A 57671-nucleotide genomic window follows, 5' to 3' on the forward strand; every position below is an offset into this window, starting at 1 on the left:
CAAAGAGGGCCGCCAATGTAGAGGACTTGGGTATTGCTCATGAATTATAAAGGTATCAGTTGAAGAAGGTTAAAATCTTCAGAAAGGATAAGCAATCTAGGATGTGAAATATAGAGGGGATAGGATACAAGTGAGTAAAAACATAACACTGATAGGGGTGGTCTTTGCTATTTTGAAGGAGAGGTTTGAGGCAATCATTATCGGTGGAGTGACATAAATTGTCATAAATAGACAGAACTGTATAGACAGGTGGTCATGATACTTTGTAAAATGCGTTAAATTTAAGCGAAAGCCTATAACAAGATGTTGAACAATATATTTCAAGCCTTAGATAGTTTAGGGCTTACTGCACAAAAACGTGCTTTGCATATTTTATTTTCTAATCCCGATTTAAACGCTCAGGTGTTTTTGCAACGTATTGATGGGACACATAAACTCAATGAGGGATTTAAGGCAGAATTGATCTGCCTATCAACGAGCGCAGTTATTCCTTTAAAGCAATTTATTGGTAGCCAAGTTGCAATTGATCAAGTGACCGACCAAGGTCAACTCACTCGTACCACAGGGATTATCACGGGTGCAGATATTGGACAATCGGATGGAAGCCTCACCCTATACAAACTCACCGTAGAAGATCCAACAGCTCTACTCAAATATCGTCGAAACTCTCGGGTATTCATGAATAAAAGCGTTCGTGATATCATAGAGATATTATTCAAAGAGTGGCAGCAACGTAGTCCCTTATTTGCATCTAGCCTGACTCTTGATTTAAGTGGTTTGACACAAGACTACGATATCCGCCCATTTATCATGCAACACAATGAACTGGATATCGACTTTATCAAACGCCTTCTAGCATCGGAAGGCATTAGCATGTTAATTGATGAATCTGAACATGTTGTTCCACATGTCAATGCGCCGATCCAAGCTCAAAAACTTCGTTTGATTGATGACAATAGCCAATATCAAGCCTTAGATCGTCGACAGATTCGCTACCATCGTAGCAGTGCAACAGAACGACAGGACAGTATCATAGCCTTTACTGGAGTACGCTCACTACAACCGACGTCTGTCTATATCAACCGTTGGCAAGCTGATGTGCTGGATATAGATGAAGGTGCAGGTTCAGTTCTCAGCACTCATCAACACAGTGACAATCAGGACACGGCAAGTTTAGGCTTAGAAGATGCTTGGCACTTTTCACCTGCATGGATGCAAGACCTAAACAAGGAAGATGGTGCAACAGCATCGGGTAATCGCCAGCTCGAAAGATTCAATAAAAACCTTAACAACTACCACGCATCCCAAGCTAAACAATTTAAAGCCCAATCGACAGTCCGAGATGCCCATGTCGGTTACTGGTTTCAACTCAATGAGCATCCTGAGATTGACCAGCATTCAGGGGCAGAGAAAGAATTTCTGATTACAGAAAAGACCTTTTATAACCAGAATAACCTCCCTAAAGACTTAAACCTACAGATCAATCAACTGTTAGCACAAAGCAATTGGCAACCGAATCAATTTAATACAACAAATTCAGAAGAACGCCAAGCTAACCAACTGACCCTACAGCGACGCAACATTAGCACTGTTCCAGAATACAACCCATTAACCCACAAACCAAAAGTACACCCAATGCGTGCCAAAGTGGTGGGGCCAAGTGGTGAAGAAATCCATGTCGATGAATGGGGCCGCATTAAAGTCAGATTCCTGTTTACTCGAGCAGATGATCACAGCCATGATGGTGGCGCAGGTGTCAATGACAACGACGCAGATTCAGCATGGATCGATGTACTTACACCGTGGGCAGGTGAAGGCTACGGCGCACGTTTCTTGCCAAGAATTGGTGAGATTGTGGTGATCAGCTTCTTTGATGGCAATATTGACCGTCCCTATGTCGTCGGACGGATTCATGAGGCACAACGTAGCCCGACCAAGTTTGACAATGCAGGCAAGCTGCCTGATACCAAAAAACTGGCAGGGATCAAATCCAAAGAAGTTCAAGGTGAAGGCTTTAACCAACTGCGTTTTGATGACACTACAGGTCAAATTAGCGCACAACTACAAAGTAGTCATGCTGCTAGCCAACTGAATCTCGGTAAACTGAGCCATCCAAAAGACAAGGCTGAAAGTGAAGATCGTGGAGAGGGCTTTGAACTACGGACCGATCAGTGGGGTGCGGTTCGTGCAGGTCAGGGTTTACTGCTGAGTACGCAGAAACAGGATCAGGCACAGGGTGAGTATCTGGATGCCCAGCCAGCTAAGCAGCAGCTCGAAGGCAATCAAAGCAATGCTAAAGCACTCAGTGAAGTTGCCAAGAATCAGCAAACGGATGAAATTGAATCATTAGAACAGTTAAAAGACTTTGCTGATCAGATTCAGGACAAGATGGCAAAATTTGAAAAAGCTTTATTGCTGTTAAATTCACCTGTGGGAATTGGTCTGAGCACCAGTGAAGATATTCATCTTTCTGCGGATGGACAGATCAATCAGATTACGGGTGATAGTATTAACCTAAGTACACAAAAGAATTTGATCGCACATGCGAGTGGTAAGCTAAGTCTGTTTGCAGCACAGAATGGGATTAAACAGGTGGCTGCTAAAGGCAAGTTTGAGATGTTGGCTCAGGCTGAAGGTATGGATTTACTTGCCAAGCAAGGGATTCAGGTTACATCAACCGAAGATAGAATAACGATTACCAGTCCCAAAGAGATTGTAATCACTGCGGGAAGTTCTCAAATCAAAATTAATGGCTCGGGTATTTTTCCTATGACGGGTGGCAAGTTTGAAGCAAAAGCAGGGCAGCATTTATTTAACTCTGGAGCATCTGTTACTTCACCTGCTTTGAATATGCCAGATTGTTCTGCGAAACAAACTCAGGCTGCACAGAATGGTGCTGCCAAGGTTGAGCTATAAATGATCATTCAACAATTAGAAAATAAAGAATTTAATGATGAGATGATTTGGGAAAATATATTAAAAGTTTATCAGCAAGATAAGCATGTTGTATTTTTATTAGATAAAACGCTATTTGAAAATTTTCTTGTAGAGCAACTTCCGAAATTTAGTCATGATGAAATTGCTTATATTCCAATAGCGCAGTCTACTCAGAAGAGTCCGCTATATTTACTACGGTTGACCAAAATTGAACAACTGGAAAGCATTAGAGATGACTTGGTTTATTTTCTAAAGAAAAACTTTGATTTTCGTAATGATTGTTATGTCGTTTGTGGTTTTGGTCGATCTGCTGATGAGTTAGATGTTTTGGCAAAACATCTCAGAAACACATTAGTTCTCAATGATCAAGGGAAAAAGGTTTATTTTAGATGGTTTGATCCTCGAGTGTTGGTTTATCTAAATATCATTCTGGATGATGAAAGAGTGGCATCTTTACTCCATTCTTTTGATGAATGGAACTTTTATCATGTCAGTGGTGTATATCTTTTTAGCAAGGAGGATAGGATTGCGGGAGAAAAATTTAAGAAGTTACAGATTAGCCCAAATGAGTCAATAAATCTGGACTTGATAGAAGTGAGTAATTTGGCTTACCAACAGGCTTTTAATTTAATGCCTGATGAGCATACACGCATTTGCCCATTGAAAACACTATTGGCAATTCAGTCGGCATATCATGATTATCAAATTACTAATTACCCTGATCTTATCTCATATGCTTTGTATAGTTGGATGATACATCCACAGTTTATGCAATATAAATTGACTAGAGAGACATTACAGCAATATTGGTTGAATAAAGCAGAAGTCGGTAGTTTTACAGATGCTATGAATTTTTTAGCAGAAAGTCATTGGGAAAAGATGAAAGAAGATTTATTAAATAAGGAATATGGTTATGAATAATAAAGTAAAAGTTTCCAATAAATATTTAGATGCCAATAATAATAAAAATATTAGCCAAAAATTGGCAGAGGAAAATAAAAGTAAACAAATAACCATGCCTGAAAATACCATTTCAGAAAGTTCCAGAAAAATATTAACTCAAAATTTGAATAGTAGTACCACCGATAAAAAATGCTCAACATTTTGTCGAGAAGAAGGTTTTCATATTTTGCCTTTGCGTTATGCAGTCACTCAGCAGAAAGCTCCCACTTTGGCTACCAGCTTAGGTGCGAATGTTAAAAGTGTTAAGTTACAGCATTCGAGTTACGTGGCTGAAATGCTGGATTCAGGCTATGTATATCAACTGGTTGTTCGAAGTTCAGGGCGTAAGGAGTGGTATGCTTACAAAGTGACACCTAAAGGTTATTTATCCTTATTTCCAATTGGTAAGACTGCACCTGTATCTGTCCCAGAATTTGCCTGTAAGTCAGCTACTCATACTTTTATGGGGTCATTGATTACTGTCCCGCATAATCCTAAAGATAAAGAAAAAACGACCTATCTATTATATACGCATGTTGCTTTAACTCAGAATAAAATCAAGCAAATGGAGCAGAACCCAGAGAGCTTTGTACAAAAAGGAATGTGGCAAAAAATAGATGTTGAAGGATGGAAAGGGGGCAATATGGCCCAGCAACATTGTTTAAATCATCAGAATCTCAAAACATCTATCCATAACCTTAATAGTTTTGGCAACCGTATACAGCATGCTTTTAAGCAGTTTAATTCACTACCAAAGTTTTATGCCAGTATTGTTCTCTATGACCCTGTAGGGATTACTGTTGCTTTGAATGACTTTAGAAATCTAGCTTATGCGCCTGTTGATGAATATTTAAATATTAAAGATGCGATGGGGATTAGCAATCAACGGAAACTGGATGCAGCCCAGCAAGTGGATAATCTCAAGGGAGCACTCGCAGGAAGTATCCAGAAATTTCATACTTCAAGAGAGCAGGAGACTCGGACACCATTGGATGGACGGCTACAGGGCAGACTGCTTACTTTGAATGAAATGTCACAAGCAGCAGCAAAGCGAGGTGATATACAGGAGGTGGAACGCATTCGATTACGTAAGCAAGAAGTTTTGCGAGAGCATGAACAGTTATTGCAGCGACGTGGTAATAACGCAGAGCAGGCTATTCGTCTGGATACAAAAGCGAGTTGGCAGACTTGTGATGAAAATCTTAATTATGCTGAAGTTGAGGCATTCAAGGCTGAAGCAGCTAAAAAATATGATACAGCACTCATCGTGGCGAATCAGCGAGCAATGGATCATTTAAATTGGATTAATTCAGAAAGTCTGTTGGATGGGTTGGAGGTTTATGATAATACTGATTTACAAAATGGCTGTGCATTTAAGTCGCATGTTGCTGCCATGCTGTTTGGTATGGAGGGGGCGACCCAAGCAGCTGAACAGATAGATAGATGGATTATAAAACCTCAATTTGAACGTGGTAATTTATTTATACGGGGTTTATACAGTAATCAAAACGAGGCTAAAAAACTACATGAAGAGATCGTCGCCAAAGCAACAGATTTTACCGCAGTGGGTATAAAGGCAGTAAAGGGTGTGGTGGATTTTTTGAAGAAAACAGATTCCGCATGGGATGAGTGGGTACGTAATCAAAATAAAAATAATATTGGTAATCTTGCGTTTAGCAATACTGAAAAGAAGAGCATGCTATTTGTTTCTAATTTTGCTCGAACTGTATTTCGGGTGGGTATGGGCACTCAGACAGAAAAGATGTTTGTTAAAGCTATCTCGCAGAAATTATTATTTGCTCAAATGGGAGAATTGGCAGCAAAACTACGCTTTGATCAAGTAGTGCATAATATTGATCCAGAAAAACAAAAAATTGCCGATAAAGTAATTCGAGTTGCTCCGCAACTGGGTACTAAAGTCGCATCAAGTGCACAGGCTGCGACTTTAGCATCACTGGATGTACTATTAGATGATGCAATGCAGAAAAAAACAGAAGTAGCGAGAAAACTAGAACAGATTTTGGGGCAGGATATGAAGAATGCTACCAATAATTATCATCAGGTTAGGGCGTCTGGAATCTTGGTTTTATTGGAGTCTATTAATTTAGCTACCATGTTAAGCTCGGGAAAATATAAGACTGGAGAACAAATTGCAGCTTTAACTGCATCAGTAGCTGCTTTAATGGCTTTCGCTCTGGATATTTTTTATGGATTAGGGAAGGGTGTGCGTGAAGTTGCCACCCAGACAACTTATAGTGGTGCTGGGGCAGCAGCTACACGTGCAGCTGCCAATATACAAAGAGCTGCCATTAAGTGGGTCGCAGGTAGTTTAAGTGCGGTTGCTGGAAGTATAAGTGCTTGGTTAGATTTTCAAAAATTTACGAATCTTGGGAGTAAAGTTGGAACTCTCAATAGTCTGAAGGTCTTATATTTTGCTAGGGGGGTGTCGGGTGCATTCGCTACTATTTTGGGTTTATTCGCAGCTTTAACTTATATTGGTCCTTTAATGGATTATTTAAAACGAGTCGGAGGAAGTCCAGCAATACAACGTTTAGGCGGATATTTATTTGGACAAAAAGCATTACTGATTTTTAAAAATTTTACTCGAGAAGCTGTAAGAAATGTTTTATTACGTGGCATTGCTTGGGCTAGCGGTATTGGATTAGTACTGACTTTAGCTGAAATTGGGTTATTAGTTTATATGGAAGCTACAAAGTTACAGCGTTGGTGTGAACATTCAGTTTTTAGACAAAATAAGGGTAATCAGCTGATGTCTGAAACTCAAGAATTAGAAGATTACTATAAAATTTTTGTTTAAAGGGAGTGATGAAATATGGCAAGTATGAATAAAACGCAATTGGCAATAGATATTCTTACTGAGCAATTATTTATAGTAGAAGGAGTCATTACTGATCTACTGACTCGAGTGAATATGCAAAATTTAAATAGTGGATTGCAGTCTGGTACAAATGCTATTGCGGTAAGTTCCGCATTAGTGGGGCAGATTGGTAGTGCTGCCTTAGCAAGTTTTGCAGCTAGTGATGAAGGATTAGATGTACAGGATTTTGCCTTTGAACTCACTGATAATAATGGAAGTAAGCATTATTTTAAGGGGTGTTTTCCTGAAGTTGTTTTTAAAAAGGGGGATAAGGTTCAAGTAGTGGCGAAACATATAGATAATAATTATTCTTGCGCAATAGCAGTTATTGATATTCAAAATAATTATATTTGGACTGGTCAAGAGGTAGTCAAAGGAAGATGGCGATATAGAGTTTTTGGTATTAAAATTATAGGAGTCATTGGCTGTCTTAGTTTAATATTTGGGGTAGTAGCAATTTCACTTTTAGGTGGTTTTAATCTTTTATTAGAAAACTATATGCTAATTACCTTATTTTGTTCCTTTTTAATATTTATTTTTATAGGCTGGCAAGTTGGCGGCAGCTTTGATGGGCAGAGTATCGAATTAGAAGCTATATTAAAAAAAATAGGCTTTCATGAACCTAGTCGTATGGATTTACAAAACTTCGCTTTGACAGATTTGGAGTGGAAGAATAAGAAGGATGATGTTGAACATGAACGCTGGAAGGATTTTACATATCGATTAGACTTGGCTCGACAGGCAGATGAATCAAAACATGGAAAGAAATGAAATTCAATAAATCGCAAAAAATAATAGATTACTTAGCAGAACAGCTTTTTATTATAGAAGGAATAATTACTAATCTGCTGACACATAGCCCGATATATAATTTAAAGAGTGGTTGTAATAGCTGAGTAAGTAAAGTTGAGCCATTTATCGCTAAAGTTTAGTGAACATAGGGAGCGAATGACAATGATACTGATTCTGCATGGATCGATGTACTGACCCCATGGGCAGGTGAAGGCTATGGTGCACGTTTCTTACCGCGTATTGGAGAAATCGTAGTCATCGACTTCTTTGATGGCAATATTGACCGTCCATTTGTGGTGGGAAGAATTCATGAAGGCCAGCGTAGCCCGACCAAGTTTGACAATGCAGGCAAGCTGCCTGATACCAAGAAACTGGCAGGGATCAAGTCCAAAGAATACCAAGGTGAAGGTTTTAACCAGCTCCGTTTTGATGACACCACGGGACAGATTAGTGCCCAGTTGCAAAGCAGTCATGCCGCTAGCCAACTCAATTTAGGTAAACTGAGCCATCCAAAAGATAAAGCTGAAAGTGAAGATCGTGGTGAGGGTTTTGAACTACGGACTGATCAATGGGGTGCAGTTCGTGCAGGCGATGGTTTATTACTTTCCACGCATAAACAAGATCAAGCCCAAGGTGAACACCTCGATGCACAAGTTGCTAAACAGCAGCTTGAGGGCAATCAAAACAATGCCAAGGCCTTAAGTGAAGTTGCCAAGAACCAACAGACCGATGAAATAGAATCACTGGATCAACTCAAAGAATTTGCGGAAGAAATTGAAGCTAATATTGCCAAGTTTAATAAAGCGCTATTGTTACTCAGCTCACCTGCGGGGATTGGTCTCAGTACTAATGAAGATATACACTTATCAGCGGATGGACAGATCAATCAGATTACGGGTGATAGCATTAACCTAAGCACACAAAAAAATCTGGTTGCCCATGTCCAGAACAGGATTAGCCTGTTTGCAGCACAGAATGGGATCAAGCAAGTCGCTGCGAAAGGTAAGTTTGACGTGCATGCTCAATCAGATGGGATAGACTTGCTTGCCAAGCAAGGAATTCAAATTATCTCGACCGAAGACCGTATTGAAATTACCAGTCCTAAAGAAATTGTATTTACCGCACAGAGTTCGCAACTCAAGCTAAATGGTTCAGGGATTTTCCCGACCACTGGTGGTAAGTTTGAGGTGAAGGCAGGGCAGCATTTGTTTATGGGTGGAGCTAAGGTTTCAGTCCCAAAAATAACTTTACCAAATCCACCGCCTCTAGATAAAAACATCGGTAAATTCTTCTTGTATAAAGGTGATGGTAGTCCTTTCGTTGAACATGAATATAAAATTCTGGATAAAGCTGGCAATGTGTTAAAGCAAGGTATTACCAATCAGTTTGGTGAAACAGATTATGTTCAGACAGAGCAATCAGAAAAAATCACTTATGATGTAAAAATGTTGAAAGAAGCAGAAAGAATTACAAGTAGTTGGCAGAGCCAACTTGAAGGGAAATATGCCAACTTGTTAAGTCAACTCGATCAGCAATCTCCTGATCTCGAAGGAGACGAGTAATGTTGCCTTTAATTGGTTTAGGTGTAGTTCTTGCACGAGCTTTTACAGCCGCGTTAACGGTATATGAGTTATATAGCTATGGTTCAAACTTATACGAAGGGCAAGCAAATTATAGACAAGAGCTAGAAAAGGCCAAGGCCGAAATAAAGAAGATCATTCATGATCTGGAAAAAGAGTTTAATGGACATCTTGTATATGCTTCTGAAATTGCATATCTAGAACATTTAAGGGAAAAAGATCCTCAGAACCCAGAAACACGTGCACCACGACAACGTGGTTATCAAGGCTTTAAGAAACAGATTTCAGAAAAAATACCTTTTCGAAAAGTGATTTCGGAAGTTTGTGAAAAAGCCAATGCCAATGGGTTTCCACAACTCAAAAAGAAAAGAGGCGTCAAGGTCAGTGATTTGCCTAAAGCACGACAAAAAGTATTGGAAAGTTGGGCAGGCTTGATCTTGTCTGAGATTCTGGATGAAGACATTGGTAGTGAGTTTTTAATTGCGCGTTTAAAACAATTGGCAACCTCAATCATGTTTGAGTTTGTGGATGAGATTTTGGGCTGGAAGGCTCCGATCAAGACAGAAGTGTGTTTTGGGGCAAAGTTTGAAGATCCCCAGTTATTGTTTCCTGGCAATCCAAGACTGAAACGAACAGGAAGTCTTGATCTGAATCCTTTTTATCCAACACCTTACCATAACCAAAGAGGGAGTATTGCTGCCGATTTGGTTATTGCTGAATCTCGTTTGGAACCGATCTCAAAAACAAATCTTTTTGCGATTGTGGAAATTAAGTTTCAGGGGGATTCGATTAAAAAAGCACAATTTTCTAAATATGATGATTTATTGGATGCTTGTAAAAATGCAAAAGAGAAAAAATATGGTAAACATAACAATCATTCTGGAAAGGGTTTAGATGAAGGTGGTTATCTTTCTTTGTTTCGTTATCCTGAAGATATTGCCTTAGAAAAAGGTAAAGAGAAACCGAATGAACAAGCAGGAACCAAGAAATCTGGTAGAGGTGGGCGATAATGAGTACTGTTGAACCTTTTGTAAGCGAAGCAGACCAAGCTGAATGGATTGAAGAAATTAAAGCAACAGATAAGCTTTGGGTGATTGGTGACGAAGGTGGTGATGTATATGGTATTGGACCCTATGTTTCTTTTTATGTTTATCACTCAGAGGAAGAAGTACCTCAACTGATTAATAAGTTCATTGAGATCTTTAATGAGTTTAGCCAAATTAAAAATGAAGTGTGGACTCATTTTATACATCCAATCAAAGATGTATTTATTAAAGCGGACAATGCTGAAGCATTACTACTTGGTTTAGAATCGATTTGCCAAAGACAATATCAGAAAACGGGCTCTGTTTACTTTACAGCAACTGTCTCTGATGATACTGAAATTAGTTCAGCCGTGTGGTCATATTCAATGACTATTGCTGAAAGACCATATATGCGATACAGCCATTTGAAAATGAACTTTAGATATGCTTGGTATATTGCGAGTCAGGAAAATAAAGAGAAATGGCATCAGTTTGTTGAACATTGTATCGATACGTTAAAGCCTCGTCATACTTACAGTGGATTTGAAATTGCTCAGGCTGCATCCATGCATTTGGGGAGTTATGAGATTAACAGTCTTGAAAAGATTGTGACTCAGGCTTTTTATGGTGTCGATATTGATCATCCAGACTTTAATGGAAGCCATAGTCATGAAGATACTGATGGTTATATCAATGAACGTAAATTAGGCTCAGGTATACGTACACCTGTCTGGAGCTTTTTACTTGATCCATATTGGATTGCGAAACTAGAAAAAACAACTGAAGAGATCAAGACTTACTTTAGCCGTTTTAAAGAGGTCGAAATCAAGGAAATCGAATATCCAGAAAATCAAATAGGCTTATGGATTCGACTCGGAGAGCTCTCCATGTATCCTGTTGAAGATGGTGTGCCTGTTTTGCCTGTTTATGCCAATGCTTTAATTAAGCCGATACGTTGTGATGAGCTGAAACTGGTTGGCTATGCACAATGGGATGATGATCCTAATGAGCATCTCAGTTATGAAGAAGGCATTGCATGGATGCGTCGTTTCGATGAAGACAGTAGTTGGCCTGAAGGAAAACGAATCAATAAGGTTAATGAATTATCGCTAGAGGAAGAGGCGCTCAAAGTGAAAGGTGGAGAGTCATGTCCACGAACAGGTTATTGGAAAACACCAGCACAACCAGATTCACGTCAATATTTTAAGCAGGGTGAAATTCTTCCAACCCTTACCGAGCTGGATTGGGGAGAAGTGTATTGGTATTGGGACGGGGAATAGCCTAGGTGGCTTTATTCCAAGCTAAAGCTGTAACTAGTTGTAAATAAATTTTAAGATGTATTATGAACCAGAACTTTTTACCCACTTTTACTATTAGTGACTTACATAACTTTTTAGGTGATACATTAAATGCTTGTATTGCCCAGCGGAAAAAAGAACAACAATTGTTCTGTGTGCGAGGTGTATTAATAAATGTCGAGGAGGAGCTACAAAAAACTCGATACCCTTTAGTGTATGGCCTGATTATTCAGGATAGAACAGGGTCCATTGAAGTTGAGATTCCTGTTTACTCGCGCAGATAATCATAGTCATGATGGTGGCGCAGGTGCCAATGACAACGACACAGATTCAGCATGGATCGATGTGTTGACCCCATGGGCGGGCGAAGGCTACGGCGCACGGTTCTTGCCAAGAATTGGTGAGATCGTGGTGATTAACTTCTTTGATGGCAATATTGACCGTCCCTATGTGGTCGGACGGATTCATGAAGCACAAAGTAGTCCAACCAAGTTTGATAATGCTGGTAAGTTGCCTGACACTAAAAAACTGGCAGGGATCAAGTCCAAAGAAGTTCAAGGTGAAGGTTTTAACCAACTGCGTTTTGATGACACCACAGGTCAAATCAGCGCACAACTACAAAGTAGTCATGCCGCTAGCCAACTGAATCTCGGTAAACTGAGCCATCCAAAAGACAAGGCTGAAAGTGAAGACCGTGGTGAAGGCTTTGAGCTGCGTACTGATCAGTGGGGGGCAGTACGTGCAGGCGATGGTTTATTACTTTCCACGCATAAACAAGATCAAGCACAAGGTGAACATCTCGATGCACAAGTTGCTAAACAGCAGCTTCAGGGTAATCAAAGTAATGCCAAGGCTCTCAGTGAAGTTGCCAAGAACCAGCAAACGGATGAAATTGAATCTTTAGAACAGTTAAAAGACTTTGCGGATCAAATTCAGAAGAAGATTGCAAAATTTGAAAAAGCTTTATTGCTGTTAAATTCACCTGCGGGAATTGGTCTGAGTAGTAATGAAGATATTCATCTCTCAGCAGATGGGCAAATTAATCAGATTGCAGGCGATAGCATTAATCTGAGTACGCAAAAGAATCTAGTAGCTCATGTTCAGAACAGGATTAGCCTTTTTGCCGCGCAGAATGGGATCAAGCAGGTGGCTGCAAAAGGTAAATTTGAGGTACATGCTCAATCGGATGGCATGGACTTACTTGCCAAGCAAGGGATTCAAATTATTTCAACCGAAGACCGTATTGAAATTACCAGTCCTAAAGAAATTGTATTTACCGCACAGAGTTCGCAACTTAAGCTGAATGGCTCAGGGATTTTTCCGACTACGGGTGGTAAGTTTGAGGTGAAGGCGGGGCAGCATTTGTTTATGGGTGGGGCGAAGGTAAGTCCAGCATTACCAATCCTACCAGTGATGGTGGATCAACCATATTCTGCGGCTATAACATTTTTAAATGAGTTAAAACAGCCTATGGTGAACTATAACTATAAGTTGGTTGCAGAAAATGGTGCTGTAGTAACGGGTGTAACGGACACCTATGGTAAGACTCTGCCAATTCAAACAGACGTACGAGAAAAAGTTGATTTATTTATTGCGGATATTCCCAATAGTGACGAGGCTTCATCAGAATCTCCTTTACTGAAAAAAAGTTATCAAGAGCTTTTCTATAAAGAAGATAGCGAAGATGTATTTGATGATGTTGATGCTGAAAGTGAAGAAGAATAAGAGGAATTTAAATTGCAGTATGTTGCTATCGTTATCGCATTTTTACTTCGTGTTTTATTAACTGTTCTAAAAAAGTTATTAAATCAAGCAGCCAAAGTTACATCTGAGATTGTTAAGAAACATCTTATCCCGTTTCTGAAAGATACAGGGGCTGTAATTGCGCAGGAAATTATTGAATTTGTATTCTCCTTTGCGACTGAAGTTGCAACAGATATTAAGAAAGAACAAACTAGTTCAACAGCACCTCAACCGAGTGGTTCAACTAAACCAACCGCTCCTTCTCGACCTTCAAGTGTTGGAGCTTGGTATGATGTATATACTAAAAAGCGAATTCTGTTTAAGTCGGTAATTTGCAAAGTTTGTTGTTTTAGCAATCAAATTGGTGGGGCGACAGGGAAGGCATCTAAAAAGGAAACTGTGACTGAAAAAGTAATCAACTTATGGGGGGATTACGGCATCTCAGACAAAAAGCAGTACAAGTGATTTTTGCACTTGTAGATATTGTGATGGAGCATAAGTGCCCAATCAAAGCAGAAGTTATTTATGATAAACGAACTAAACAGCCATTGATGGTAAATGGGGCAGAGCCACCTCGACATCAATTTATGGAAACACCTGGTTCTGGTCGTTTTGGTGCGGATGTGATTGTTGTAGCTAATATCATGAAGGCTCCAACAGTTGATAATATCTTGCACTGGGTTGAGATTAAGTTTTTAGATAGTAATGATCCCCCTGATCGAGAACAGATGCGAGATTATGCACAATTTCTAGGTAGTAGTACAAAGTTGGCGATGATCAGAGTCTCAGAAGATATTAAAAAAAGTGATTGTGGCTGTAAAGCAAAGACGCTACCACAAAATACACAAAAGCCTAGTAGCACGCCTCAAGCAAAGAGGACAAGTAAGATTAATAAAATGCGTGAAATTTGGGATGTGATTGTAACGAATGTCGAAAATATTTGGAAATAAGGAATAGATTATGGGTGAGCTATTTGATGCCGCAAACCAATGGCTAGACCAGGTTGAACAAACACAAGACTATACATTACCTTATATAGATGTTGATTCAAAAACTGAGCCTGTACGTTTGAATCTTATGATGTCTTTTTGGTTCTATCATGGAGAAACATTGGGGATCAGAGAGTATATTTTTAATAAGGTACTCCAGTATATGCAGTTAACAGGTGTGGAGTTCCAACGAGAAGCTTCTGTCAATAAGCAAAAGGAGCGTAAGTTTCGTAAAGAAGGGTTCCCTGAAAATTGGATTGAGGATATTAGAAAAAAAGATACTTGGAGTTCATTAAGCTACTACTTCTCAGATCAGCCTAAAATGAGTTTTGCTCCTAAATATGGTGTTGATGTGCTATGTAGTTCACAAATGGGTGAAGGGCACTGGTACTCCACAATGAATTTTATATTTCCTTTCGATTTTATAAATAACAGTGATCAACGTTTGCAGTGTATTGAGTTTTTTAAATCGATAGTACGTGAGACTAAAATAGAACAGGCCTATTGTGGTTATCGTTTGGGGCAGTCTCTGGACTTTACACAGGCTGTGCCATGGCAAGTATTTGATACTGCTGCTAGTTATCGATTTTTGGGTTTGGATATTGAAAAAAATATGTCGCAGAGTAGTGCTGTTATTAATGATGAACCTTCTTTAGAAAAAGGAGTGCGTTCAACAGCATGGCTAGTTTATTTAGGTGAAACGTGGGTAAATAAATTGGGTTCGATAGATGTAGAGCAATATATCAATACACCACTACAAGTAGAATCAATCAATGATGGTATCTTTTTTCAAGCAGATGAACTTCCACAATTAGCCCGTATAGGATTACCGCGCCCTCAAGGTTATCAAGCTTTAAATAATATTCTCAAACCAATTAGAGAGAAAATGTTGCCATTGACTCAGTATGCTGATTCTTTAGCAGAATGGGAGCCTGTTTTTTTTACTCCAGAGCAATGTGACTGGTGGTTAGAACGTTGGGATAGGGAGGATGATGCTGACTTATTAGATAGATATCCTGTGAGAAATAGTCTTTAGGACCCTTTGAATTGTTATGTTAAAAATAACCTTATGTGTTTTTATTGGTTCTAGTTTCAGCATGCTTTTTGAAGCTTAGTGTGGTGGATTAATGAGTAGGGTTGAACCTTTTGTAAGCGAAGCAGACCAAGCTGAATGGATTGAAGAAATTAAAGCAACTGATAAGCTTTGGGTGACTGGAGATGAGGGGCAGGATGCGTATGGGATAGGCCCCTATGTTTCTTTTTATGTTTATCATAAAGAGGTGGAGTCTTCGCAATTGATTACTAAATTCATTGAAATCTTTAATGAGTTTAATCAAATTAAAAATGAAGAGTGGACTTATTTTGTACATCCTATCAAAGATGTATTTATTAAAGTGGATAAAGCTCAAGCATTACTAGCCGATTTAGAGAATGTTTGTCAAAAACACTATCATAGAACGGGCTCAGTCTATTTTACTGCAACAGTGTCAGATGAGACCGAAATTAGCTCTGCTGTTTGGGCTATAGATTTTAAAGTCGATAGTCATCCTTACATGGCCTACAGCGTATTAAAAATGAACTTTAGATATGCTTGGTATATTGCAAGTCAGGAAAATAAAGAAAAGTGGCATCAGTTCATTGAGTACTGTATTAAAAAATTAAAACCTCGACATGCATATAGCGGTTTTGAAATTGCTCAAGCAGCTTCTTTGCATTTAGGTAGTTATGATATTAACAGTCTTGAAAAGATTGTGACTCAGGCTTTCTATGGCGTTGATATTGATCACCCTAGCTTTAATAGAGGTCATAATCACGAACAAGAAGATGGATATATTGACTACCAAGATTTAGGCTCAGGCATTCGAACACCTGTCTGGAGCTTTTTACTTGATCCATATTGGATTGGAAAATTAGATAAAACTACCGAAGAGATCAAAGCTTACTTTAGCTGCTTTAAAGAAGTCGAAATAAAGGAAATAGAGTATCCAGAAAATCAAACAGGTTTATGGATTCGACTCGGAGAGCTCTCCATGTACCCTGTTGAAGATGGTGTGCCTGTTTTGCCTGTTTATACCAATGCATTAATTAAGCCGATACGTTGTGATGAGTTGAAACTAGTCGGCTATGCGCAATGGGATGATGATCCTAATGAGCATCTAAGTTATGAAGAAGGGATTGCGTGGATGCGTCGTTTTGATGAAGGTAGTAGTTGGCCTGAAGGAAAACGAATCGATAAGGTGAATGGATTATCTTTAGAGGACGATACGCTCAAAGTGAAAGGCGGAGAGTTATGTCCACGAACTGGTTATTGGCAAACACCAGCGCAACCAGATTCACGTCAATATTTTAAGCAGGATGAAATTCTTCCAGCCCTTGCCGAGCTGGATTGGGGAGAAGTGTATTGGTATTGGGATGAGGAATAGCCTAAGTGGCTTTGTTCCAAACTGAAGCTGTAACTAGTTGTATATAAATTTTAAGATGCATTATGAACCAGAACTTTTTACCCACTTTTACTATTAGTGACTTACATAACTTTTTAGGTGATACATTAAATGCTTGTATTGCCCAGAGGAAAAAAGAACAACAATTGTTCTGTGTGCGAGGTGTATTAATAAATGTCGAGGAGGAGCTACAAAAAACTCGATACCCTTTAGTGTATGGCCTGATTATTCAGGATAGAACAGGGTCAATTGAAGTTGAGATTCCCAAAAATCTGTTATCTGGCTTCAAGAATGGTAGTTGTGTAGAAATACATGGAGTGCCAACATTTAATTTTTTTAAAGAGCAATGCTCCAGAAGGTTAAAGGGCTATGCCGTACAGGCTATAGAAGAAGATAAAGGCTTACAGGCATTCCAGTCGAAACTTTCAACATTAGATGTTTTAAAAAAACATAGACCGAAAAGCCATACTTTTCCCAATCAGTTTGATCTTTCAATTGCTGTGATTTACTCATCAGCGAGCAAAGTTGATATACAAAAAGACTTCTATGATTATGTCAAAGAATATTGTGATGAGTTCAATTTTGATGAGAAGCCTGTTAGCTTGAGCAACGTTGACGCCCTATCACAAGAAATAAGCTCCTGCGCAGATCATGATATCGTGGTGATTATTCGAGGTGGGGGACGTAATGATGCATTTGATATTTTTAATGATGAAAAGGTATTAAATGCTTTTTCTAATTTGAAGGGGTATCGAATTTTAGGCTTGGGTCATAATTCGGATGTAACGCTTTTAGACTGCTTGGCAGATCATTCTGCAATTACTCCAACAGCAGCAGGAATACACTTATTGGATGGTTCAAAACCTCCATTTATGGTTGAGAATATATTTCGAACCATGCTTGCAGAAGCCTCAGCACAGAGATTAGTAAATTTAAGATGCCGTACTACTAAGTTACAATGGTATTTTTATCAGATTGAAGCAAAAAATTACTTTGATTCATTAAGTGGATCAATTGTTAAGACTATTCACATGCCTTTATAAAGGGAAGTAAAATGCCTGATTTTTTCTTAAATTCTATTTTCTATAAGGCTTCATCTAATACGGAAGATGCTATCAATGACCAAATTGAAGTTTTACATGGTTTAGTGAGAGATTTACAACTTATTAATCCAAACTTTTTAAATTGGTATGTAAATAATGCTAAAGACTCTACTCCACCATTAGATTTGTTATTCCCTAGTGAAGATGCTTTTGAATATTTAAAAAAACAAAGAATAAAAGATACTTTTAAAGCATTTCTTTTATGGAATGGAAAGGTGGATAATAATTCTTATGCTAGTATAGCTTTAAGTATTGTAAATATTAGTTTAAGTTTAAATAAAAATATACCACAAGAAGATCTCGTGAAATTATTTGAGATAGTTCTAAAGTATTTAAAATGCAAATATTTATATTTAGCGAACAATTTTTTTATGAGTAGTCGAGTATTTGAACATAGACAACCTCTATCTTCAATCTCTTATGTTTCAAAGAGCATAGAGATCGATGAAATTCCTCATCTCTATCAGAAAATTGATATTAACAATGAGTTGAATCAAGGGACAATCCTTATTTTTTCTCAAGACGTATATGAAGAATCAGAAAATATGAAGTTGGTACTTCAAGAGAACTCAGTTGCATTAGTGGATCTTGATCTTATTCCTGAGATCGAATTAGACCCTGATTTCTTTAGTGAGGTTAATTTCTAGTTCTTCTCAAAAAGCTAAGATATGAAAGTATCTTAGCTTTTATATATACGATGGAGGGATTTATCATGCGTGAATTTTTCTTTAGCACTCGTTTGTATAAACAACTATCATCAACTGAATCTGATATTCAGAAACTGTTAGAAATTTTAGAAGAAGTCATTAGAAAAATAAGTGAAATTGATCCAATCTTTTCAACTTGGTACATTAATAATCCAATAGGAACTAAGCCACCATTAGATTATCCTTTTCCTTCTGAAAAGGCAAAAAACTATCTATTTAATCTTAGAAAATCTGATAATTTGGAAAGTTTTCTATTATGGAATGGAGTTGAGGAAAGAAGCCAATATGTGAGTTTTAGTTTTGATAGTTTTGGCTTGATTATGACCTTTAAGAAAATATTGGAAACTGAACAGATAGTTCAGATTTTTAAGGTTTTATTGAGTCTATTGAAATTTGAGTATATATATCTTAATAGCTATTTTTTTGGTGATATTAATATTTTCCCCCATAGGTTAGAAACTACTTCTATTTGCTATGTGCCTAAGACAATTGAAGATGGGGATATTCCATATCTCTATAAGAAAATTGACATTAATAATGAGCTAAACCAAGGAACAATCCTTGTTTTTGATCAGAATCTATTTGATGAATCGGATGAGATGAAGAAAAAAGTACAAGAAAATTCTATAGCACTGGTCGATTTGGATCTTATACCAGAAGCAGAGTTAGGTGCTGATTTCTTTAGTGAAGATTAGAGTCCTTTTTTTAATTTTAGATATGCCTTGGTTAAAAAGATTTGATCTAGAGGATGAGTTTAAGATTACGGAAAAACTAGAAAAACCTGAAACAGAAGATCATATTGTTAAAGTAAAAGGTTGGGAAGTTCGTATTAAAACAGGACATTGGATTACTCTAGCTAAACCTGATACACGACTTTATTTTACGCAAGGTGGCATATTGCCAATACTTTCAGAAACGGGTTGGGGTGAAGTCTATTGGGATAGGGAATAGATGCAGCATTGCCAGTTTTTTTTATGATCAGTCCAGATTAGAGTTTTGGGATAGGAACGATGATGCTGATTTATTGGACAAATATCTAGTGAGAGATGCCCTTTAGGAACTTTTGAATTGTTATGTTAAAAATAGTCTTATGTTTTTTTTTATTGGTTGTAGTTTCAGCATATTTCTTGAACCAAAGTAAAGCCATCATAGATACAAGTGATACCAGCTTTGCTATTGCTGAAACAAAATTACCAACCTCACAAGAATTAATGACACAATTTATTAAAGTTTTCCCAGAACTTAAATCATCTGATTTTCCGCCAGTAAATACTGATGAATCTGTAGATAGTTGGTTGATGCGATGGCAATCTGATTATGATATTTCTTCAAAGTATATTGCTAGATCAGAATATAAAGATTGGGGGTGGCATATAGAGAAATCATTGAATTATCTTCTCATAGTGAATGGTACGAAGTTAGATATTCAACCTAGACTAAATGTCATGTTTACTGAGATTGAGAAACAAAAAAAAGATGGTGAGGAGCTACCATTGGAGGAGATATATCAAACGTACTATGAGAATGTTATAGCTGTAATTCTGAAAGAAAGTTTTGATGTGATTGCTATAGATAACGGTGAGAGCGCAGCTTTTATTTTAACAAAACCTAGTAACCCTGAAGCACTCAAATTAGCAAAGTTATTAACGGAAATTTGGAATGAAAGCCAAATTGATTTTTATGAAGCAAAGCTTTCGAGCCAGTAATTTATTTTGTGTAAACTCTATATATCTATAAGCTTTTTTAGCAAAATGAGAAAATATATCAGTGCTTCTGCCTTTGGAAGCAGAAGCATTGTTTTTGTAAAATTTGTTTTTATGCACCACAATACATAGCCCAATCTGCCATTAATCCTTTACGTTTCTCAAGATATGCTCCACGTAAGTAAGCAGCTTCAACCTCATCAGGCAGCTTATGAGCAAGCACATGCTCACAGACCTCTCTAGGGTAATCAGTCTTGTCAGCAGACCAGTCACGGAACGTAGACCGAAAACCATGTGTGGTAATCACTCGATTCTGTTTTGGATCAATATAGCCTAAGTGATTTTCCTTATATTTCTGCTCATGCATACGCTTAATCAAAGGGGAAAAATATATCAATGAAATTTATGGAATAAACAAAAGACAAAGTGGTCAAAGAGCTGGTAGTTGGCCTGATATTAGTCCTAAAGGGCAAACTTGGCATCATAGTGGTAATGGAAATGTGATGGAATTAGTGGATGGGGCTGTGCATAGACAATTTACTCATAAAGGTGGCGCATCAGGAGCTAGAGGAGAATAAAAATGTCTGATTTTATCATGCTTGAAGAAGGGCCGTTACTTGATAAAAAGTTACTTTCTCGTTTTGAAAAAAAGATTGGTAAAAAGTTACCGAGTGAATATCAGTCTTTTCTAGAAGCGTTTAATGGCGGTAGACCTCAAAGATCCTATATCGATTTTATTCTTCCAGATGGAGTCAATTCTGGAGATTCAATAAATTATTTTTATGAAGTATCAAATGATCCAGGTAATAGTCTTATAGAGATTTATGAGGCAATAGCTTGGCAAAATCCAGAAGGAATTATAATGATTGCGGAATCACCTGCTGGAAACTATTTTGGTGTTAGTGTCAATAATGTTGATTATGGACAAATATTTTATAAAGATCATGAATTGGACGATGAGCCCGTTAAGGAAGATGGATTACCTTATAACATGATAAAAATTGCTAATACTTTTAATGAGTTTGTTGATAAGCTTTATGACCCAGATGAATAATTTTCTAATGGTGCTGTGCTAAAGATGGTATAAGTTCTATGAGCTGTTCTTCTAAAAGAAGCTCTCAATGCTTTTGCTTAGAATGGCAGAAGTATTGGTTTCCTTTGGTTTATTTTTCATGAGTTACAAGATTGTAAGCCCAATTAGCCATTAGACTTTTACGCTTTTCAAGAAAAGCTTCACGTAAATAAGCAGCTTCAACCTTTGGTGGTATTTTGTGGGTAAGTACATGCTCACACACTTCAAGAGGATAGTCAGTTTTATCTGCTGACCAGTCACGGAAAGTAGAGTGGAAACCATGTGTAGTTATCACTCGGTTTTGTTTAGGGTCAATATAGTCTAAGCCAGAGTTGCATTCAAATACAAAAATTCCTCAGAATATAAAATACTGGTTAACACAAAAAGGTATAAAATTTTATAAATATTAAAGGAGGGTTTTAATATGCCTGTTTCTTCAGGTTTATACATCAGAATAGTCGGTATGGGTTATAGTCCACTTAGAATTTTAGAAAATCTTCATAATGCGGGTTGGAATTTTAATGATCATGGGCTAAAGGCTTATTTACCTCTGCATGATAAGCGTGGGAACAGTTAGAGCAGCAAAAGGGTGAAAAATATATTGAAGAGGTATATGGTGTCAGTAAGAGAGGCAAAGGTCCAAGGGGGGGAGCTTGGCCAGATGATTCTCCAGATAACTTAACTTGGTATCATCATGGAGATACAAAAACAATGGAGCTAGTAGATGAAAAGGTTCACAATGTTTTTACCCATACTGGTGGTGCTTCTGAGGCAAGAAAAAAATAGTATTAGAGGTTATTATGTTTGAAATGATAAAAGAAGGTCCTTTATTGGACAAAAATGAAATTCATAATTTAGAAAAAAAACTGAATGTCGAACTTCCTATTCAATATAAATCTTTTTTAGAAAAATTTAATGGAGGGAAACCGTTACAATCTGAAGTAGATTTCACATTACCAGATGGTACAGATAGTGGTGATAAAATAAAAAGATTTTATGAGGCTTCAATAGACACTTCTTATGGGTTACGTTCAAATCATGAGGATTTAAGCTGGCAATTACCTTTAGGATATTTAACAATAGCAATTACTCCTGCAGGTAATTATTTTTTGATTGGTCTTACCCAGAATAATTATGGTCAAATTTTTTACAAAGATCATGAATTGGAAGATGAACCTGAAAAAGACGATGGATTACCATACAACATGGTTAAAGTCGCTAATTCATTTAATGAATTTTTAGATAAACTCTATGATCCTGATGAATAACTTAAGAATGAGCATGGTAAAAGATTACAATTTTTTGACCTAAAGCCATATGGTTATAAAGGGTATTTCATTGTAATTTAAAATGTTTTAAGATAAAAAGTTGAATACTTCTATAGTGACCTGCCCACTGAGAAGCGTGAGCCAATCATTAAAGGCTTAACACTGAATGCTTTCAGTCAACTTGAAAAAATCAAACATGCTGATGTTGCAGTAGAACACTTTGTCCATGATTCTGAAGGACGTTTACTTGGACACGTTGATGCTAAGTAACATCGAACACGATATGAATACGATGCAGCAGGTTTAATTACCAAACGCATCGACAAATTAAACCATACTCTCAAATATCAATGGCGCATCTTGTTCGTCTAAAGCGTCTACCGAATGAAAATGGCGTAAGTTAGGGACTGTATTAAATTTGGGGTATACCCTAATTTTATAAATGAACTTTTATTTAGAGACTTCAGCCCTTTAGGGCAGAAGTCAAAGTTTATGGTTTATACTTTAATTTTTCGTTAAAAACTCAGTCAATCAACCATTAGACTTTTACGCTTTTCAAGATAAGCACCTCTTAAATAAGCTGCTTCTACCTCATCTGGTAATTTGTGAGCAAGTACATGTTCACAGACTTCGCGAGGGTGATCAGTTTTGTCTGCTGACCAGTCACGGAAAGTAGAGCGGAAACCATGTGTTGTAATCACTCAGTTTCGTTTAGGATCAATTAGGAAAGGGTGAAATGTCAGGCTGGAGTTAGAAAATGGAAATTATGCAATAGGAAATCGAACTCAAATATATCTAATTTTGATTCTTACTGAAATGACATAACTAGAAACAAAGAAATCCATATGTAGTAAAAATAGTAGTAAAAAATTAAATGTAAAATAATTTATTGTTTAATATCAATTCACTATTTTATCGATGTTACTGTCACCGCTTCCGCCAAATTTTGAATTAAGCCCTTGTTATTGCAAGGGCTTTTTTCTTGCCTAATATTTTACCCCTCATCAAATTTTGGATGTAAAAAGTCAAAACAGGATAATTTAGGATGGGGTAGGAAATAAGCATAAAAAATTCTAAACTCTTTTAGACTATGAAAAAGAGATTTTAAATATATAAAAAAGGGTTCACGATGAACCATTAGAGATAGCTGTATAAGAAATTGAGATTAGACATTACCAGTGTACACTTTCCAAAAAATAAGTAATGCCATTTCCCTTATAACGATAAAATCCAAGTGGCTCATGTACTCTTGCTATGAATTGTAGCCTTTCCTTTTGAAGGAGAGATTTAAAGCACTCATTATAGGTGGAGTGACATAAATTGTCATAAATAGACAGATCTATATAGATGGACCGCCATGATACTTTGTAAAATGCACTAAATTTAAGCGAAAGCCTATAACAAGATGTTGAACAATATATTTCAAGCCTTAGACAGTTTAGGGCTTACTGCACAAAAAAACGTGCTTTGCATATTTTATTTTCTAATCCCGATTTAAATGCTCAGGTGTTTTTGCAACGTATTGATGGGAAACATCAACTCAATGAGGGATTTAAGGCAGAATTGATTTGCCTATCAACAAGCGCAGTTATTCCTTTAAAGCGATTTATTGGTAGCTAAGTTGAAATTGACCAAGTGACAGAACAAGGTCAACTCACCCGTACTACAGGGATTATCACGGGTGCAGCTATTGGACAATCGGATGGAAGCCTTACCCTATACAAACTCACCGTAGAAGATCCAACAGCTCTACTTAAATATCGTCGAAACTCTCGTGTATTCATGAATAGAATCATTCGAGATATCACAGAGATATTGTTTAAAGAATGGCAGCAACGTAGTCATTTATGGGAGTATTACCCATAAAGATGGTTTTTATTTGCATTTGGTATTGATTATCATTTACAATATTGCGTATAAATTATGTGAATTTTGTAATAATTATAAAGGTGCTAAAATATGCAAATTAAAAAGATCATTTCGATATTGCTAATTACTAATATCGTCAGTACCCCTGTATTTGCAATAGGCCCTAAATACGTTGGGACATTACCACCTTTGACTGTCTATGGTACACCAGATTCTGTTCTAGATATAAATCAAATAAACTCCATGTCACAAACATTTTATCAAGACATGCGTAATGGAATACATCCTATTTATAATTCAACTCCAACGGCTAGTGTTTTTCGGAAAGGCGGAAACAGTAATTGCCAGACTCCTAACCCTGTTAGAATTAACAGTGGTGAAAAGCTGCATGAAGAGATTGCATTTACAACACCTTGGGAAATGCCATTAAATTACTCCCAAATCTATTATTCACAGGATAAAAAAATAAATGTTTTGAATGATTTTGGTATAAGTCTCTCTACAACCAGCTTTGGTCAAAAATGGGCTAGTAATTATGATGTTCTTTTAAGAGATGCTGCTATCTATGCTTTCCAAAATAAAGTACAGTTTACTCGGCAACTACCAGATGGTTCTTTTTCTCCTATTACGGAATTAAGAGATCTCGGCCAAGTATCTAATCCTTATGCTTTACCGAATGGTGATATTGAAACGTACTCTGTAAGTATTATAAATCGTAGTCCACGTATGCATTTCGGCTTTTTAAAAAGTAGAAAAAATTTACATGGTATTGGTTGGGAACAATCAAATGATTCTTCTACGGGTATTACTACTATTACCCACACGAATGGCAAAACAATTAAAATAAAGAAAGTTGATAGTAGTACAACTCAAGTGACTGACCCAGCAGGTAAAAACTACACTTATAAATGGGATGGCTCTCGCTTAGTCCAACTTATCTATCCAGATAATTTAGGAAAAAAAACATATCATTATGGTGAAAATGGCGCAAACGAAAATATACTTACAGGTATTTCCATTGATGGAAAACGTTATGCGACTTATCTTTATAACGGAGACAAGGCAATACAAAGTGGCCGTAGTGATGGTACTCAGACTTATAAACTACAATACGGAAATAATTATACGAGTGTGACTAATCCTTTAGGTGCAGTTTCTAAATATATTTATACTAATGATAACAAAGATAAACTAACAAAAATTGAACGCAGTGGAGTAAATAATTGTCCCAATAGCAATGCTGTAACTTATTATGATAATAAGGGATATGTAAGTTCAGAGGTTGATTGGAATGGTGTAGAAACAACTTATCAACGTGATTCTAATGGGTTGCTATTGCAGAAGAAAATACCTTCTAAAAATACGGTAACTAAATACGCATGGCTTAACTCACCTTATTTAATTAGTAAAGTTGAAAACTTAACAAATGACATAGTAACGTCTGATACAACATATACATATTATTCTTCGACTGAAGCTGCGAAAAATCGTATTAAAAGTATAAAAACATGTAGTAAAATAGGTACAACTACTTGTGACAGTATTAGTTATAGTTATGCCATACACAGTAATGGTATGCTCAAAGATGTTGTAATTAATACGAATGGAAAAACATCAATATATACCTATGATGTAACAGGTAATCTTATTCAATATAAAAACTCATTAGATCATATCACGACATATAGTAATTATGATGGTTTGGGGAATGTTGGTAAAGTGACTGACCCCAATGGTTTTGTGACAGAGTATAGCTACGATGCACGTAGTCGAGTCATCAATAAAAAAGAAACGCTTAGCAGTGGTCAGGTTCGAACCACGACTTATCAATATGGTACGTTTGGAGTTACGCAAACTGAAACCAATGGGATGCGTGAGACGATTAACTATAATGATAATGGCACAATGGCCAGCATTACTCATGGTGTGGGAAGTTCAATTATCAGCGGTCAATACTATACATATTCTAAACTTGGAAAATTATTGAGATTAGATTATAAAGAGGGGGCAAATACCCGATTTAGTATGATTAATGAACACAATCAATTGGGCTGGACAACTGCGAATAAAGGTAATAATGGACAAGATATCCGTTATGAATATGATGGGAATGGTAATGTCATCAGACAAATTGATTCTTTAGGAAGAGTTACAACATATAGTTATGATGCAAATAATCATTTAACCCAAGAAAAACGCCCAGATGGTTCGATTATCCAATCGAGCTATGATGCGCAAGGTAATATAATATCTGTTAAAGATGGTAAAGGTAATACTACATCTTATACATATGATGGTTTTGGTAATTTATTGACTTCACAAAGCCCAGATACAGGATTAACAAAATATAGTTATGATGTTGATGGCAACCTGATTCAACTCACTCGCGCTAATAATGTAATAACGACTTATAGTTATGATGCATTAGGTCGACAAACCAAAGCTCAAACAGGAACTCAAACACAAGCATGGGTATATGATAATTGTACCAATGGTAAAGGTCGCCTGTGTGGGACATCGGACGGGATTAGCTCATCGGGATATGGATATACTAAAGATGGGCAAGTGATTGTTCAGGCTAAGATTATTAATGGTATAAATTATCAAACTTCTTGGACATATGATAGTTATGGGCGCTTAAGTAGTGAAAGTCTTGCGAACAATAGTTATAAAATTTCTTATGGCTATGACACTATGAGTCGAGTCAATAATGTCAAAGTACAAATACAAGGCGTGAATCAAGATGTAGTTAAAAATATTGCCTATGAACCTTATGGTGGTATCAAAAATTGGACCTATGGTAATGGACTAACCCGTGCTACTAGTTACGATAAAGATTTTAGACTGATAGGAATCAATACGGATACTATTCAAAAGTTAAGCCATAGTTATAATGGAAACAATTGGATTAGTAGTATTAATAATAATTTAGAAGCCAATCGAACATCTAATTATAGTTATGACTTTTTAGGACAATTAACCAAAGCGGCTTCTGCACAATATACCGAGAGTTGGACTTTTGACAAAAATGGTAACCGTAGTAGTCGTTTGGGAAATACCAACCTCACAACTAACTATCAAACGAATACGGGTAATCGGTTAACAAGTACAACGATGACAGAAGCTAAAAACTTTAGCTATGATGTGCTAGGGAATTTAATCAAGAAAACTGGTTATGGCGGAACGGTAGATTACAGCTATGATGGCTTCAATCGCTTAAAATCTATAAAGACTGGAACTAATAACATAAGCTATGATTATGATGTATTTAATTTACGTACCCGTAAGAATAGTGGGGCAGATAACGTAAACTATATTTACGCACCAGATGGCCGATTATTGGGTGAGTCCAATTCATCAAATACGAATATCAGCACAGTTTATATCTGGTTGTATGGTCAGATTATAGGCTTGGTTCGAAGTGATAAGTTGAACTTTGTGCATAATGATCATTTAGGTCGACCAGAAGTATTGACTAATACTGGTAAAGCTGTGGTATGGAAATCTCAAAATACTAGTTATGACAGTACTGTAGTTAAAAGTAGTATTGGCCAATTTAATATCGGTTTCCCAGGACAATACTATGATTCGGAGAGTGGACTTTGGTATAACTGGAATCGGTACTATGATCCAAGTGTGGGGCGTTATACACAAAGTGATCCGATTGGCCTGGCTGGTGGTTTAAATACTTATGCTTATGTAGGGAATAATCCAATCAGTTTTGTAGATGAGCAGGGAAATGTAGGGATTCCTGGAGCAGCTTATGGCGCCATAGCTGGGGGAATAGGAGGATTTATTTCTGGAAGAACTGTAACAGCTACATTTGCAGGTGCTGTGGCAGGGGCAGCAGTTGGCCTAGTTATGCCTGGAACGTCACATGCTGTTGGAGGAGCGATAGGAGCTGGAGCGGCAAGCTTATTAGGTCAGGGGGCTGGAAATGCAATATCAGGTAAGGATTATACTGACATAGGAAATTATGACTTTGCAGCTGCTGCTGGTGCGGCTCTCGGGGGGGCAGCAGGTGGCCCTATAAATCATATGATAGGGCGTTACGGTCCTTATATTCGAGTAAACTTAATTGGAAAACCTTTAGGCACATCAGGAATTAACCGGATACCAGGAATGTTATTGGGGGCAGCTACAGAAGGTATAATTGTTGGTACTGGTGAATACCTAGGGAGCTGTATGCCGTGATCTATTGGATTTTATTTTTACACTTTAGTATTTGCACTATATTGATCTTTATAGGGTGTTACATCTACGGTATAGTTTTAAAGTATTTAGGCAAGAAAGGTTTTTTTTTCAAACATATTATTAGTGCTTTGGTGTATTTAATTTTTGCCATTTATATAGTTCTCCCACTTCTTCTGCCATTTACTTTAATTGAGGATTTACATTTAAAGTTGAAAAATGAAATCTTGATTAATGTATTCCTTTTTTTGGGATACATATTGTGTTTATTTCCTGGAATTTTATTTTTCAAGAATAAATTCTTAAAAGATCTTAAAAAACTAGGGTATTTTGTGAAATAAAAATGAAATAGTATTATTGTTTAAAGAGCTAATCTTATTTATAAGGTGACATGAGGTTAGAGCTATAGTGGTCAAATATAGGGTAGGTGTTTTGTTCCTGGTTTAAATTTCAGAAGCATTCATTTTATGTTGCCTAGCGAAGTAGCGTACTACAGAATTCTGCACAATCGGCCATTAATCCTTTGCGTTTTTTTAGATAAGCTCCACGATGGTGATATTGCTTGAGGTATCTTTGATGGTATCACTGGAGGATGGCAAGGAATATCTGTCGGTTCAGGAGTTGCAAGTGTGGTAGGTTAATCTTCTTGTAATATTTTTAAAAACAATATGTTATGTCTTTTTTTTGGATTGTGGTTCCTATGCTGCTGTTGGTGCAATAGGTGGCCCTGTCAATCATGTACTAAGTAGATTTGGTACAAGAGTAAATATGATAGGAAAACCATTAGGAACTCGCGGATACAATCGTAATCCTGGTATGTTTGCTGGTGCAGTATTCGAAGGCTTTGTGGTTGGCTCATCAGAATACGTTGGCGGTGGTTTAAAACCAAACGATATACAAGTAGGATGTGCTCCATGATGTGGTTCTATGCATTTTTGTTCTTTTTGATTTTTTGTATATATTTTATGTTTATAATATATGTATATTCTAAAATTCTTATGGCAGTAAGCAACAAGAAAAGCTTAGTCAGCGATTTAATAGGAATAATTGTTTATATACTTATGATTCCTTTCTTTGCAGCTCCACTGATTATTGGATCAGAAATTAATGGCTATAGGGAATTGATATCAGAAAATAATTATTATTTCATTTTAAATCTAGTTTTTTTTGCTCTTTCACTACTACCTGGGATTTTTATTTTTAACAAGTATTATTTAAAGCAGGCTAAAAGAAGGAATTTCAGATATTAAAAAATTGTGAATTTTGATTGAATTTAGGAGAACCTATGGGAACATTGGGAACTAACTGAGCATCAGGAGTGTTATTGAGAGTTGCTACTGACGGTATAATTGTTGGCACTGGTGAATACCTTGGGGGCTGTCTGTCATGATCTATTGGGTTTTATTTTTACACTTTAGTATTTGCACTATATTGGTCTTTATATAGTAGGTGTTTTGTTCCAGTTTTAAATTTCTGAAACATTCATTTTATGTTATCTAGTTAAAGAGCATACTACAGAATTTAGCCCAATCAGCCATTAGACCTTTACGTTTTTCTAGATAAGCTCCACGTAGATAAGCAGCTTCTACTTCATCTGGTAATTTATGTGCAAGTACGTGCTCACACACCTCACGAGGGTAATCAGTTCTGTCTGCTGACCAGTCACGGAAAGTAGAACAAAAACCATGTGTAGTAACTACTCGATTCTGTTTTGCATCAATATAGCTTAAGCCATTTTCTTTATGCTTTTCTTCCACATAAAAAATCACATCCATTGGAAAAGACCATCTTCCTTATTCTAGGTGATATTGAACAAGTGTAACTATTAAATAACAAGCATCTACAATGTTGACTTGAACAATATCGAGCCAAAGTAACCCGAACTTAAATTTATTCTTAAAGCTAGATCTCCGAAGGTGTTTTTAGAAGAGCTGGAACATTCTGAGTTTAGGAACCGTAGCCTAAAAATTTACGCAAATTTTACGCGGCCATTTTTTTAAGTTTATTAAAATATACTTTGCAATCATTCTTATGGATAGGTTAATGGGTTTCTTTAATACATCTGATCAAGACAATCATGTTCATAACCTGCTTCTTAATAAAAAAGACATACTGATGGGGGATAGCTTAGATGTGCTGGTCGAAAAATATGTCGGTGCATCGAAAGAAATACAGCAGATTATTGTTCAGATTCTTAAAGAGAGAGGGTATTCTTCACGAGAAATAGAGCATATGCTTAAAGAAAAGAAATGACTAAAGTTTTGCCCTATAACAGTTAAAGAAAGCTCATTATGCAAAATACTACAAAAAAAGCAGCATTGCCTGCCACAGCGTTGGCAGCGCTTGGGGTGGTCTTTGGAGATATCGGAACAAGTCCGCTATATGCATTAAAGGAATCCTTCCATGCGGCTCATGGTTTGGGGATTCAACCTGAAAATGTATTGGGTATTTTGTCGATTATCTTCTGGTGCTTAATGCTGATCATCAGTATTAAATACATCGCGATTGTCATGCGTGCAGACAATAATGGTGAAGGTGGGATCATGGCTTTATTGGCCTTGAACCTGCGTAAAGCGAAATTATCAGAAACAAAAAAAATCTATCTGATTGCAATTGGTTTTATCGGGGCGTCTTTGTTCTTTGGAGATGGGATTATCACCCCAGCCATATCCGTTCTTTCTGCTGTTGAAGGCTTATCGATTGCCACTAATGTGCTTGATCCCTTCATTGTGCCCATTGCGGTAGTGATTGTGACCACGCTGTTTTTGATGCAGAAACATGGCACAGCCTTTGTCGGTAAGTTTTTTGGACCAATCACCTTAGTCTGGTTTTTGTCACTTGGCATTTTAGGCATTGCCAGTGTGATACAGACACCCGTTGTACTGGGGATGGTGAGTCCACATTGGGCAATACAGTTTATCTTTACTCATCCAGTTCAGTCTTTCTTTATTATGGGGGCCGTGGTGTTAACGGTCACGGGTGGGGAAGCGCTGTATGCCGATATGGGGCACTTTGGGCCACGTCCAATTCGGTTTGGATGGTTCAGTGTCGTGTTACCTTGCTTAGTTTTAAACTATGCAGGCCAAGGTGCATTATTACTACGAAATCCAACAGCGATTGAAAACCCATTCTATTTATTAGTGCCAAGTTGGGCGTTATACCCGATGATTATCTTGGCGACTATGGCGGCGGTGATTGCTTCACAAGCGGTTATTTCTGGGGTGTTTTCCTTGGCACGCCAAGCAATTCAATTGGGTTATTTACCAAGACTAGGGATTAAACATACTTCAGATTCAGAAGAAGGGCAGATTTATGTGCCTTTTCTAAACTGGCTATTACTGATTGCAATTTTAATTCTGATTTTAATCTTTCAGACCAGTTCAAACCTTGCCAGTGCTTATGGTCTAGCGGTTACATTAACCATGCTATGCGATACGATTTTGGTTGCAGTCTTTATTTACTATGCTTGGAAATGGAGCTTACCGAAGGTATTTTTGCTCATTATCCCATTTTTCATTCTCGAGTCAGTTTTGGTTGCGGCTGCATCATTAAAAATATTCTCAGGTGGTTGGGTGCCATTATTAATTGGCGCTGTAGCAATGATCATTCTAATGACTTGGAAGCGGGGTCGAGAGCTCACTTTTGCTAAGCTTGAACATGACACATTGTCACTCGACTTATTCATAAGAAGTATTGGCGATAATGTACATCGTGTGCCAGGGGATGCGGTATTCCTCACGGGTACGCCGAATGTGGTTCCACATGCCATGTTGCATAATATTAAGCACAATAAAGTGTTACATGAACGGAATATTCTGGTGACTGTGGTAATTGAAGATGTCCCTTATGTCCCGCAAGAAGAACGCATTGATGTTGAAACTTTAGATAATCATTTCTATCGGATTAAAATTTTCTATGGATTTAAAGATGAACCAAATGTGCCACGTGCATTGGCTCAAGCCTATGAGCAGCTAGAGTTTGAATATGATTTGATGCAGATTAGCTTCTTTATCTCACGTGAACGTATCATGCATAGTGTCGGGGATGGCATGGCGCCTTGGCGGGAGCATTTATTTATTTCAATGCAACGTAATACCAGCCCAGTCAGTGATTTTTATCAAATCCCGACCAATCGTGTAGTGGAACTGGGGAGTCAGATTGAAATTTAACAATGCGTTCTAAGCGTTTTTTAGCTGTAATTGTTTTAGCAAAATTCAGACAGCCTTTGTGAATACAAAGGCTTTTTTTGTTTACTTATGCTTTCCAATCATTATGAGCGATAAGCTTGGCCTGACTGAATAGTATGATATTTAATATCAGAATGTTCAAGCATGATGCTTTCATTTCAGTTTCATTTAAGCAAAACGTTCTACTCTAAAGCCATAGTAAAGCCGAATAAGCATCGCTACACCTTTTGCCACATCCTCAGATGTGGTTTTTTTTTGCTGTTTTGACTTTGTTTATATAGCTCGGTGCACATTACATCATCATGCTTAAATTAATCGGCGTATAATTTTTTTATTCCTTCTTATATTTTATTTTATAGTTAATTTTTTAAATTATGACGTGTAAATTACATTTTTGTCATATTTTAAATATAGATTAAATTTGAGATATACTTTTGAAATTAGAGTGATGTAATTTTTATTTCGGGTTTTATTTTTTTAAAGGCTGGGGTGTCTTTTTGGAAGTTTGGAAATGCTTTGGTTTAAAAAAATATTTTGTAAGGATGTTTCATTATTAAAGTTTAATTTTATATTGGCCATCTGGTTAGGTCTATTTTTAAACTTTTCGTTCTTTATAAAAATTCAAGATCTTACCCCTTATTCAGGTTTTCAAAGTTTTCTGTTTTTGATGGCTTCTATATTGGTGGTTATCTTTACATATAATTTTATATTTCAGATTTTTAACTGGCGTTGGTCAGCAAAACCCATTGCGATTTTTCTGATCTTAATTGGCGGATTTGCATCCTATACCGTAACTTCACTTGGTGTATGGATTACTTCTGATCAAATCCAGAACATGATGCAAACCAACTTTACAGAAGCACGAGACCTTTGGTCTTGGTATCTTTTGGTTTGGGTATTGGGAATGATCATTCTCCCTATTTTTGTTGTTGCTCTGGTTAAAATTAGACTTGAAACCAAGCCTTTTATTGTTCAAATTACCAGAAAAATTCTAACTGCTGTTGTTTCTTTATCCATCGTCATCATTATGTTGTTTATTTTCTATGTCGATTTTGCCGCTATTTTTCGTGAAAATCGCAGCTTAAAAGGAATGATTTCACCACAAAATATGATTGCCTCTTTTGTTTCATATTACAAAAAGAAAGCGCCCAAAAAGAACCAACCCTTAATTATTTATGGTGAAGATGCAAGGCTTTTGCAGCGTGAAAATGCATTACCTAAGCTGATGGTGCTTGTAGTGGGTGAAACAGCCAGAGCGGAAAACTTTTCTTTAAATGGATATAACAAACTTACCAATCCAGAAATGGCTCAACAAGACATATTGAATTTTTCTAAAGTGAGTTCGTGTGGAACGGCAACGGCTGTTTCTGTTCCATGTATGTTTTCAGGGATGCCACGTAAATCCTATGATGAGCGCTTAGCCACTCGTAGAGAGGGCTTACTTGATATTGCACAGCGCGCTGGTTATCAGGTCACTTGGATTGAAAATAATTCAGGTTGTAAGGGCGTTTGTGACCGGGTAGAGACGTTTAAGATTGCAGAACCAATTCAGAAAAAGTGGTGTAAAGGTGGAGAATGCTTTGATGAGATCTTAATTGATAGTCTGAAATCCTATCTACAATCTATTCCGCCAGGGGATACTCAGCCTCGTTTGCTTGTATTACATCAATTAGGCAGTCATGGCCCTGCGTATTACAAGCGAGTCCCAGCCGAATTTAAAGTCTTTAGGCCCACATGTGATACCAATGCTATTCAAGGATGTAGTCGTGAAGTTTTGCAAAATACCTATGACAATACCTTGTTATATACCGATTACATCTTGAGTCAGCTAGTTGAAACATTAAAACAGAATACACAGTATGAAACTGGCTTATGGTATTTGTCTGATCATGGGGAGTCCACCGGTGAAACTGGTATGTATTTACACGGTGCACCTTATATGATCGCACCACAACAGCAAACGCATATTCCGATGATCATGTGGTTCTCTACACGTTGGAAACAGTCCAACCCTGAGCAGATAAAATGTTTGTCGACACAAAAAAATAATGAATTGAGTCAGGATAATTTATTTCCGACCATGTTAAGTTTACTCGACATAAAAACGAAAGTTATTGATACTGAAACGGATATGCTAGCAACTTGTCCATATATAAAATAAGGTTAATTAAACAGGTTAATATGTGTATTTTTGTGATGTGGTATTTATTTTAAGGCTGAGTGTATGGTAAAAATAATAACTTAGCGATATACGTTCCTCCAGTGAAATATTTATATCGTCATCCCATTCACTTTGCGGAGTGTTTGGGATTTTTTAAATGAGTAATCATTAAGTCGGGGTTAATGTCTGATTAAAATATTTATTTTAATGCAAATATTAACTAGATTAGAAGTGACTGTAAGAGCTATAAGTTAAATGAAAAAGTTTATTTTAACCAGTGCGGCTGCAATTGTTGCAGTATGTTCAACACCGAGTATGGCCGCAGATTTTATTGCCGGTAAAGATTATACCGTGGTTCAAAATCCAGTAAAAACCTCAGCACCAGCCAATACAATCGAAGTGCGAGAATTCTTTTGGTATGGATGTTCTTATTGCTTTAAATTAGAACCACATATGCAGTCTTGGTTAAAGACCATTCCTAAAGATGTTTATTTTCTGCGTACGCCAGCTGCAATGAATCCAATGTGGGAACAAGGCGCTCGTGCATATTATGTGAGTGAGGCTTTAGGAGTACGTAAACGTACCCATCTCCCATTATTCCATGTCAACTTTTCAGGTAAGGAAAAGGTTTTACAAAAAGAAGCTTTTGCCAAGTTTTTTACTCAATATGGTGTTTCTGAGGCAAAATTTAATAGTACCTTTGACTCTTTCCCGATTACGGCAAAAATTGCAGAATCAAACCAATTGGCGCAGAAATATCAACTTACGGGTGTCCCAGCAGTTGTGGTAAATGGTAAATATATTGTCCAAGGTGGAGATAATAAAGTTGTTCAAGTCGTTGAATATTTAGTGAATAAAGAGCGTAAGGCTCAGTAATTTCCGTGTACAAATCAATGGCAAACCTATAAAGTTTATACCGTAAATCAAGAGCGTATGAAGGTGTTGTTAGTGTGGTTGCGACAACACTTCTTCGTTCATGAAAGTGTTCAAGATTTAAAATAAAATGCCGAGATCAGTGCAGCATAATTTTATCGCGACATGGTCATCGTTTCTTAGGATTCATTATAGAACTGACTTCTTTACACTAGAAATTAATTCTCTTTAAAGGTCTCATTCAATGCTTGTTGTACAGCATCCACGCGTGATTTACATGCTTTGTAGGCCGTCATTGACTCTTCAACGATCTTCATCAGATTATCTATATCCGGCTCTTCTTGCGTTTCAAGTAGATCGGCGTTCCTTTTTAATAGTTCGTAACCTTCCTTAAAGCTTAACTCTTTCTTAGTCATGATGAATTACCTCATTTACATTAGCATGGATATAGCCATCTTGCATTTCAATGGAAATTGTCGAATGCACCTGATGGATTGAGCGAACTGCTTTATTTTCACAACGGACAATGCCATAACCTTTTGCTAAAACATTTTTAGGATTTTGCAATAATGTTTCCCGCATTAAAGCTTCAATATGTGCCGAAGCCGTTTTAAGTTGTTGTTTGGCAAAATATTGCAGTGCTGATTTCGCCACTTGCAAGTGTAGATGGCTGGTACTAATTTGATTTTCAGCCTGCGATTTGATGCGATTAAGCAACTGATCATTGTGGCTTTGATAGGCTGTAATTTGATGTTGAGAAAGCAGTTGAATCCTTTGTAGATGATCCATGACATCTTGCGAGCGTTCTGAAATCACATTACGAATCCCCGCAATCACTTTACTGGGTGTATCGAAGGAGCGATGTGCGATTTCATCTAAAATAGTTCGGTCTTTTTCATGCCCAATTCCCACCCAGATTGGGACTTTACGTTTACACAGCAGGGCAGCCAGATCATAGTCATTTAAATAAGCTAAGTCATTGACGGCGCCACCACCACGAATGATCACGATCAGATCTGGTGGTAAGGTATAGTCTTTTGCCCATTGGCGTAGCCCTGAGCTTAAAGACTCCATAATACTATGCGCGGCTGTATTTCCCTGAAAGGTCGCGGTGTGATAAACAAAATGACAAACATCTGCTTTGTGTAATGCATCCGCATCTTTTTTGAAATCGCCCAATCCTGCTGCATTCTCTGGTGCAATCACCAGCACATGTTCAATATCAAAGGGTGTTGGTAGTTGTTTATTCAGATGTACCAATCCTTCACTGCTTAATCTAGCTAAGATCTGCTGATAACGTTTTGCGATATCGCCCAAGGTAAAGCTTGAGTCGATGTCCTCGATATTGACCGAAAAGCCATATTGCGGATCAAAACGAGCCTTGATTTTAATCAGTACATTTAAATCTTTTGAGAGTTCTATACCACTTTCGCGCTCAAATTTGAGCACCATTTTAGCCGCAGTGAATTTCCAAATCGTGGCTTTACAGCTTGCGATGACTTTATCGGTCTTTTGTTCTTTTTCAGCCAGTTCAAGATAGTAATGCCCACCTTTAATATTTAAATTCCGAATCTCAGCTTTGACCCAGACAGGCTCATCAAAAGACAGGCGAATAATTTCCTGTACCGCTGAGAGATAATCACTAAGAGAGAATTGAGGTTCGGACATTGGATAGCGTAATGAAGGGGACAGAGCTATAGTAGCAAATTGAGTAAGCTGATAACAAATCAGGCCTATGATGTCTAAATTTATGATTCGCATAGAGGATAACGCATCTACAGTTTTATGGTTGAGTGCTGTAGATGCGAAAGACTGATTATGCTTTAAAGCGATTTATTCCATTTTAAAACTTTAAATAATCCGAACATAAACATGATCCAGACCGGAATCAGAATCACAGATTCTTTAAAGCCTTGTGTCCACATGATATATAAAATCATGACGATAAATGCGAGAACCAGATAGTTACTAAACGGTGAGAATAACGCTGGAAATTTTACAGTCTTGCCTTCTAATCGAACGGCACGCTTAAATTTCAAATGGGTAAAGCTAATGATCGCCCAGTTTAAGACCAAAGCTGCTACAGCCATATACATCAGATGGCTTAGCGCTTGTTCTGGAACAAAATAATTCAGTAAGACACAACCGAAAATAAGAACAGAAGAAAAAATCACTGCAGGCATTGGTACGCCTTGCTGAGTGACTTTAGCAAAAATCTTAGGCGCATTACCTTGTACCGCCAACCCAAACAACATACGGCTATTGGCATACATGCCGCTGTTATACACCGAGAGTGCTGCGGTCAAAATAATAAAATTAAGTAAATGCGCCGCCCAATCAATGCCTAATTGGCTGAAAATCATCACGAAAGGGCTTTTATCCAAACCACCTAGATCAAGTTGATTCCAAGGAATCAATGACATGATGATCGCCAGTGATGCTACATAAAAAACCAAAATTCTGAAAATCACTTGATTGACGGCTTGAGGAATACTTTTTTCTGGATTTTCTGCTTCAGCAGCGGTCATACCAATCAACTCAATGCCGCCAAAGGCAAACATTAAAAAGGCCAGCATATAAAATAAGCCTGAGAAGCCATGCGGAAAAAAGCCACCGTGTTGCCATAAGTTAGTGAAACTTGCAGTCGAATTTGCTCCAGCGGTCAGTAATAGGTACAAACCGAACAGGATCATTGAAATAACGGCAACAACTTTGATAATGGCCAACCAGAATTCGGATTCGCCATAAAACTTCACATTGCCTAGATTTAAGCAGGTGACGACAATGAAGAAAAATAAAGTTGAGATCCATGCAGGGATATGTGGCCACCAATAATGGATATATTTGGCAATCGCTGTCAGCTCAGTCATTGCCACTAAAATATAAACCACCCAGTAATTCCAACCCGACAAGAAGCCAGCGAAGCTTCCCCAATATTTTTGTGAGAAATAGCTGAACGAACCTGCTACAGGTTCTTCTACAATCATTTCACCCATTTGTCGCATGATCAAAAATGCGATCAAACCGACAATGGCATAGCCCAAAATAATCGAAGGGCCTGCGGACTGAATTGCCTGAGCTGAGCCTAAAAACAGACCTGTACCCACAGCACCACCCATCGCAATCAATTGGATATGACGGTTTTTTAGCCCACGTTTTAATTGGGGAGAGGAATTACTCAAAATATGCTGCGCTGAATAAAAAAGAACTGATTGTAATGGATAGAAAGAAGATCGACTAGGTTGAAAATTGGATTATGATCAATAGGCAAAATATAATGATGAGATTGCTGATATGGGGATGCTTTATAGAGTTGGATTTAATGAAAAACAACCTTTTGGCTATCAATGGACAGAATTTGATTGTAATTCTACTGCTGATTTCTATCTTCGTAGTTTAATCAAAAGATCAATTCAGGATACCCATCCAAAGCTTTATGAAAAAATTACAGAAGAGCTATTTGTTGAGCAAATTAGATTTGATCGGCTATCTTCACAGCAATTTATGGATATTGTATTTGCTATTAGAATAGCAATAAGCTCAAATGAATTATCAGAAACGCAAAGGGAAGGTGCAAAAATTTGGGATACGGCAATTGAACCGCTTGTTATGGTGGATGAAAGATATCATCTTTATTTTAAGATAAAATAGAGTCTTATACACAGCTTTGGTTTTGATTCTAAAAATTGAAAATAGAAATGGGTGTGCCAAGCCTGTACTGAGTTTAGAGAATAAAGTTATTTAGATGGGCTAAAATAAGAGGTGAATAAAAACGATTATGAACTCAGATTTAAATGAAAAAGATTCTCCTTTTGCTATTATTTTAAAAGGTTTTTCAACTTTTGGGCTAATCTTTATTTTTTCTGGTTTTTATTTAGGATTTTCTATTGAACTATATAGCTATACTGGGCTTAATATAGATAATTTTGCTCTAGCTGTTTGGTACTTATCATATTTTTATATTTCATATCTGCTTGGTTTTTGTATATTAAAGCAAGTGTATATACGTAATAAAGATAATATTTGTTTTGATAAAGTTAGTATTTTAATTTACTTTTTATTGGCTGCTTATTATTTTTTAATATTTCCTCGATATTATTTTTTTGATGGTAAGCATGATTTATATGGTTTTAGACTTATGCTAGGTTTTATATATCCTTTTTGGATATTAACACCATTGTTTTTTTCTAATTTTAAGACTAAATTTAATGTGTACTTATGTGTTTTTCTTTGCATAGCAGAAATTATATTTTGGTTCTTGTTTTTTAAAACAAGTGGTTTTGATTTCTATAAAAGACCCACTTTTGTTAGTGTGATGATTAGTTCACTTATATTTACTCTAACTTTTCCGCGGTATCTATCATGGTTAAAAAAAATCGATGTTGATAAATGGGTGACTCCATTATTTTTAAAAAAAGAGAGAGCAATATCTTGGATAATATCTTGGATAGCAATTGTATCAGGTGGTTTGTTTATGCTGCTTTTCTACTTTTTAATTTAAAGGTTAAGTACGTAAATGCCAGGAAATGCCTAGCATTTCTTATAAGCAGAATTGAGATGAAGGTCATCATCCAAATTTCAGCAAAGCTTAGCAAATAATAATATTTCATGTGAAATTTCAATCAGCATAGACTCATCCAAAGATAAATAACAACAACGTATTTATCAAAAAAATCAATTTTTCATTCGGATGTTTTCTTTGGATTGGCTGTATATACAGAGTGTGCTGCCGCAGTTCTATGCGGCCACCCTCATGACCTTAAAAATCTCCTTCATTGGTATTGTGTTATCTATTTTATTGGGGCTGATCTGTAGTGTGATTAGTACCTATAACGTTCGAATACTCAACAAAATTGTCAAAGTCTATATTGAGGTTTCCCGCAATACGCCCTTGCTCATTCAGCTATTTTTTCTCTATTACGGTTTACCTAAGATCGGCATCAAACTCGATGGATTCACCTGCGGCGTAATTGGTCTGACTTTTTTAGGTGGCAGCTATATGGCGGAAGCCTTTCGTGCTGGCCTGCAGTCAGTTGCTCAAGGGCAAATTGATTCTGCTCGAAGTGTGGGTCTCAACGCCGTGCAAGTTTTTCAATATGTGGTATTTCCACAGGCACTGTCGCTGTCTATACCTGCCATTGGTGCGAACTGCTTATTTCTAATTAAAGAAAGCTCGATCTTGAGCGCCATTGCTGTGGTGGAACTCCTGTTTGTGACCAAAGATTTGATTGGCATGGATTACAAAACCACAGAAGCTCTATTTCTATTAATCATGGCCTATCTGATCATTTTGTTACCTGTTTCGGCTTTAACGAGTTATCTGGAATATCGCAGTCGGAAGGTGAGCCATGGGACTTGAGTATTTATTTCAACCGAGTCATATCGAACGTTTGCTGTATGGCTTATTGCAAACCATCGAAATCGCCTTTCTATCTGTATTTTTATCTGCCATTTTCGGGACAATTTTTGGGGTGATCATGACCTCAAAAAATATGCTGATTAAAATCCTGTGCCGTTTCTATCTGGAAACCATACGGATTGTACCCATCCTCGTCCTTTTATTCGTTTTTTATTTTGGTTTTGCGACATGGTTTAACTGGCAGTTGTCATCGTTTTGGGTCTGTATTTTTGTATTTACCCTATGGGGAACTGCGGAAATGGGCGATCTGGTTCGCGCTTCGATCACCTCGATTGATCAACATCAACGGGATTCTGCCTATGCAGTAGGACTCACTCATATACAGGCCTTAGTTTATGTGATTTTCCCACAAAGCTTAAAACGGGTAACACCTGGCGCATTAAATCTGTTTACCCGCATGATTAAAACCAGTTCATTAGCCGTACTGATCGGGATGGTGGAAGTCCTGAAAGTGGGGCAGCAGATTATTGAAAATTCATTATTGACGGTACCCAGCGCATCGCTGTGGATTTACGGTTTCATCTTTATTCTTTATTTCCTGATTTGTTATCCATTATCGCTTTTAGCAGCGCATTTAGAAAAAGTGTGGGAGAACGCATGACTTTGTTATCGATACAGCATTTACACAAGTTTTATAAACAAAGTCATATTTTGCATGGCATTGACCTAGAGGTGCAACAAGGTGAAGTGGTGGTGATTTTGGGGCCATCCGGTTGTGGAAAAAGTACCTTGTTACGTTGTATCAATGGGCTGGAACCGATACAAGACGGTGAGATCCATCTCAAAGATGTTGGTGTGCTAGGGCAGGATTTGCCATGGGATAACGTGCGCCAGCAGATCGGCATGGTGTTCCAGAACTATGAATTATTCAAGCATATGAATGTGATTGATAACATTTTGCTTGGTCCGTTAAAAGCGCAAAAACGCCTACGTGCGGAAGTGGAGCAATTGGCCGATCAATTGTTGCAGCGGGTAGGTTTGCTCGATCGTAAATACGATTATCCCTCCAATTTATCAGGTGGTCAGAAGCAGCGAATTGCCATCGTCCGTGCGTTGGTGATGCAACCGAAAGTGATTTTACTGGATGAAATTACCGCAGCGCTTGACCCTGAAATGGTGCGGGAAGTCCTAGATGTGGTGCTGAAACTGGCGCAGGAAGGCATGACCATGTTGATTGTCACCCATGAAATGGGCTTTGCCCGCAAAGTGGCGGATCGCATTATTTTTATGGATAAGGGCAAGATCATTGAACAAAGCTCGCCAGAAGCATTTTTTCAGCACCCTCAGACTGAACGTGCGAGAACCTTTCTCAATATTTTGAATTATTAAAAATGAAAACGAGGACTTTATGAGATTGAATTTAGCAATTGGGCAAGATTGGAATTTGTCGAAAACAAAAATGTTTAGTCTGGGAATGGTCTGTGTACTGATGGCAGCTATGTTGACAGGCTGTAATCAACCCGCTTCCACTGAAGCCAAAGCTACGGCACAAGATACTTCACTGGAACAGATTCGGAAAAATGGTGTATTGCGGGTTGGTGTATTTGCGGACAATCCACCGTTTGGCTATGTCGATAGTGCAGGCAAAAATCAGGGCTTTGATGTGGCACTGGCTAAGCGGGTCACTCAAGATCTGCTTGGCGATGAACATAAAATTCAGTTTGTGATTGCGGAAGCGGCTAATCGGGTTGAGTTTCTAAAATCAGGAAAAGTTGATGTGGTTTTTGCCAGTTTTTCAGTGACACCAGAACGGCAACAGGTGGTTGATTTTTCCGAACCTTATTTAAAAGCATCCTTAGGAATTGTCTCACCCAAAGCCAAAGCCATTACGAATGTAAAAGCGCTGGAAGGCAAAACCTTAATTGTAAATAAGGGCTCAAGCTCGGAGATCTATTTCAGTAAAAACTATCCCAAAGTCAAATTGTTGAAATTTGGACAAAATACCGATGCCTTTAACGCATTGATTGATGGTCGGGGGGACGCCATCTCCCAAGACAGCACCTATGCTTTGGCATGGGCAGCGAAAAACCCGAATTATGTGGCAGGCATTCCTCAGATTGGTAATCAAGATTTTATCGCAGCAGGCGTGAAGAAGGGCAATAGCCAATTACTGCACTGGCTCAATGATGAAATTAAACAGCTTAGAACGACAGGTGAGGTTCAAAAGATTTATGACCAAACCTTGAAGCCGATTTATGGCGAAACAGTGAATCCGAATATCTTTTTGGATGTCGATATCCCCAAGCAATAACAGATTTTTATAAGGTTAAAAAATAGGTGAACTTATGCAAACAATAACATTTTCAAATCTACAAAAATTATTACTGGCTTCCGTATTCAGTTTGGGACTGACGGCATGTAATAAAAATCCACAGTCCACGGAAAAAACAGCGGATACTTCGGCACAGGTCTCCAGTATTGAACAGATCAAAAAAAACGGTGTGGTTCGGATTGGCGTATTTAGCGACAAGCCGCCGTTTGGTTATCTGGATGCACAAGGTAAGAATCAGGGCTTTGATGTGGAAATTGCCAAGCATGTGGCCAAAGATTTATTGGGCGATGAAAACAAGGTTCAATTTGTACTGACGGAAGCGGCCAACCGTGTTGAATATCTGAAAGCCAATAAAGTGGATATTATTTTTGCCAATTTCACCGTGACACCTGAACGTGAGCAAGTGGTGGATTTTGCCAAACCCTATCTAAAAGTCGCTTTAGGTGTAGTGTCTCCTAAGAACAAACCAATTACTGATATTACTCAGTTAAAAGATCAAACCTTATTGGTGAATAAAGGCACCACAGCGGATTCATTTTTTAGCAAGCAACATCCTGAAATTAAGTTGCAAAAATATGAGCAAAACACAGAAACTTTTGATGCTTTAAAAGATGGTCGAGGTGCTGCTTTGGCACATGACAATTTATTGGTGTTGGCATGGGCAAAAGAAAATCCAAATTACACTGTCGGCATTACCAATTTGGGTGAGCAAGATTTAATTGCACCTGCTGTACAAAAGGGCAATAAAGAACTGTTGGATTGGTTAAATCAAGATTTGCAAAAGCTAGCCAAAGAAGGCGTGATTCATCAGGCCTATGAAAAAACCTTAAAGCCAGTCTATGGCGATGCTATTCCTGCCAAAGATTTAATTATTGAATAATCAGTACAGCTAAAGAAAAAGGCGAGGCGAGATTAAATCTTGCTTCGCCTTTTTATCGCAGAGCATTTACTTATCTTACAAAGTAAAGACAGTGATCAGAAAATCCGTCCCTTAGAATGAATAAAACAAAGGGAATACATCAAATGCAAAGTACAGAAATTGATTTTATTGTCAAAGATACCATGGCGGCATTGGCGTTTTATGAGCGGGTTTTTGAGGTTGAAAGAATCGAAGTCGGTGATTTTGTGCTTGGACAAAATAGTGTGATTATCAGTATTCATGGTGTCCATTTTCATATGTTGGATGAAAACCCAGATTTCCAATTATTGGCGCCTACTCCTGAGAGCTATATCCCAATCTGGTTTAATATTACTGTCACGGATATTGAAAAGACCTTGCAGCAGGCTGTGGATGCAGGTGCCGCACTGGTTCAGGCGGTGCAAGATATGCCTAAAATGGGCATTAAAAATGCCATGTTTAAAGACCCTTTTGGCTATATGTGGTTATTGCATCAGGTGCTTGAAGTTGTAGATTATGAAACACGGGCTCAGTTATTGGCGCAACAAGGGTTTCAGCGTAAATCCAGTTAGAGCGAATCAGTCAAATAAATGTGATGCTATACAGCAAGCGATAAAGTGTATTCGTGCTTGCTGTACTTCATTTTAATCTAAAAGGACTTGGTCAGACTAAACACTGCGGCGGTTTTAACACCTTTTTGATTGCTATCGGAATAACCTGTGTGATCTAGGTCAGTTCCAATCGCAGCTAGTTCAGCAGTTAAGTTCATCGGTCTATAATTATAATTCGCTGCAATTTTCCAATCGAAGAAATGATCTTTGGCGGTTCCACCATAAATAGCTTGGCTGGCTTTGGAATAGCCTAAGCTTGCAACTGCTGCAAAGTTGGTTTGTGCGATCGGCGTCGTATATAAAAGATTGAAATACCAATTTTTGACATTTTCACCGACGTTTTGGCGAGTGGCTTTTCCGCCGTATTGAGGGGTATAACTGATACTTGGTGTAAAGCGATCACCATCGTTCAAAGCGCTATTGATGATCAGCTTGAGATAGTATTCGTTATAATTTAAATCGCTTTTTCCCACGTAATGATAGCGTAGCATACCGATATCAATGGTGGGCTGGAATTTCCCGAATGTGATTGGCGCTGTATAACCAAGTGAGGGGTCAAGTTCTAAGTGCGCTTCATCACCGAAATCGACATTTGATGCAAATGCCGCGGCATAAAATCCAGAGGAATGGTTTACAACAAAGTTTCCTTGTAATGCTGCATCATTTTTAGTCTGCGTTTGTCCACGCCAGCGATAGTCACTCGCCAAAGCAACATTCCCACTCAGACTGAAATTTGCTGCAGCGGTTTGATCGGTTGCCAAAGCATAGCTTGAGCAGAACGTTGTCGTTAAAAGTAATATATGATGCAAAGTTTTCATGACATCCCTAAATGATGAGTTAATTGAGATGTTATGAATATTATGATTTAATCGATTGATAAATAATAAAATTATCGTAAATTGTGCGTAAACAAAACATAAATTTTTTACATTTATTTTATTCGCTCAATGGATTGACCTTTAATACTTCAGTGCTTGTTGTGTTCAATACCGTGCCCTCATTGGAGATGGGGATCATCAAGGGAACAGGCTGCCTTGTTGTTTTTTCAATCAGGACAGAATGAGTTTCATTTTCCCCAAATAGATATTGTTCCCCCCATTGGCGTAATGCCACCACGATTGGAAACAGCTGTTCGCCTTTGTCCGTCAGAATATATTCTTGATAGCTTGTGCCATCGGAAGCAGCGCGTGTTTGCAGAATCCCAGCAGCAATTAATTTATGTAGTCTGTCTGAGAGAATGTTACGCGCGACATTGAGGCTTCGTTGCAGATCACCAAAGCGGTGTAGCCCGTCCATTATATCGCGCACAATTAATAAGGACCAACGATCTCCAATCACTTCAACACTCCGTGCAACAGGGCAGAATTCTGGACTCGAAATTTTAGGGTTTGGCATCGCATTCTCAGCAGATTAAAGGGTGATCTAGTTGCATTTTAAAACTAGGTGGATTAGGATTCAACTAGTTTTAATTTGAAACTAGTTTGGGTGTAGATATGAATATTCCCTGTAGGTCTTCCTTACCCAAAAATGAAAAATGTCTTTTAATTCAGCCAAAAAAATTGCCGACCAGTTTGGTGTGGTTATTTGCCATTGCAAGCGGGCTTAGTGTTGCCAATGTCTATTATGTGCAGCCATTGCTTGATGCGATTGCTCGGGATTTAGCTATTAGTTATGCCGCTGTTGGTAGTGTGATTTTAGTGACACAAATTGGCTGTGCTGTGGCGTTATTCTTGTTGGTGCCATTGGGTGATCGAATTAATCGGCGTCGGTTGATGTTATTGCAGCTGTTGGCACTCTGTGTTGCTTTGATTGCAGTCAGCATCACCAAGACGACTTTGAGTCTATTCATCAGTATGTTTGCTGTAGGCTTGTTAGGGACTGCCATGACGCAGGGACTGATTGCCTATGCGGCAAGCGTGGCGGATTTGCATGAGCGTGGTTATGTCGTCGGTACAGCACAAAGTGGTGTATTTATTGGCTTGCTGTTGGCGCGTGTATTTGCTGGAGCAATCAGTGATGTTGCGGGTTGGAGAAACGTTTATTTCTGTGCAGCAATGCTCATGTTGGTGATTGCCATACCGCTTTGGAAATCTCTGCCTGTGCTTGCGAATCCACAGTATAAGCTAAGCTATCCACGGTTGCTTGGGTCGATGTTGAGCTTGCTTTGTCACAATAAGATATTACAAATACGTGGTCTATTGGCACTGTTGATGTTTGCCGCTTTTAATATTTTTTGGAGTGCCTTGGTCTTATTATTGAGCTCAGCGCCGTATCATTATTCCCATACCGCAATTGGTGCATTTGGTTTGGTTGGGGTACTCGGTGCCTTAATGGCGACAAAAGCTGGGCAATGGGCAGATCAAGGTTTTGCGCAAAGAACTAGTGGCTTTGCCTTACTGATTATATTGTTGTCTTGGTTTGCATTCGCTCAAATTGAATATTCAATTGTTGCACTAATCATTGGTATTTTATTGCTGGATTTGGGTGGGCAAGCTTTACATGTCACCAATCAAAGCATGATTCTCCAAACTCAACAAGACAACCAAAGTCGCTTGGTTGGACTGTATATGCTGTTTTATGCGGCTGGGAGTGGTTTGGGAGCGATCAGCAGTACTTTGACGTATGCACGAGCTGGATGGCAAGGCGTGTGCGTACTCGGCGCCTGCATCAGCATCATGGCTTTGTTATTTTGGTGGATCACACAACATGTTAAACATGACAGCATGTCTGTTTAACGCAATCGAGTGAATCAGGGCTTTATTCAAATGTCCATGATTCACATCGAATAGCAGTTCCTTGTGATTTTATTCAATTCCGACAACTGTGGTGATATAGGCAGTGGTCATTAAAATCATGAAGCCGAGTGACATTTCAAACAAAATGGCATAGCCGAGTTGTTTTGCAAATTTAGCCTGTTGTAAACGTGGACTAAAGTACCATTTGTTAAAAGCGGCCAACAGTAAAATGCCGATAACCAAGACAAGCTTAATGATAAAACCTTGTCCGTAAGGTGTGGCGATGAGCACATCAAAATCCTTAAACAGGAGTAGTGCAATGGTGATGCCACATGCAATCAGAATACCGACGATAAATGCGGCAATCTGTCCAAATAAATGCATAGATTGTTTTAACGGTAGCCCACTGATAATGTGGCTGGTTTTCCAAAGCGGGTAGAGCGACCCCATCCAAACAGACATTAAAAGCACATGGATCGTCAATAAAAGCTGGGCGAAAGTGGGGAGATTGGTGACATGGCCGAGTTGAGAAAAACTATAGGCGATCAGCAATATTGGGATTGGCCAAATGCATTTTTCAAACAGGCTAATTTCAGTTCTGTGCGTTTTGAGTTTAAAAATCAGCAATGCCAGCAGTAATGCAAAGCTGATCATACGAAGCAGATGGGCATGTCCCGTCGCAGTGTTGATCAGAATGTTGATATAGTTCCAGTCAAACATGCCGAGCAGGCCTGTATTGGCAAAGCTTCCAACTAAAAACAAGAAACCCAGCGTACTGGACATAAAACCAAGGGCGGCCCCAATGCTGATGTAATTGACCATCCCTTTTTTAATTTCAGCATAGTGTCCGAGGAGGAAATAACAGAATGCACCTCCAATGACAAAAGCAGTACTTAGATATAGGCTAATTTTTATTATCCAGGCGGCGAATATCCAATATTCAGGCATCATTTTTATTCCTAACCCCGAGCAACTGGTCAAGGGATGAGATTGGCAAGTTGCTCATCTATTTCGAGTTTGATTTGGCTTATTTCAAAGTAAAACTATATTCACCGTTCATGTTGTGTCCATCTTTGCCCATGGTGCTCCAAAGCACGGTATATTTGCCCTTTTTCAGTGAAGGTAAGGCCACATCAAATGATTTTTTCAGGTCATGGCTGACCTTATAATTCAATGGAAGTTCACGGCGTTGTTCATCTAAAACTTGAATCTTCATTAACATCACCTCATCACCAAAATTAAGGCTTAAATTTTTAGGTTGGGTTGAAACTATGGTATTTGCTGCGGGTGTAGCACTGATCAAGCTGACATGAGCAAAAGCGGTTGATGTTGCAATTGCCAGAGTCGTACCGATGATCAGGTTGCGCAACATGGTTTTACTGTTTTGCACAAAACTCATTTTTTATCCTCTTTTAAAGCATGATGTGGGACTGATGACACAATCGGCGCCATCAGCTTTCATCTTTATTATCCAAGTTGCATCAGTACTTCTGAGCAACAGGAAAATTACGTTTTTGTCATTTTGAGGGTTGTGTGTTTGGCTTGAGACTGCGAATCAGAATAGGCAGCGCAAGTAGATAAATCATGACTACACTTAGCCAGATTGCACCTGGCCATTCGGATTGAAATTGAAAATACAGGGTGGAAAATAGTAGAGGAGCAAACATGGAGGCCAAGCTGATTGTAGAGGCAATAATGCCTTGGAATTGACCTTGTTGTTCTGGCGAAACTTTTTGCGAAGCCAAGGCTTGTAATGATGGGGTACCGATACTGCCTAAGGCGAAAAGTGGCATGATGATAAAAATGATCCAAGCTTGTTGAGCAAAAGCCATGATGGATAATGCAATACAAGAGCAACTTATTCCGATAAGGACGGTATTTCGATCTCCAAATCGTTGGGAGGCATGCTGAGGAATAAAGGCTTGAACCAGCATTTGAGATAAACCAAAAGCAGCTAAAGATAGCCCCACCCAAAAACCGTTCCATTGAAAGGTAGCATGTCCCCAAAGCGCCCAGCACACTGCATAAGCTTCACCTGTGCCACTCAAGATAAAAAAGGTGGCAATTAAAGGAAGTATATTCGGGATTGATCGAAGCGAGGTAAAGGCTTTAAATGGATTCAGACTCGAAACAGGATTGTTTGAGAGCTCGGCTGTTTTTGACTCAGGCAATACCCAATAGGCCAGTAAAAAGTTGAGGCCTGAAAGAATGGCTGCAATAAAAAAGGGCAGTCTGAGCCAGTAGTCACCCAGCAAACCTCCAAAGATTGGTCCAATAATAAAACCTGCACCAAACATCGCGCTCATGAGACCAAAGTATTTGGCACGTTGATCTGGTTTGGTTATATCGACAAGATAGGCGGAAGCAACCGACATATTGGCACTGCTCATACCTGCAATGATTCGACCGATCACTAGCAGCAAAAGACTATGTGAAAAGGTCAAGAAAGTGTAGTTGATGGTTGAACCTACCAATGACAGCAGCAGAATTGGTCGCCGTCCAAATCGGTCACTTAATGCACCGAGTACAGGTGAAAAGAGGAATTGCATGGCGGCATAGAGACTGCCGAGCAGACCAATGTATAACGCAGTCTGATGACTATGTGTAATGTCTTGAAGTAAGGCGGGTAAGATTGGAAAAATCAGCCCGATGCCAATCGCATCTAAAGCAATGGTCGAAAAAATAATAAATAGAGAGCGATTCATAAAGCGTCCTATCGAAAAAGCAGGTACAGCAATGCTGCGAGAACCTGTTAACGATGCCTGATAACAACTCAAGCCCTGATGAACGCTGACCGAATCTTAATGATTGGGATATGTGTTGATGTGATATTTTTCGCGAATGAAAAAATATCAACATCAATTTTTCGCGGTTTTTTTTATCGTAACAATGAAAAAGAAGGAATCTAGCAAGTTCCAACGATGGCTAAAATTCTAGCACTTAAACGTGCAGGCAAACAAGATCATGTTGATCACTCAGAACTGCAGCAGGCCTGTTGCTATGCTGCAGTTCTGAGTGATGGATTATTTTTTGGTATTCGGCAAGAACGCAGTCATAAAACCTAAAAGTGGCAGGAAGGAGCAGAGTTTATAGACCCAAACAATACCATGGGTATCGGCTAAATGTCCCAGTCCCGCTGCACCAATCCCACCGATCCCGAACATCAGTCCAAACATCAAGCCAGCAACCATTCCGACACGACCAGGCACGGCTTCCTGAGCATACACCACTAAGGCAGAGAAAGCAGAGGACATCACTAAACCAATTACAATTGCTAGGATCGCTGTTCCAGTAAGGCCAACATAAGGCAACATCAAGGCAAACGGTGCAACACCCAAGAAGGAGACCCATACCACAGCTTTACGACCGATCCGATCACCGATAGGGCCACCTGCAAATGTTCCCAGAGCCACTGCACCCAAGAAAATAAACAGATACAGCTGAGAGGTTTGAATAGAAACATTAAAACGTTCAATCAGGTAGAACGTAAAATAATTGGTAATGGCCGCAATATAGATAAATTTGGCAAACATCAAAACACAAATCACCGCCATGGCCTGAATCACTTGTTTACGGGTCAAGGTAGAGATGGCACCTTGACTAGCAGCACGTTGTACAGGAGCTTGTTTAACCAACCATTTGGTGACACGTAATAAAACGAAAATCGCCAAAGCAGCAACCAAAACAAAGAGGCCAATTGCCCCTTGCCCATTTGGAATAATCACGGCAGCTGCCATTAATGGCCCAATCGCAGAACCGGTATTGCCTCCAACTTGAAACATCGATTGTGCTGTACCAAAACGTCCACCTGATGCGGTACGGGCGATGCGAGAGGCTTCAGGATGAAAAGTCGACGAGCCTACCCCAATTAATGCGGCAGCAAACAACAAACTGTGAAAGCTTGCTGCAATCGCCATTAAGCCGATGCCGATCAGTGTGGCTGCCATACCCATTGGCAATAAATAGGGTTTTGGATGTTTATCAGTATATAGCCCAATCCACGGTTGTAATAAGGATGCGGTAATTTGATAGACCAAGGCAATCCAGCCGATTTGAGCAAAACTTAAAGAAAATTCGGCTTTTAACATCGGATAACTTGCAGTGACTACGGCTTGAATTGAATCATTTAATAGATGGGCAAAAGCAACTGCGCCGACAACACGTAACACGAATTTCTGCGGTTGATCATTCGGTGGAAATTGCTCTTGCGGAAATGCATTCTCAAGAGTGCCTGTATTGCTTGCCATGATTGCTCCAACACGTTGTATCAGTTTGAATGGTGCTGCTGAAAGAGGTTTGTTTTTCAGTACTTTTATCCTAAACTGAATAGAAATCGGCCCACAATCATATTTGGGACAGATAGTGTCGAGTTCAGGCCATTTAGGGGGAGGAGGGCAATGCGTAATATTCAGGTCAATGATTATCAGGACGTGGCGCGTGATGTAATGGCCACGGGTAATGATTATGCCGATGGTCATCTGCTAGCAAGTCATCGCCATCGTCGAGGTCAATGTCTGTATGCGATTACAGGGGTTGTAACGGTCATTACCGCTGCTGGTAGTTGGGTGGTGCCACCGAAACGTGCGCTTTGGATTCCAGCGGGGATTGACCATGAAGTACACATGGGCGGGATCACCAAAACCCGTAGTGCCTATATTCTCCCTGAAACTGCAAATGCGGTAGGCTTGCCAACCTATTGCGCAGTGATCAACGTGTCACCCTTATTGCATGAGCTATTGTCGACCGCGGTTGATTTACCTGTTGAATATGTGTTGGGTAGTCGAGATGATTATCTCATGCGATTAATCATTGCAGAAATTGCACTAATGCCTGAACTGCCTTTAAATGCGCCCTTACCGCAAGAACCACGGTTAGCTGCCTTATGTCTGCAATTGCTAAAAGCACCCAGCTTGGACGATGATCTTGATCAAATTGCAGCACAAGTTGGGATGAGCCGCCGTAACTTTACACGAATTTTTCGGCAGCAAACGGGGATGAGTTTTAGCAACTGGCGCCAGCAAGCCTGTTTGCTCAATGCGTTGACTCGCATGGAATTGGGGCAATCCATTACCCATGTCGCAATCGAGTTGGGTTATAGCAGTAGCAGTGCTTTTACCGCAGCCTTTAAACGTTCTTTGGGCGTGGCGCCTCGTTTTTATATACAAGGAAAATAAACAAGGGATTGGCATAATTGTGTTAATTTGAATAACTGCATTTATTGCAGCTTCATCTCTCTTGATCGATAAAATATGATTTAAATGACAATATTATGATTTCATTATTAAAACGCTTGGCTTTATCTCATCAAGGTTTAGAAAAAAACAATCGATTTGGTGAGGGCTTATCTGGTACACAACAAGCCATTGAACATCTGGGTTATGTGCAAATAGATACCATTTCTGTGGTGGAACGCGCCCATCATCATGTGCTGTGGAGTCGAGTACCCAATTACCAATTGGGTCATTTAAATCAACTGGTACAAGATCAACTGATTTTTGAACATTGGGCCCATGCAGCATCCTATTTACCGATGCGGGATTATCGCTATGCCATGCCGTTAATGCATTCTATTCGTAATGGAGAAAGCCGTTATTTTTCAAGAGGTGATCAGAAACTGATGCATGAAATTCTGGCTCAGGTGAAAGCCGAAGGCAGAATCCGACTCAGAAATATGCAGAAGGAAAAACGGGAAGGATCAGCAGGCTGGTGGAATGCAGGACCAAGCCGCAAGGCGATTGAACAGCTATTCATGCAAGGTGATTTAATGATCTGTGAGCGTAATGGCATGGAAAAAGTCTATGACCTGACTGAACGTTGCATACCGCAGGGCTTTGATCAAAGCACACCGACTTTACAGGAATATGCGCAATATTTATTGGATACCACCATACGTGCCCATGGTGTATTTACCTGGAAGCAATTGCTGCATTTAAAAACCAATAAGGATTTACGTGAAATCATGCGTAAATTACTCGATGAGCAGATTGATGCAGGCGTGATCAACTTGATTAAGCTGGAAAGTGGGCAAACGGTTTATGTGGCCAGCGCCGTGTTGGAACATGAACTCAAGATTGAAGCGGAGGTTAAAATCTTGTCTCCGTTTGATAATCTGGTGATTCATCGGGAACGTTTAAGTTGCTTATTTGACTTTGATTATCGCATTGAATGCTATGTACCTGCGGCCAAACGACAATATGGTTATTTTTGCTTACCGTTGCTTTATGCAGATGATTTTGTTGGACGAATCGACTGTAAAGTGCATCGTCGTGAACAAAGATTAGAAGTGATAAGTTTGCATTTAGAAGATGCCAATATGCGAAATCGAGATGAGTTTTTGCTTGCATTAGAACGAGAATTACAGCGTTTCGCCCAATTTAATCAGTGTACCAGTATTGACCTAGATAAGATCAAGATGCGATAGGGCGAGCTATCTAACGTCGATGCTCGCCGTTTTATTTTTAGTCGTCACTTAGCGCTTTAGAACGCTGCGAGTCCTGTCTGGGCTCTGCCTAAGATCAAGGCATGCACATCATGGGTGCCTTCATAAGTATTCACAACTTCAAGATTGACCAGATGACGGGCGACGCCAAATTCATCACTGATTCCGTTTCCGCCCAACATATCTCGCGCCAAACGGGCAATCTCCAAGGCCTTACCACAGTTATTACGTTTAATCAGAGAGGTCGCTTCAACTGAGGCAATACCATCATCTTTCATTCGACCAAAACGAAGGGCAAGCTGTAGGCCGAGTGCAATTTCTGTTTGCATGTCTGCCAACTTTTTTTGAATCAGTTGGTTGGCAGCCAGTGGTTTGCCAAATTGCTTTCGATCCAGTGTGTATTGGCGTGCAGTATGCCAGCAAAACTCGGCTGCACCCATGGCACCCCAAGCAATACCATAACGGGCACTGTTCAAGCAGGTGAAAGGGCCCTTTAAGCCACGAACGTCTGGAAATGCATTTTCTTCAGGAACAAAGACTTGATCCATCACAATTTCACCTGTAATAGATGCTCTTAAGCCGACTTTACCGTGAATTGCCGGCGCAGAAAGCCCTTGCCATCCTTTTTCTAAAATAAAACCACGAATTGGGCCGACATTGCCTTCAGGCGAAACTTCTTTGGCCCACACCACAAAAACATCCGCAATTGGACTATTGGTAATCCACATCTTGGCGCCAGTTAAATGGTAGCCACCTGCAACTTTTTTAGCGCGACAGGCCATACTGCCTGGATCTGAACCATGGTCGGGTTCGGTTAGGCCAAAGCAGCCAATCCATTCACCAGTCGCCAGTTTAGGCAAGTATTTTTGCTTTTGTTGCTCAGTCCCGAATTCATGAATGGGCACCATCACCAACGAGCTTTGCACACTGGCCATTGAACGATAGCCCGAATCAACACGTTCAATTTCACGGGCAATCAACCCATAACTCACATAATTTAAGCCTGCACCGCCATATTGTTCTGGGATGGTGGGTCCGAGCAGGCCTAATTCACCCATTTCCCTAAAGATGTGCGGATCGGTTGTTTCATGACGGAATTGATCAAGCACCCGTGGCATTAACTTATCTTGGCAGAATGCATGAGCTGTATCACGAATCATGCGTTCTTCTTCGTTCAGTTGCTGTTCAATTAAAAAAGGGTCATTCCAGTTAAACTCTACGCGGCTCATTATTTTTTCCTTCATGATTGTTCTAGAAAGTTCCTATCAATTTGTTTTTTAAGCTTAGCTCCCGTAGGAACTAAGCTTACCTAAAAAATGACAATCGAGAGTAGAAATACCTCAACTTATTCGGGATATAGAGCAATTAAATCTCTGCAAAACTATCCATCCATTTACATGTTTGGGTAGTTAGGACCACCTCCACCTTCAAGTGTTACCCAAGTGATATTTTGTGATGCGTCACCAAGGGAAACCACATAGTTTCCATCGTTGTGCATTGACTTCGGTACCATCCAATGCGGCATTTTTTGTGCTTTACTATCAGATAATAAGAAATATGTTTCGTCGCCCGCTATAGGGACATTCAGTGGAGCACCTTCTTCTTTCCAGTTTGGAAAGAATTCATTCATGGTACGTGGTTCAAGTACAACATCAGAAAGGATATACGCACCTACTTCAGAGCCTTTTTCAACAACACAAACAGAAAGATCAGGCAGGTTGTTTTCAATCGCTAATTGACGAATTTTAATCGCAGCAGATAAACCCGAAGGTCCTGCGCCTACGATCACTACGTCAAACTCCATTGACTCTCGGCTTTGATCTCTCATTTTAAGAAATGTTATTTCGCTTAGCGATACTTTATGTTAATAAAATGAAAATATCAAATAAAAATAGCAAAAAATTGCCTAACGGAGAGATTTAAGGGAGGCATAAAAAGGCCAACTTGATCAAGTTGGCCTTTTTATTGGAAGATCTACTTTTAAGAATTTTGTGGGTCGTAGAGTTTTTCCTTAATAAACAGGGCAGGAATCACACCACAAATCAGGTAAGCTGCTCCCATGACAACAAAACCTAAACCAATAGATCCACCAGAAGCTAAAAAACCAATCGTTGCAGGTGCTATTGCAGCACCTAAACGACCTACATTGTATGCGCCGCCAATAGCCGTGCCACGAATCGCTGTTGGAAAGCTTTCAGTCATATAGGTGGCATTTACACCATATGGAATACCGTATAAAAAGCCGAAGACAACCAGTAAAAATAAAATATTTTCGGGGGTATTATAGAAAACGATTAGTGGCAGAAAAATTGCAGTCCCAATTGCACCGAAAGCATAAGTAAAACGGCGTCCAAGTTTATCTGCCATCATCCCTGCAAGTACTTTACCGAGAATCATGGCTGTATAGGTACCTACCATATAGGCTGTCATTTCCTTGAACTTCATTCCGAGTTCGCTTTCCAGATATGAAGGCATCCAGTTATTCACACCGTAATAACCAAATTGCAAGAAACCAGCGGTTAAAGCCCAGAGTATAAACATATTACGATTGCGTTTATCCTGAAAAATAAGTTTCAAAGCCGAGGGTTTTTCAGCGTTCTCACTTAAATTAGGCTGCTGTAAACGGGATTCTTGCCATGCAAGTGGCTCAGGAACCAAAATATGCATGAAGATCGCAAGAATGACAGGAATAATGGCAACATAAAATAACATACGCCAACCATGATCTGGGATAATCCAACCTGCAAGCAATGTTGCTACAATATATCCGACGGTCCAACCCGCCTGTAAAGTTCCGAGTACTGTGGTACGATACCGTGTAGGTACATATTCAGCCATCAAGGTGTTGCAGGCTATATAAAGTGAACCTAAGCCTAATGAAGCAAAAAATCTTAAAATACCGAATTGAAGAAAACTTTGAGTAAAACCGAGTCCGCAAGTTAATAGCGAAAAAGTGAGAATCGAAATAACAACGATGCGGACACGCCCGAATTTATCACATGCCCAACCACCAAAAATCCCACCAATGGCCATACCCGCCAAAGTAAAACTACCGAGCATACCAGCTTGAACCGAGCTTAAGCCAAAATCTGCCTTAATACTATTTAAGCTATAAGACAGTAGCATTAAGTCTGCGCCATCTACCAATAAAGCCAGAAATGCAAAAATAAAAGCAATTTTCCAAGTATGAGCTTTTATTGCAGAGGAGGGTGCATTGTAATTTGTAGCCATAATCCATTACCTACATTTGACTGATCGCACTTCAAATTGTTTGAAAGTGCTGAAAAAATGTTTAAGACGCAGCGCGAATCATATTTTTTGCAATAATCAATTGTTGAACCTGCGTGGTGCCTTCATATAAGCGGAACAAGCGTACATCACGGTAAAAGCGCTCAATGGCATATTCACTGATATAACCCGCTCCACCATGAATCTGTACGCAGCGGTCAGCTACGCGGCCACACATTTCAGTGGCGAACATTTTTGCGCAGGATGCTTCTGTACTAATATTTTCACCATGATCACGGCAGCGGGCTGC

General features: G+C 38.7%; 47 protein-coding genes and 10 pseudogenes (1 of these 57 running past the window's edge). 40 read left to right on the top strand and 17 right to left on the bottom strand.

Going from position 1 to position 57671, the window contains the following annotated elements:
• The first annotated feature begins 303 nt into the window (after positions 1-303).
• From V6E90_RS11025 to V6E90_RS11105, 17 genes and pseudogenes are all read left to right on the top strand, one after another.
• Positions 304-2916, top strand: a complete 2613-nt coding sequence (locus V6E90_RS11025) for a type VI secretion system Vgr family protein (protein ID WP_332605330.1) — start codon at positions 304-306, stop codon at positions 2914-2916.
• Positions 2917-3858 (top strand): DUF4123 domain-containing protein, encoded by a 942-nt coding sequence (locus tag V6E90_RS11030; RefSeq protein ID WP_332605331.1) that lies wholly within the window; start codon positions 2917-2919, stop codon positions 3856-3858.
• Positions 3851-6697, top strand: coding sequence for a T6SS effector BTH_I2691 family protein (locus tag V6E90_RS11035; protein WP_332605332.1), 2847 nt, complete (start codon positions 3851-3853; stop codon positions 6695-6697). Before V6E90_RS11030 ends, V6E90_RS11035 begins: the two co-directional genes overlap by 8 nt.
• A 15-nt stretch (positions 6698-6712) precedes the next feature.
• A complete protein-coding gene (locus tag V6E90_RS11040) occupies positions 6713-7528 on the top strand; it encodes a putative type VI secretion system effector (protein ID WP_332605333.1) in 816 nt (271 codons plus the stop codon).
• A gap of 170 nt (positions 7529-7698) precedes the next feature.
• Positions 7699-8773: pseudogene (locus V6E90_RS11045) on the top strand (DUF2345 domain-containing protein); the annotation flags it as partial.
• Positions 8774-9110: 337 nt separating this feature from the next.
• Positions 9111-10139, top strand: coding sequence for a hypothetical protein (locus V6E90_RS11050; protein ID WP_332605334.1), 1029 nt, complete (start codon positions 9111-9113; stop codon positions 10137-10139).
• On the top strand, positions 10139-11434 hold the full coding sequence (locus V6E90_RS11055; RefSeq protein ID WP_332605335.1) for a type VI immunity family protein: 1296 nt from the start codon (positions 10139-10141) through the stop codon (positions 11432-11434). The genes V6E90_RS11050 and V6E90_RS11055 overlap by 1 nt, the downstream gene beginning before the upstream one ends.
• Before the next feature lie 255 nt (positions 11435-11689).
• Positions 11690-13177, top strand: a pseudogene (locus tag V6E90_RS11060) (DUF2345 domain-containing protein); the annotation flags it as partial.
• 12 nt (positions 13178-13189) lie between these two features.
• Entirely contained in the window at positions 13190-13660 is a 471-nt protein-coding gene (locus V6E90_RS11065; RefSeq protein ID WP_332605336.1) for a hypothetical protein, read from the top strand.
• Positions 13618-14145 carry a hypothetical protein gene (locus tag V6E90_RS11070; RefSeq protein WP_332605337.1) on the top strand — a complete coding sequence of 176 codons (528 nt, stop codon included), beginning with the start codon at positions 13618-13620 and terminating at the stop codon, positions 14143-14145. Before V6E90_RS11065 ends, V6E90_RS11070 begins: the two co-directional genes overlap by 43 nt.
• A 10-nt stretch (positions 14146-14155) precedes the next feature.
• Positions 14156-15220, top strand: a complete 1065-nt coding sequence (locus V6E90_RS11075; protein ID WP_332605338.1) for a type VI immunity family protein — start codon at positions 14156-14158, stop codon at positions 15218-15220.
• 91 nt (positions 15221-15311) lie between these two features.
• Positions 15312-16607, top strand: a complete 1296-nt coding sequence (locus tag V6E90_RS11080) for a type VI immunity family protein (protein WP_332605339.1) — start codon at positions 15312-15314, stop codon at positions 16605-16607.
• Positions 16608-16669: 62 nt separating this feature from the next.
• A complete protein-coding gene (locus V6E90_RS11085; protein ID WP_332605340.1) occupies positions 16670-17668 on the top strand; it encodes an exodeoxyribonuclease VII large subunit in 999 nt (332 codons plus the stop codon).
• An 11-nt stretch (positions 17669-17679) separates the two neighbouring features.
• Positions 17680-18375, top strand: a complete 696-nt coding sequence (locus V6E90_RS11090) for a hypothetical protein (protein ID WP_332605341.1) — start codon at positions 17680-17682, stop codon at positions 18373-18375.
• 65 nt (positions 18376-18440) lie between these two features.
• Positions 18441-19130 (top strand): hypothetical protein, encoded by a 690-nt coding sequence (locus V6E90_RS11095; protein WP_332605342.1) that lies wholly within the window; start codon positions 18441-18443, stop codon positions 19128-19130.
• Positions 19131-19236: 106 nt separating this feature from the next.
• A pseudogene (locus tag V6E90_RS21880) lies at positions 19237-19386 on the top strand (PoNe immunity protein domain-containing protein); the annotation flags it as partial.
• Between the two features lie 122 nt (positions 19387-19508).
• Positions 19509-20141 (top strand): hypothetical protein, encoded by a 633-nt coding sequence (locus V6E90_RS11105; RefSeq protein ID WP_332605343.1) that lies wholly within the window; start codon positions 19509-19511, stop codon positions 20139-20141.
• 109 nt (positions 20142-20250) lie between these two features.
• Here V6E90_RS11105 and V6E90_RS11110 read toward each other — a convergent pair.
• Positions 20251-20520, bottom strand: a pseudogene (locus tag V6E90_RS11110) (tyrosine-type recombinase/integrase); the annotation flags it as partial.
• A 73-nt stretch (positions 20521-20593) separates the two neighbouring features.
• Here V6E90_RS11110 and V6E90_RS21885 point away from each other — a divergent pair.
• Both V6E90_RS21885 and V6E90_RS11115 read left to right on the top strand, forming a co-directional pair.
• A complete protein-coding gene (locus tag V6E90_RS21885) occupies positions 20594-20716 on the top strand; it encodes an HNH endonuclease (protein WP_442881259.1) in 123 nt (40 codons plus the stop codon).
• Between the two features lie 2 nt (positions 20717-20718).
• Entirely contained in the window at positions 20719-21192 is a 474-nt protein-coding gene (locus tag V6E90_RS11115) for an SMI1/KNR4 family protein (RefSeq protein WP_332605345.1), read from the top strand.
• Between the two features lie 109 nt (positions 21193-21301).
• On the opposite strand, the pseudogene V6E90_RS11120 reads toward V6E90_RS11115, so the two are convergent.
• A pseudogene (locus V6E90_RS11120) lies at positions 21302-21541 on the bottom strand (tyrosine-type recombinase/integrase); the annotation flags it as partial.
• A gap of 269 nt (positions 21542-21810) precedes the next feature.
• Here V6E90_RS11120 and V6E90_RS21890 point away from each other — a divergent pair.
• The 3 genes and pseudogenes from V6E90_RS21890 to V6E90_RS11130 form a co-directional block, all read left to right on the top strand.
• On the top strand, positions 21811-21996 hold the full coding sequence (locus tag V6E90_RS21890) for an HNH endonuclease signature motif containing protein (RefSeq protein ID WP_442881260.1): 186 nt from the start codon (positions 21811-21813) through the stop codon (positions 21994-21996).
• Between the two features lie 14 nt (positions 21997-22010).
• Positions 22011-22478 (top strand): SMI1/KNR4 family protein, encoded by a 468-nt coding sequence (locus V6E90_RS11125; RefSeq protein WP_332605346.1) that lies wholly within the window; start codon positions 22011-22013, stop codon positions 22476-22478.
• A gap of 96 nt (positions 22479-22574) precedes the next feature.
• Positions 22575-22879: pseudogene (locus V6E90_RS11130) on the top strand (RHS repeat domain-containing protein); the annotation flags it as partial.
• 126 nt (positions 22880-23005) lie between these two features.
• Here the strand turns inward: V6E90_RS11130 and V6E90_RS11135 are convergent.
• Positions 23006-23200, bottom strand: a pseudogene (locus tag V6E90_RS11135) (tyrosine-type recombinase/integrase); the annotation flags it as partial.
• Between the two features lie 683 nt (positions 23201-23883).
• Here V6E90_RS11135 and V6E90_RS11140 point away from each other — a divergent pair.
• Together V6E90_RS11140 and V6E90_RS11145 are read left to right on the top strand one after the other, a co-directional pair.
• A pseudogene (locus tag V6E90_RS11140) lies at positions 23884-24329 on the top strand (contractile injection system protein, VgrG/Pvc8 family); the annotation flags it as partial.
• A 108-nt stretch (positions 24330-24437) separates the two neighbouring features.
• Positions 24438-28541, top strand: coding sequence for an RHS repeat-associated core domain-containing protein (locus tag V6E90_RS11145; protein WP_332605347.1), 4104 nt, complete (start codon positions 24438-24440; stop codon positions 28539-28541).
• A gap of 1493 nt (positions 28542-30034) precedes the next feature.
• Here V6E90_RS11145 and V6E90_RS11150 read toward each other — a convergent pair.
• A pseudogene (locus V6E90_RS11150) lies at positions 30035-30292 on the bottom strand (integrase); the annotation flags it as partial.
• Positions 30293-30581: 289 nt separating this feature from the next.
• Between V6E90_RS11150 and V6E90_RS11155 the strand changes: the two are divergent.
• The 4 genes from V6E90_RS11155 (at position 30582) to V6E90_RS11170 (ending at position 35762) form a co-directional block, all read left to right on the top strand.
• Positions 30582-30791 carry a hypothetical protein gene (locus V6E90_RS11155; RefSeq protein WP_332605348.1) on the top strand — a complete coding sequence of 70 codons (210 nt, stop codon included), beginning with the start codon at positions 30582-30584 and terminating at the stop codon, positions 30789-30791.
• A gap of 38 nt (positions 30792-30829) precedes the next feature.
• Complete coding sequence (locus tag V6E90_RS11160; protein WP_332605349.1) at positions 30830-32707, top strand: potassium transporter Kup; 1878 nt, start codon at positions 30830-30832, stop codon at positions 32705-32707.
• 529 nt (positions 32708-33236) lie between these two features.
• A complete protein-coding gene (locus V6E90_RS11165) occupies positions 33237-34886 on the top strand; it encodes a phosphoethanolamine transferase (protein ID WP_332605350.1) in 1650 nt (549 codons plus the stop codon).
• Between the two features lie 255 nt (positions 34887-35141).
• Positions 35142-35762: a thiol:disulfide interchange protein DsbA/DsbL gene (locus V6E90_RS11170; RefSeq protein ID WP_065342923.1), complete on the top strand. Its 621-nt coding sequence runs from the start codon at positions 35142-35144 to the stop codon at positions 35760-35762.
• Positions 35763-35977: 215 nt separating this feature from the next.
• Here V6E90_RS11170 and xseB read toward each other — a convergent pair whose 3' ends face one another.
• The 3 genes from xseB to V6E90_RS11185 all read right to left on the bottom strand — a co-directional run bounded on the left by xseB (position 35978) and on the right by V6E90_RS11185 (position 38941).
• Positions 35978-36175: an exodeoxyribonuclease VII small subunit gene (xseB, locus tag V6E90_RS11175; RefSeq protein WP_016541998.1), complete on the bottom strand. Its 198-nt coding sequence runs from the start codon at positions 36173-36175 to the stop codon at positions 35978-35980.
• Positions 36168-37427, bottom strand: coding sequence for an exodeoxyribonuclease VII large subunit (xseA, locus tag V6E90_RS11180; protein WP_332605351.1), 1260 nt, complete (start codon positions 37425-37427; stop codon positions 36168-36170). The genes xseB and xseA overlap by 8 nt, the downstream gene beginning before the upstream one ends.
• A 155-nt stretch (positions 37428-37582) precedes the next feature.
• Positions 37583-38941 carry an amino acid permease gene (locus tag V6E90_RS11185; protein WP_332605352.1) on the bottom strand — a complete coding sequence of 453 codons (1359 nt, stop codon included), beginning with the start codon at positions 38939-38941 and terminating at the stop codon, positions 37583-37585.
• Between the two features lie 112 nt (positions 38942-39053).
• Between V6E90_RS11185 and V6E90_RS11190 the strand changes: the two genes are divergently transcribed.
• The 8 genes from V6E90_RS11190 to V6E90_RS11225 all read left to right on the top strand — a co-directional run bounded on the left by V6E90_RS11190 (position 39054) and on the right by V6E90_RS11225 (position 44920).
• On the top strand, positions 39054-39410 hold the full coding sequence (locus tag V6E90_RS11190) for a hypothetical protein (protein WP_332605353.1): 357 nt from the start codon (positions 39054-39056) through the stop codon (positions 39408-39410).
• 127 nt (positions 39411-39537) lie between these two features.
• Positions 39538-40260 (top strand): hypothetical protein, encoded by a 723-nt coding sequence (locus V6E90_RS11195; RefSeq protein WP_332605354.1) that lies wholly within the window; start codon positions 39538-39540, stop codon positions 40258-40260.
• Positions 40261-40458: 198 nt separating this feature from the next.
• Positions 40459-41118, top strand: coding sequence for an amino acid ABC transporter permease (locus V6E90_RS11200; protein WP_065343062.1), 660 nt, complete (start codon positions 40459-40461; stop codon positions 41116-41118).
• On the top strand, positions 41108-41779 hold the full coding sequence (locus V6E90_RS11205) for an amino acid ABC transporter permease (protein WP_332605355.1): 672 nt from the start codon (positions 41108-41110) through the stop codon (positions 41777-41779). The genes V6E90_RS11200 and V6E90_RS11205 overlap by 11 nt, the downstream gene beginning before the upstream one ends.
• Positions 41776-42507, top strand: a complete 732-nt coding sequence (locus V6E90_RS11210) for an amino acid ABC transporter ATP-binding protein (protein WP_016541003.1) — start codon at positions 41776-41778, stop codon at positions 42505-42507. Before V6E90_RS11205 ends, V6E90_RS11210 begins: the two co-directional genes overlap by 4 nt.
• 19 nt (positions 42508-42526) lie before the next feature.
• Complete coding sequence (locus tag V6E90_RS11215; RefSeq protein ID WP_332605356.1) at positions 42527-43429, top strand: transporter substrate-binding domain-containing protein; 903 nt, start codon at positions 42527-42529, stop codon at positions 43427-43429.
• A 34-nt stretch (positions 43430-43463) separates the two neighbouring features.
• Positions 43464-44330: a cysteine ABC transporter substrate-binding protein gene (locus V6E90_RS11220; RefSeq protein WP_278492265.1), complete on the top strand. Its 867-nt coding sequence runs from the start codon at positions 43464-43466 to the stop codon at positions 44328-44330.
• Positions 44331-44473: 143 nt separating this feature from the next.
• On the top strand, positions 44474-44920 hold the full coding sequence (locus V6E90_RS11225; protein ID WP_278492263.1) for a VOC family protein: 447 nt from the start codon (positions 44474-44476) through the stop codon (positions 44918-44920).
• Between the two features lie 77 nt (positions 44921-44997).
• Here the strand turns inward: V6E90_RS11225 and V6E90_RS11230 are convergent, their stop codons facing one another.
• The gene (locus V6E90_RS11230; protein ID WP_332605359.1) at positions 44998-45777 is read right to left on the bottom strand and encodes a TorF family putative porin; all 780 of its coding nucleotides are present in this window, start codon (positions 45775-45777) and stop codon (positions 44998-45000) included.
• A gap of 118 nt (positions 45778-45895) precedes the next feature.
• The gene (locus tag V6E90_RS11235; protein WP_262757083.1) at positions 45896-46354 is read right to left on the bottom strand and encodes a winged helix-turn-helix transcriptional regulator; all 459 of its coding nucleotides are present in this window, start codon (positions 46352-46354) and stop codon (positions 45896-45898) included.
• 98 nt (positions 46355-46452) lie between these two features.
• Here V6E90_RS11235 and V6E90_RS11240 point away from each other — a divergent pair, with 98 nt between their 5' ends.
• Positions 46453-47694 carry an MFS transporter gene (locus V6E90_RS11240; RefSeq protein ID WP_332605360.1) on the top strand — a complete coding sequence of 414 codons (1242 nt, stop codon included), beginning with the start codon at positions 46453-46455 and terminating at the stop codon, positions 47692-47694.
• A gap of 69 nt (positions 47695-47763) precedes the next feature.
• On the opposite strand, the gene V6E90_RS11245 is transcribed toward V6E90_RS11240, so the two are convergent.
• From V6E90_RS11245 to V6E90_RS11255, 3 genes are all read right to left on the bottom strand, one after another.
• Complete coding sequence (locus V6E90_RS11245; RefSeq protein ID WP_332605362.1) at positions 47764-48645, bottom strand: copper resistance D family protein; 882 nt, start codon at positions 48643-48645, stop codon at positions 47764-47766.
• A 76-nt stretch (positions 48646-48721) separates the two neighbouring features.
• Entirely contained in the window at positions 48722-49093 is a 372-nt protein-coding gene (locus V6E90_RS11250) for a copper resistance CopC family protein (protein ID WP_332605363.1), read from the bottom strand.
• Between the two features lie 118 nt (positions 49094-49211).
• A complete protein-coding gene (locus tag V6E90_RS11255; RefSeq protein WP_332605364.1) occupies positions 49212-50399 on the bottom strand; it encodes a TCR/Tet family MFS transporter in 1188 nt (395 codons plus the stop codon).
• 216 nt (positions 50400-50615) lie between these two features.
• Here V6E90_RS11255 and V6E90_RS11260 point away from each other — a divergent pair, with 216 nt between their 5' ends.
• Positions 50616-50759, top strand: a complete 144-nt coding sequence (locus V6E90_RS11260) for a hypothetical protein (RefSeq protein WP_262757090.1) — start codon at positions 50616-50618, stop codon at positions 50757-50759.
• Here the strand turns inward: V6E90_RS11260 and V6E90_RS11265 are convergent.
• Positions 50718-51941, bottom strand: a complete 1224-nt coding sequence (locus V6E90_RS11265) for an MFS transporter (protein ID WP_332605366.1) — start codon at positions 51939-51941, stop codon at positions 50718-50720. The genes V6E90_RS11260 and V6E90_RS11265 overlap by 42 nt on opposite strands.
• Before the next feature lie 150 nt (positions 51942-52091).
• Between V6E90_RS11265 and V6E90_RS11270 the strand changes: the two genes are divergently transcribed.
• Together V6E90_RS11270 and V6E90_RS11275 are read left to right on the top strand one after the other, a co-directional pair.
• Positions 52092-52868 carry an AraC family transcriptional regulator gene (locus V6E90_RS11270; protein WP_023270087.1) on the top strand — a complete coding sequence of 259 codons (777 nt, stop codon included), beginning with the start codon at positions 52092-52094 and terminating at the stop codon, positions 52866-52868.
• Between the two features lie 95 nt (positions 52869-52963).
• A complete protein-coding gene (locus V6E90_RS11275; protein WP_332605367.1) occupies positions 52964-54115 on the top strand; it encodes a winged helix-turn-helix domain-containing protein in 1152 nt (383 codons plus the stop codon).
• A gap of 56 nt (positions 54116-54171) precedes the next feature.
• Here the strand turns inward: V6E90_RS11275 and V6E90_RS11280 are convergent, their stop codons facing one another.
• The 4 genes and pseudogenes from V6E90_RS11280 to V6E90_RS11295 all read right to left on the bottom strand — a co-directional run.
• Complete coding sequence (locus tag V6E90_RS11280; protein WP_442881257.1) at positions 54172-55362, bottom strand: acyl-CoA dehydrogenase; 1191 nt, start codon at positions 55360-55362, stop codon at positions 54172-54174.
• Between the two features lie 230 nt (positions 55363-55592).
• Positions 55593-55961: pseudogene (locus V6E90_RS11285) on the bottom strand (NAD(P)-binding protein); the annotation flags it as partial.
• Between the two features lie 152 nt (positions 55962-56113).
• Positions 56114-57364: an MFS transporter gene (locus tag V6E90_RS11290; RefSeq protein ID WP_016541018.1), complete on the bottom strand. Its 1251-nt coding sequence runs from the start codon at positions 57362-57364 to the stop codon at positions 56114-56116.
• 61 nt (positions 57365-57425) lie between these two features.
• A protein-coding gene (locus V6E90_RS11295; RefSeq protein WP_332605370.1) for an acyl-CoA dehydrogenase family protein crosses the window boundary here: on the bottom strand, positions 57426-57671 show its 3' portion. 906 nt of this gene lie beyond the right edge of the window; the window shows 246 of its 1152 coding nt (coding positions 907-1152); its start codon lies off the right edge, out of view — the gene reads right to left on this strand; the stop codon is at positions 57426-57428.

The organism is Acinetobacter sp. ESBL14, from assembly GCF_036668815.1.
GTDB lineage: Bacteria > Pseudomonadota > Gammaproteobacteria > Pseudomonadales > Moraxellaceae > Acinetobacter > Acinetobacter gyllenbergii.

What these genes read in the sequence shown, in the direction of transcription:
- V6E90_RS11265 (WP_332605366.1), bottom strand. Translation starts at nt 51,941, where the DNA reads ATGGCAAGCAATACAGGCACTCTTGAGAATGCATTTCCGCAAGAGCAA.
- V6E90_RS11235 (WP_262757083.1), bottom strand. Translation starts at nt 46,354, where the DNA reads ATGCCAAACCCTAAAATTTCGAGTCCAGAATTCTGCCCTGTTGCACGG.
- V6E90_RS11260 (WP_262757090.1), top strand. Translation starts at nt 50,616, where the DNA reads ATGGCTAAAATTCTAGCACTTAAACGTGCAGGCAAACAAGATCATGTT.
- V6E90_RS11290 (WP_016541018.1), bottom strand. Translation starts at nt 57,364, where the DNA reads ATGGCTACAAATTACAATGCACCCTCCTCTGCAATAAAAGCTCATACT.
- V6E90_RS11270 (WP_023270087.1), top strand. Translation starts at nt 52,092, where the DNA reads ATGCGTAATATTCAGGTCAATGATTATCAGGACGTGGCGCGTGATGTA.
- V6E90_RS11055 (WP_332605335.1), top strand. Translation starts at nt 10,139, where the DNA reads ATGAGTACTGTTGAACCTTTTGTAAGCGAAGCAGACCAAGCTGAATGG.
- V6E90_RS11035 (WP_332605332.1), top strand. Translation starts at nt 3,851, where the DNA reads ATGAATAATAAAGTAAAAGTTTCCAATAAATATTTAGATGCCAATAAT.
- xseA (WP_332605351.1), bottom strand. Translation starts at nt 37,427, where the DNA reads ATGTCCGAACCTCAATTCTCTCTTAGTGATTATCTCTCAGCGGTACAG.
- V6E90_RS11095 (WP_332605342.1), top strand. Translation starts at nt 18,441, where the DNA reads ATGCGTGAATTTTTCTTTAGCACTCGTTTGTATAAACAACTATCATCA.
- V6E90_RS11145 (WP_332605347.1), top strand. Translation starts at nt 24,438, where the DNA reads ATGCAAATTAAAAAGATCATTTCGATATTGCTAATTACTAATATCGTC.
- V6E90_RS11210 (WP_016541003.1), top strand. Translation starts at nt 41,776, where the DNA reads ATGACTTTGTTATCGATACAGCATTTACACAAGTTTTATAAACAAAGT.
- V6E90_RS11195 (WP_332605354.1), top strand. Translation starts at nt 39,538, where the DNA reads ATGAACTCAGATTTAAATGAAAAAGATTCTCCTTTTGCTATTATTTTA.
- V6E90_RS11075 (WP_332605338.1), top strand. Translation starts at nt 14,156, where the DNA reads ATGGGTGAGCTATTTGATGCCGCAAACCAATGGCTAGACCAGGTTGAA.
- xseB (WP_016541998.1), bottom strand. Translation starts at nt 36,175, where the DNA reads ATGACTAAGAAAGAGTTAAGCTTTAAGGAAGGTTACGAACTATTAAAA.
- V6E90_RS11220 (WP_278492265.1), top strand. Translation starts at nt 43,464, where the DNA reads ATGCAAACAATAACATTTTCAAATCTACAAAAATTATTACTGGCTTCC.
- V6E90_RS11170 (WP_065342923.1), top strand. Translation starts at nt 35,142, where the DNA reads ATGAAAAAGTTTATTTTAACCAGTGCGGCTGCAATTGTTGCAGTATGT.
- V6E90_RS11205 (WP_332605355.1), top strand. Translation starts at nt 41,108, where the DNA reads ATGGGACTTGAGTATTTATTTCAACCGAGTCATATCGAACGTTTGCTG.
- V6E90_RS11225 (WP_278492263.1), top strand. Translation starts at nt 44,474, where the DNA reads ATGCAAAGTACAGAAATTGATTTTATTGTCAAAGATACCATGGCGGCA.
- V6E90_RS11125 (WP_332605346.1), top strand. Translation starts at nt 22,011, where the DNA reads ATGTTTGAAATGATAAAAGAAGGTCCTTTATTGGACAAAAATGAAATT.
- V6E90_RS11040 (WP_332605333.1), top strand. Translation starts at nt 6,713, where the DNA reads ATGGCAAGTATGAATAAAACGCAATTGGCAATAGATATTCTTACTGAG.
- V6E90_RS11050 (WP_332605334.1), top strand. Translation starts at nt 9,111, where the DNA reads ATGTTGCCTTTAATTGGTTTAGGTGTAGTTCTTGCACGAGCTTTTACA.
- V6E90_RS11255 (WP_332605364.1), bottom strand. Translation starts at nt 50,399, where the DNA reads ATGAATCGCTCTCTATTTATTATTTTTTCGACCATTGCTTTAGATGCG.
- V6E90_RS11025 (WP_332605330.1), top strand. Translation starts at nt 304, where the DNA reads ATGTTGAACAATATATTTCAAGCCTTAGATAGTTTAGGGCTTACTGCA.
- V6E90_RS11080 (WP_332605339.1), top strand. Translation starts at nt 15,312, where the DNA reads ATGAGTAGGGTTGAACCTTTTGTAAGCGAAGCAGACCAAGCTGAATGG.
- V6E90_RS11250 (WP_332605363.1), bottom strand. Translation starts at nt 49,093, where the DNA reads ATGAGTTTTGTGCAAAACAGTAAAACCATGTTGCGCAACCTGATCATC.
- V6E90_RS11240 (WP_332605360.1), top strand. Translation starts at nt 46,453, where the DNA reads ATGAATATTCCCTGTAGGTCTTCCTTACCCAAAAATGAAAAATGTCTT.
- V6E90_RS11105 (WP_332605343.1), top strand. Translation starts at nt 19,509, where the DNA reads ATGTTAAAAATAGTCTTATGTTTTTTTTTATTGGTTGTAGTTTCAGCA.
- V6E90_RS11160 (WP_332605349.1), top strand. Translation starts at nt 30,830, where the DNA reads ATGCAAAATACTACAAAAAAAGCAGCATTGCCTGCCACAGCGTTGGCA.
- V6E90_RS11245 (WP_332605362.1), bottom strand. Translation starts at nt 48,645, where the DNA reads ATGATGCCTGAATATTGGATATTCGCCGCCTGGATAATAAAAATTAGC.
- V6E90_RS11190 (WP_332605353.1), top strand. Translation starts at nt 39,054, where the DNA reads ATGGGGATGCTTTATAGAGTTGGATTTAATGAAAAACAACCTTTTGGC.
- V6E90_RS11155 (WP_332605348.1), top strand. Translation starts at nt 30,582, where the DNA reads ATGGGTTTCTTTAATACATCTGATCAAGACAATCATGTTCATAACCTG.
- V6E90_RS11165 (WP_332605350.1), top strand. Translation starts at nt 33,237, where the DNA reads ATGCTTTGGTTTAAAAAAATATTTTGTAAGGATGTTTCATTATTAAAG.
- V6E90_RS11070 (WP_332605337.1), top strand. Translation starts at nt 13,618, where the DNA reads ATGGGGGGATTACGGCATCTCAGACAAAAAGCAGTACAAGTGATTTTT.
- V6E90_RS11275 (WP_332605367.1), top strand. Translation starts at nt 52,964, where the DNA reads ATGATTTCATTATTAAAACGCTTGGCTTTATCTCATCAAGGTTTAGAA.
- V6E90_RS11030 (WP_332605331.1), top strand. Translation starts at nt 2,917, where the DNA reads ATGATCATTCAACAATTAGAAAATAAAGAATTTAATGATGAGATGATT.
- V6E90_RS11215 (WP_332605356.1), top strand. Translation starts at nt 42,527, where the DNA reads ATGAGATTGAATTTAGCAATTGGGCAAGATTGGAATTTGTCGAAAACA.
- V6E90_RS11115 (WP_332605345.1), top strand. Translation starts at nt 20,719, where the DNA reads ATGTCTGATTTTATCATGCTTGAAGAAGGGCCGTTACTTGATAAAAAG.
- V6E90_RS11085 (WP_332605340.1), top strand. Translation starts at nt 16,670, where the DNA reads ATGAACCAGAACTTTTTACCCACTTTTACTATTAGTGACTTACATAAC.
- V6E90_RS11230 (WP_332605359.1), bottom strand. Translation starts at nt 45,777, where the DNA reads ATGAAAACTTTGCATCATATATTACTTTTAACGACAACGTTCTGCTCA.
- V6E90_RS11090 (WP_332605341.1), top strand. Translation starts at nt 17,680, where the DNA reads ATGCCTGATTTTTTCTTAAATTCTATTTTCTATAAGGCTTCATCTAAT.
- V6E90_RS11280 (WP_442881257.1), bottom strand. Translation starts at nt 55,362, where the DNA reads ATGAGCCGCGTAGAGTTTAACTGGAATGACCCTTTTTTAATTGAACAG.